The organism is Actibacterium pelagium, assembly GCF_002285415.1.
Taxonomy (GTDB): domain Bacteria; phylum Pseudomonadota; class Alphaproteobacteria; order Rhodobacterales; family Rhodobacteraceae; genus Actibacterium_B; species Actibacterium_B pelagium.
This window is the reverse complement of record NZ_NSBU01000004.1, coordinates 928,719-972,500: the sequence shown is the minus strand read 5'-3', so window position 1 is coordinate 972,500 and position 43,782 is coordinate 928,719. Positions and strand designations below refer to the sequence as shown.

Here is a 43,782-nt window from a genome sequence, read left to right as displayed (position 1 = left end):
GACCAAGTTGATGCTCGATCTTCTTGACCGGGTCGACGCCAAGCGCCCCTGTCAGCCCCTGATAATAGAGCCACGCGATCGGCAGCGGCGCCAGCACGTATAACGGCCAGGCCGGTGCGCGGCGCAAGAACTGGTTAAGTCGGTCAATCATCATGCGTCTCCGCAGCAGCTATCGCCAAGTTGGATCGGGGGACACGGGACCGTTCCATAGGAACAGAAGACACAACAATCCCCAGGCAGTGGCTTCAATAAGGTTCCACAGGCTTTGCAGTTGTAGAACCACTGGCAGGCATCTTCGGGCATCGCCTCGAGACTCTTCGCGCCGCAGTTCGGGCAGGTGATCTGGGACGTCAGTTCAGGAGTCTCTGCCATTAGTAGTTCTTTCTCAGATCCATCCCCTCATAGAGACCGGCGACCTCATCCCCGTATCCATTGAACATCCGGGTCGGGACGCGTTTCGCGAATAGGCCGGCGCCAAGCACGCGCTCGGTCGCCTGGCTCCAACGCGGGTGATCCACTTCGGGGTTCACATTACTATAGAAACCATACTCGCGCCCGTTGGCCATGTTCCAGCTGGTCTGGGGTTCGCGGTCGGTCAGGGTGATCTTCACAATCGACTTGATCGATTTGAACCCGTACTTCCACGGCACCACCAGACGGATCGGCGCGCCGTTCTGCTTGGGCATAGGTTCGTCATAAAGGCCGGTGGCCATGATGGTCAGAGGATGCATCGCCTCGTCCAGGCGAAGACCTTCACGATAGGGCCAGTCCAGAACCGGGCTGCGCTGGCCACGCATTTCCGAGGGCCGTTCCAGCGTTTCAAAGGCCACGTACTTCGCCGAGGGCTGGACCCCCACGCGATCCAGCAGCGTCTTCAGCTCGAACCCGACCCAAGGCACAACCATCGACCATGCCTCGACACAACGAAACCGATAGATCCGCTCTTCCAAAGAGACACCCTTGGTCAGGTCATCCAGATCATAGGTGCCGGGCTTGTCGACCATACCGCCGATCTGAATGCTCCACGGATCGATGGTCAGGGCGGCTGCGTATTTGGCCGGGTCATCCTTGCCGGTGCCGAACTCATAAAAGTTGCAGTAGCTGGTGATATCGGACTTTGCGTTCGGCGTTTCATTTGTCGAGTAGCGGCTTGGTTTGGCACCTAGGCCTGCCATCGCCGGGCTGGCGATAGACCCAAACGCCGCCGCCCCTGCCACTGCAGAAGCGCCAGCAATCAGTTGGCGGCGATTCAGGAATACCTCTTTCGGGGTGACGTCAGACCATTTCGGGTCAGTGGCGCGGGCGCGTCGCATGGGCAATCTCCGTTCGTTTCGAAACTGATATACGATGCGCCTGCCGTTTTGCCGATTGAACTTCCCTCACAATCCCGTTGGCGATTGAAATGTTTAGTCCTCTTCAGGGTACCGCGGCTCGGACCGTGGGAAGATATCGATCATCAACCGCGATGTGCCATCGGGCTGCACCAGCCGCACATGACGCCGCCGCATCTGGCGCGGCTCGGCCACGCCAACCGAATGGGCGATCATCTCAACCTCAGCGATCACGCTGCGGGCATAGTTGGCCACGCGTGTCGTCTTGTTCTCAACCACCAGTCCTTTTTGCAGCGCAGGGTCGTGGGTGGTGATCCCCGTGGGGCACGTGTTCTTGTTGCACTTCAGCGCCTGAATACAGCCCAGCGCGAACATGAAACCACGGCCCGACACTACGAAATCCGCGCCCGTAGCAATCGCCCAAGCCACGTCGCCGGGGTTCACCAGCTTGCCACTAGCGATCAGACGGATGCGATTTTTCAGACCATAGGTATCGCGCAGATCCTCGACCATCAGCATGCTTTCCCGGATCGGCATGCCCACCAGATCCATCAAGGGCATGGGCGAGGCGCCCGTACCGCCCTCGCCACCATCAATGGTGATGAAGTCCGGCGCGCTTTTGATGCCGCGATCACGGATCAGTTGGAACAGTTCCTCGAAGGGTTCTGCCGTACCTGCCACGGTCTTGAACCCAACCGGCTTGCCGGTCACCTCGCGGATATGTTCGATCATATCCAAGAGCTGCTCAAAATTCTCGATATCCGGATGCCGGTTCGGAGAGTAGCTGTCCTGACCCACCGGGATGCCCCGGATGGCGGCTACTTCTTCATCCACCTTGGCACCGGGCAGAATACCACCCTTGCCGGGCTTGGCCCCCTGCGCGATCTTCAGCTCGAACATCTTGACCTGAGGATGCGCGGCCATCTTGCGCAGCTTCTCGTCACTCAGCTTTCCGTCATCGTCACGCACACCATATTTGGCGGTCCCGATCTGATAGACGATGTCGCAGCCCGATTTCAGGTGATAGGGCGACAGGCCGCCCTCGCCCGTGTTCAGCCATATACCCGCCTTTTTGGCGCCCCCGGCCAAAGCCTCGATCGCGGGACGTGACAGCGCGCCATAGCTCATGCCCGAGATATTGAAGATCGACGGCGCAACATAGGGTTCGCGCGCGTAGGGCCCGATGACCATCGGGTCTGTCGCGGCAAACTGGTCGTCCAGCGGCGGGAAGGCCGCGTTCACGAAAATAGGGGTTCCGGGGATATTCAGGTTTCGGGTCGACCCAAAGGCAATCGTATTGCCCTTACCCGACGACGCGCGGTTGACCCAATCGCGCTGAGCGCGGTTGAACGGCATCTCTTCCCGGTCCATCGCAAAGAAATACTGGCGGAAGAATTCGCCCAGCGTGGTGAACAAGTGCCGGAACCGGCCAATCACCGGATAGTTCCGCCGGATCGCGTCGCCGGTTTGCACCCTGTCGATCACGAAGAAGACAACGGCCGTCGCTGCCATCAATCCCAGCACGGTCACAAAGCTTAGCGCCATGAAACTCAGCGCATGCCCGGCCCAATCCATAAACACGCCCATCGACTCTCTCCTGTTTTCTAAAACAAGAACGGATTTGACCGAGAGGGGCAATTGAAAACCCCGCCATGTGGCGGGGTTTTCATAATTAGTGAACGACGGCGTCGCCTGGCCGCGCGCGGTTCGACGCCGCGACCCGATCACCGACGATCAAACCGTCGGCACCAGCGCTGACAGGGATCGTTTCCCCGTCCTTCACATCGCCCGCCAACAGCATCTCTGCCAACGGGTCCTGCAAGTGGCGCTGGATCACGCGCTTCAAAGGACGTGCCCCAAAGACCGGGTCATATCCCTCATCGGCCAACCAGGTCCTCGCGGCCTCATCCAGCTCGACATGGATCTTTCGTGCAGCAAGCCGTTTCGACAGTCGGGCCAGCTGAATATCGACGATCCCGTCCATATCCGGGCGGCTGAGCCGGTCAAAGATGATGGTCTCATCCAGACGGTTCAGGAATTCCGGGCGGAAATGCGCTCTTACCGCATCCATCACGTCACGCTTGGCATCGCTGGCATCGGCCCCATCCGGCAACTGGCTAAGCGCCTGCGCCCCAAGGTTTGACGTCAGAATGATCAGCGTCTGCTTGAAGTCCACGGTACGGCCCTGACCGTCGGTCAGCACACCATCATCCAGAACCTGCAACAGCACGTTGAAGACATCCGGGTGCGCCTTTTCGACCTCGTCGAACAGCACGACCTGATAAGGCCGGCGCCGTACGGCTTCGGTCAGCACACCACCTTCGTCATAGCCAACATAGCCCGGAGGCGCACCGATCAGACGGGCGACCGAGTGTTTCTCCATGAACTCGGACATGTCGATGCGAACCATCGCATTGTCGTCGTCGAACAGAAATTCTGCCACGGCCTTGGTCAGCTCTGTCTTACCGACACCGGTCGGGCCAAGGAACAGGAACGAGCCCAGCGGCCGGTTCTCGTCGTTCAAACCCGCCCGCGCACGGCGTACCGCGTTCGACACGGCGGTCACAGCGGCCCGCTGGCCAATCACGCGACGACCAAGATCGTCTTCCATGCGCAACAGCTTTTCACGTTCGCCTTCCAGCATCTTCGAGGTCGGCACACCGGTCCAGCGTTCGACGACCTGAGCGATCTGTTCTGGACGCACGGCCTCTTCGACCATGACGTCACTGGCGTCGTCCACTTCCGCAACCTGCTTTTCAAGCTTGGGAATGACGCCGTAGGACAGCTCACCTGCCTTGGCCAAATCGCCCTCGCGTTTTGCGGCATCCAGCTCGGCCCGTGCGCGGTCCAGCTGTTCCTTGATGTCGCGGGTGCCTTCCAGACGATCACGTTCTGCCTGCCACTTGGCGGTCAGCTCGGACGAGCGCTCCATCAGGCCCGACAGCTCTTTCTCAAGGCTTTCAAGACGGTCCTTGCTGGCCGCATCGTCTTCCTTCTTCAGGGCTTCAGCCTCGATCTGCATCTGCAGGATCTGACGGTCCAGCGCGTCCAGCTCTTCCGGTTTAGAGTCCACTTCCATCCGCAAGCGGCTGGCAGCCTCGTCCACAAGGTCGATCGCCTTATCCGGCAGGAACCGGTCGGTGATATAGCGGTGCGACAGGGTTGCCGCCGCCACAAGGGCCGAGTCGCTGATCCGCACACCGTGGTGCAGCTCGTACTTTTCCTTGATACCCCGCAGGATCGAGACCGTGTCTTCGACAGTCGGCTCCTCAACGATCAACGGCTGGAAACGACGGGCAAGAGCCGCGTCTTTTTCCACGTGCTTGCGGTATTCATCCAAGGTGGTCGCGCCAACACAGTGCAGCTCGCCACGCGCAAGGGCGGGTTTGATCAGGTTGGCGGCATCCATCGCGCCGTCAGTCTTACCGGCACCAACCAGCGTGTGCATCTCGTCGATGAACAGGATGATTTCACCGGCTGCGGCTTCGATCTCTTTCAGGATCGCCTTCAGGCGTTCCTCGAACTCACCCCGGTATTTCGCACCGGCAATCAACGCGCCCATATCCAAAGCCATCAGCTTCTTGTTGCGCAGGGATTCCGGCACGTCGCCGTCGATGATCCGCAAGGCAAGACCTTCGGCAATCGCGGTTTTACCGACGCCGGGCTCACCAATCAGAACCGGGTTGTTCTTGGTCCGGCGCGACAGCACCTGCATTGCCCGGCGGATCTCTTCGTCGCGGCCAATGATCGGGTCGATCTTGCCTTCGGCCGCGGCCTCGGTCAGGTCGCGCGCGTATTTCTTAAGGGCGTCATAACCCTCTTCCGCACTGGCAGTGTCCGCCGTGCGCCCCTTGCGAATGTCATTGATCGCAGAGTTCAGGTTCATCGCGGTCACAGCGCCCGCGTCCAAGGCATCCTTGGCCTTTGACTTCACAACGGCCAACGCCGTCAGAATACGCTCGACCGGGACAAAGCTGTCACCGGCTTTCTTGGCGATCTTCTGCGCCTCGTCCAGCACACGGCCAACCTGCGGGTCCATATAGACCTGCCCCGCGTCGCCCGTCACTTTGGGCAATTTGGTCAGGGCCATATCCACGGCCTCAACCACGCGTTCGGGCGCGCCGCCCGCACGTTTGATCAGGTTGCTCGCAAGCCCCTGTTCGTCATCCATCAATGCTTTCAGCAGGTGTTCGGGAGCCAGTTTCTGGTGGCTTTCCCGCATGGCAATGGTCTGCGCGGCCTGCAAGAATCCGCGAGACCGCTCCGTGAACTTTTCCATGTCCATCGGCGTCTCTCCTTCCATAAGCGCCCGGGGTTCCGGCGCCCGCTTTGCGGCACGCCAATATTGGGCCTTACACTCCATGTGGTTGGTCAGGTGCGCAGGTTCAAGACCATCCCCATTGCGATTTTTCACACAACAGATTAATCCCCGCAGGACCCCATGAAAACAGGAGCCCACCGATGTCCGATGACCGCCTGATCGTCGCCCTTGATGTGCCGAACGCACTCGAGGGCCTGCAACTGGCCGAGAAGATCGGCGATGCCGTGTCTTTCTACAAGATCGGGCTTGGCATGCTGACCGGCGGGGGCCTTGCCCTGGCCAACGAACTGAAGCAGGAACACGGCAAGCGCATCTTCCTTGATATGAAACTTTTTGACATCGGGGCTACTGTCGAAAAGGCCGTCCGCGGCCTGGCCCAATTCGATCTGGATTTCCTGACCGTCCACGGCGACCCCTATGTGGTGAAAGCCGCGAAAGAGGGCGCAGCTGGCAAGGATCTGAAGATCCTTGGCGTCACCATCCTGACCTCGCTGGATCGCGATGATCTGGACGGCGCGCTGATCAAAGAAGGTAATATCACCGATCTGGTGCAGGAACGGGCCGGCAACGCCTTTACCGCAGGCGCTGACGGCATCATCTGCAGCCCGCAAGAGGCCGCCTTGATCCGCGCCCTGCCCGAGGCCGACGGCAAGCTGATCGTTACCCCCGGTGTCCGCCCAACCGGCGCAGCCCTTGGCGATCAGAAACGCGTGGCCACCCCGTCCAGCGCCATCAAGGACGGCGCCGATCATATCGTAGTTGGCCGCCCCGTCTGGACCGCGCCCAACCCGCGTGCCGCCGCATTGGCGATTCAGGACGAACTGGCAAACCTGTAAGCTCCCTAACGCCGGACTTCCGTGCCGGGTTCGCCTTTGAACAACAGAAAAAGGCCCGCCGATTGGCGGGCCTTTCTTATTCTGACTGTGCCGGGCTGGCTTACATCATGCCGCCCATGCCGCCCATGTCGGGCATGCCGCCACCGGCGCCAGCGCCGCCTTCGGCAGGCTTGTCTGCAACCATGCATTCGGTGGTGATCAGCAGGCCAGCAACCGATGCCGCGTCTTCCAGAGCGGTACGGGTGACTTTCGCCGGGTCGATCACGCCGAACGAGAACATGTCGCCATATTCTTCGGTCTGAGCGTTGAAGCCGAAGGACAGGTCGGTGCTTTCGCGGACTTTGCCCGCAACAACCGCACCGTCGACGCCTGCGTTTTCAGCGATCTGGCGCAGCGGAGCTTCCAGAGCCTTGCGAACGATGTTGATACCGGCGTTCTGGTCGGCGTTTGCACCTTCCAGACCTTCCAGAGCTTTGCCGCCCTGAACCAGAGCAACACCACCACCAACGATGACGCCTTCCTGAACGGCCGCGCGGGTCGCGTTCAGCGCATCGTCAACACGGTCTTTACGCTCTTTAACTTCCACTTCGGTCATGCCGCCGACGCGGATAACAGCAACACCGCCTGCCAGTTTGGCAACACGCTCTTGCAGCTTCTCACGGTCGTAGTCCGAGGTGGTGTCTGCGATCTGGGTGTGGATCTGCGATACACGTGCTTCGATCTCAGCTTTCTCGCCAGCGCCGTCCACGATGGTGGTCTCGTCTTTCGAGATCTGGATCTTCTTGGCAGTGCCCAGCATGTCCATGGTGACCGACTCAAGCTTCATGCCCAGGTCTTCCGAGATCATCTGACCGCCGGTCAGGATCGCGATGTCCTGCAGCATGGCCTTACGGCGATCGCCGAAGCCCGGTGCTTTGACAGCAGCAATTTTCAGGCCGCCGCGCAGTTTGTTGACAACCAGAGTTGCCAGCGCTTCGCCTTCAACGTCTTCCGCGATGATCAGCAGAGGCTTCTGCGACTGGATCACTTGCTCCAGCAGCGGAACCATCGGCTGCAGCGAAGACAGTTTCTTCTCGTGGATCAGGATCAGGCAGTCTTCCAGCTCGGCAATCATCTTGTCCGGGTTGGTGACGAAGTACGGCGACAGGTAACCGCGGTCGAACTGCATGCCTTCAACAACAGTGGTCTCGGTTTCCAGACCCTTGTTCTCTTCAACGGTGATAACGCCTTCGTTGCCAACCTTCTGCATCGCGTCTGCGATCTGGCGGCCGATTTCAGCTTCGCCGTTGGCCGAGATGGTGCCAACCTGAGCAACTTCGTCACTGTCTTTGACTTCGCGCGCTGCTGCTTTGATCGCTTCAACGACTTTGGCAGTTGCCAGATCGATGCCGCGCTTCAGGTCCATCGGGTTCAGGCCCGCTGCAACCTGCTTCAGACCTTCTTTGACAATTGCTTGTGCCAGAACGGTCGCAGTGGTGGTGCCGTCACCGGCTTCGTCATTGGTACGCGAGGCCACTTCTTTGACCATCTGAGCGCCCATGTTCTCGAACTTGTCTTCGAGATCGATTTCCTTGGCAACCGATACACCGTCTTTGGTGATGCGCGGTGCGCCGAAAGATTTCTCGATAACTACGTTACGGCCTTTGGGGCCCAGTGTTACCTTTACGGCGTCTGCCAGAACATTGACGCCCTTCAGCATCTTGTTGCGGGCATCGGTGTCGAACTTTACGTCCTTAGCCATTTTTTATGCTCCTGAAATTCTTTTAATTCTTGGTCGACGACTTAGGACAGGATGCCCATGATGTCGGACTCTTTCATGATCAGCAGTTCTTTGCCGTCGATGGTGACCTCGGTGCCCGACCATTTGCCGAACAGGATCTTGTCGCCTTCTTTGACGTCCATGGAGATACGATCGCCATCTTCGTCTTTCGCGCCTGCGCCTACAGCCACAACCAGGCCTTCAGCCGGCTTTTCTTTTGCAGCTTCGGGAATGATCAGACCACCAGCGGTCTTTTCTTCGCTTTCGACGCGTTCGACCAGAACTCGGTCGTGCAGCGGAGTAAATGCCATTTTGAAACGCTCCTGCGTTGAAGTTGTCCTCTTATTAGCACTCACCTCCTTCGAGTGCTAACGGCGAAGAGGTAGGCAAATCGAAATGAGGAGTCAACAAGTTGGGGCAATTTTCTTTGACCAGCCGCCGGCTCGCATGGATTGACAAGTCCGCGCCCAGCACTTCCACTGGCCCACAATTGATCCACCGCCCCAAGGAAAGCCCCGCGACCGTGAAGCTTTTACCCCTTGTTTTCAGCCTTATTACACTGTGCAGCCCGGCCTTTGCAGAATGTCCGCGCGTCACCCCGTTTGACGATCTGCCCGAAGCCCATCAGGCCAAGCTGATACAGGCTGCGGCGGAAGAACCCTTTTCTGAAGGCATATTCTGGCGTGTACAAAAAGGCAGCCTGACCTCGTATGTCATCGGCACCTATCACCTACCAGACAGCCGCACCGCCCCGCTGGTCGAGCAGGTATCGCGCATCCTTCCCGACGTGGACCAACTGCTGGTCGAAGCCAACCGCGACACACAGTCTGCCTTTGAAACCCTGCTGGCAACCGATCCAAGCTATGCCTTCATCACCGAGGGCCCGACCCTGATCGACCGGCTCACGCCTGAGGAATGGAAAGAACTTTCGGCTGCTGCGCAGGATAGGGGCCTGCCGCCCTTCGTCGCAGCGAAATACCAGCCGTGGTTCTTGGCCCTGACTCTGGCCATCCCGCCCTGTGCCATGGCCCAGATCAGCGCCAAGAAACCCGGGCTCGACCGCCAGATAGAGGCGCTGTTTGCCGACAAGGACCTGCCCGTGACCTCGCTGGATATGGTTGATGGTTTACTGACCCTCTTGGCCTCGGAGTCGCTGGACGAACAGGTCAAGGATCTGCGCAAGGGGATGGAACTGGGCATGCTGGACCTCGACACCGACCTAACCGCCGGAGAGCTTTACTTCCGCCAGCAGACCGGCCTGATCTGGGAATACACGCTGGACAAGGTCCGCCGCACTGCAGGCGACCGCGCCGACGAGGTTCTGGTCGAACTGGCGGAGATGGAACAAAAGCTGCTTCATGATCGCAACACCGCATGGGCCCCCGCGATTCTAGAGGCCGTTTCGGACCGCCCGACATTGGTGGCCGTTGGCGCGCTGCACCTGTTTGGTGAAACCGGCGTTCTGCCGCTGTTACAGGACGCAGGCTTCACGATAACGCGCCTGAATGTCGCGTTTGACTGAATCCAACCGCTCATGACGTGACAAGGGTTCTACACAGCCCTATAAGGCCGCCGACCCTATTTAAACACGGACATGACCGCCATGAGCATCAAAGTTTTCGGCCACAAATCCCCTGACACCGATTCTACCGGCTCGCCCCTGATCTGGGCGTGGTACCTGTCGGAAATCAAAGGCACCCCGGCAGAAGCCAAGCTTCTGGGAGAGCCCAACACCGAAGCCGCTTTCATGCTAGAGCGCTGGAACCTCGATAAGCCGGAAATCATCGACGGCGTTGCCGCGGATGAGCCCGTCGTCATCGTCGACACCAACAACCCGGCAGAACTGCCCGACAATATCAACGACGCTGACATTCAGGCCATCATCGACCACCACAAGCTGGTCGGCGGTCTGGAAACCAAAGGCCCGATCGACATCACCATCCGTCCACTGGCCTGCACCGCCACCATCATGGTTGACCTGATGGGCGCCGACATCGCCAAGATGCCCGAAGCGATCAAGGGCGCGGCCTTGTCCTGCATCCTGTCCGACACACTGGAATTCCGCTCGCCGACCACCACCGCACACGATCGCGCCGTGGCCGAAACGCTGGCCGCCAATCTGGGCATCGACATCCCGGCCTATGCCGCCGAAATGTTTGCTGCGAAATCCGACGTCAGCGCGTTTTCGGATGCCGAACTGCTGCGCATGGATTCGAAAGAGTACGGCGTTGGCGACACCAAGTTCCGCGTCTCGGTTCTGGAAACCACCTCGCCCGCGACCGTTCTGGACCGCAAGGCCAGCCTGATGGAGGCCATGACCACCGTTGCCGCTGAAGACGGTGTTGATCAGGTCCTGCTGTTCGTCGTCGACATCCTGAACGAAGAATCGACCCTGCTGGTTCCCAACGATCTGGTCAAAGACGTTGCGGCCAAGTCCTTTGACGTCACTGCCGAGGGCGACACCGTTGTGCTGCCCGGCGTTGTCAGCCGTAAAAAGCAGATCATTCCGAACCTGAAGGTCTGATCCGTACCGGTCACAAACAAAGCGCCGCGCGAGAGATCGCGCGGCGTTTTTTCTTTTTCGGAGTCATGTCGTCTTAGGCACCCCGAACCCTACGCCTTGACCCGGTTGGTCACGACCGTGAACAGGAAGATCAGCATCGACACCAAAGTCAGAAGCGAGCCGACCTTGGCCAGTGTCTCTCCCCTCTCGGTGACGGCCTGTACAATCCCCGGCGTGATGATGACCACACCGGCCACTGCCACACCAAAGTGCACCTTGGCCAACATCTTCCCGGCGGCATCGGGAACCACATGGTAGTACACCCCGAACAATCCCATCGTGACCCAGCCGATCAGATTCAAATGCGCATGCGCCGCCGACAGGGTGTGGTTACCCGAGGCAGACATCTGAATTCCCCAGGCCATGCCAATGGTGACGCAAAGCGCTGCCACCAAGAAAAACAAAAACGCGATTCCCTTCATTTCCTTCTCCCTTTTTATGCCGCTTCCATCGGCGGCCCTGTAAACTCACAGTGAAATTCCAAGGCGATTTTCGCGATCTGCTCCATATCCCTTGGCAGCTCCAAACCCTTGGCTTTGAACGCATCGAAAAACTCTTCAAAGCCACCGGGTGTCATGATTGTCAGCAGGCGCGCCGGGTATTCGCCTTTGACCCGAAAGCAATGCTCTGTCCCGCGCGGTACGAAAAGCGTTTGACCCACGCTGCGCTCCACGACTTGCCCATCGCACAGGAAGTCGACCTCACCCGACAGGATGAAGAACGTTTCGTCCGCATCATGGTGAATGTGCCGGGGTGGGCCATAACCGGGGGCGTCGGTGCTTTCGAAGATCCCTATACTGCCGCCGGTTTCTGATCCGCGCAGATGGCAGGCATAAGTCACATTCTCAAGTTCTGCCTTGGTGCGCCCCGACATGTTTAACTCCTTCAAATGTCGCTCTTTGAAAGAGTGTGGCCCAACCAATTTCATTCTCAAAATTTGTAAATTGTATGATATGTATAAGCATGATTAATTTATTAAGCCTCGACCTGAATCTTCTCAGGGTCCTCGACGCGCTGTTAGAGCTGCGTTCCACCACCAAAGCCTCAGAGCGGCTTGGCCTTACCCAACCCGCCGTATCCGCCGCGCTTGGGCGGTTGCGTCTCAGTCTGGATGACCCGTTGTTCATACGCGAGGGTCAGGGCATTGTGCCGACCGACTATGCCCGGGGACTGCAGGTGCCTCTGCGCTGTTTGCTGGAAGACATCGCCAGCACGCTATCGAAAGAGAAAACCTTCGACCCCAGCCGCGCGCGAGACAGTTTCAAACTGTCCGGCACCGATTTCTTCGCGGAAATCCTGATGCCCCGGCTGGCCGATCGGATGGCACGACAGGCCCCTTTCATGCAGGTGCAACTGGTCGATTTGGTGCCCGATGGCCATCTTGAAAAACTGCGCGAGATTGATGTCGACATCTCGCTGAACCCACGCACCACCTATCCCGACTGGATCGAGTCGCAAACCGTTCTGTATTCCGACTTTGTCGTCACAGCACGTAAGGATCACCCGCGTCTGGAGCGCGCAGGCATTACCCCCGGCGAGGTCATTCCGATGGATCTGTATTGCGACCTTGGGCATGTCGTCTTCTCTCCCGAAGGTCGGCTGCAAACGATGGGGGACATTGCGCTACAAAAAGCCGGGCGCTCGCGGCGCGTGGCCATGAGCCTACCGTTCATGTCCAGTGTCCTCTCTGCGGTTTCAAGCAGCGATCTGGTCGCTCTGACGGCAAGCCAGCTTGCCAACCATTTGGCCCCGCGCCTTGGGTTGTCGCTTTATCACCCGCCGATGCAGGTGCCACGGGTCGAACTCTGCATGACGTGGCACAAAAGCAGCTCTCACAACCCGGCGCACCGATGGTTCCGGTCCCTTGTGGCAGAGATTCTGGAAACTGTCTGACGGCAATATCGTGCGTACAGCTTCTGTACGCATTCTGCATCAAAGCTTTGGGCTTTTCCCCTACCGCTGACGCGCAGCGTGGTGTACCCCAAGACAACGACCGACCCAGAGGCCACCATGACCCAGATTATCACATCCCTTTCCGAAATTTCGTCGCGCTATAAAGCCTTGTTTGTCGACCTCTGGGGCTGTGTCCACAATGGGATCACCGCCTACCCCGAGGCCGTCGCCGCTTTGCAGGACTACCGCCGTCAGGGTGGGATCGTGGTGCTTCTGACCAACTCTCCGAAACCGCGTCTGGGCGTGGCAGAGCAACTGGCGCAGTTCAAAGTTCCCGCCGATGCCTATGACACGATCGCCACCTCTGGCGACAGCGCGCGGTCAGCCATGTATTTGGGCGCGGTCGGCTCCAAGGTCTATTTCATGGGCGAAGAGGAACGCGATGCGGGCTTCTTTGAGCCCATTCAAATCATCGAAAACCCAGTGGAAATCACCCGCGTTCCGCTGGAACAAGCGGAAGGCATTGTATGCTGCGGTCCAATGGATCCGCACGCAGACCCGGACGTGAACCGCCCCGCCTTTCTCTATGCCAAGCAGAAGGGCATGAAACTGCTCTGCGCCAATCCCGACATCGTCGTGGATCGGGGCGAAGACCGCGAATGGTGCGCTGGTGCACTGGCGCGCCTATATACCGAAATGGGCGGTGAAAGCCTGTACTTTGGCAAGCCCCACCCGCCGATCTATGACCTTGCCCGCCGCCGTCTGGCCGAACTCGCCAACATCGCCGACGAGGACATCCTGTGCATCGGCGACGGCCCCCACACAGATATCTCGGGCGCTATGGGCGAAAACCTGGACAGCCTTTTCATCACCGGCGGCCTAGCCGCTGCTGACACCGGCACCAAGCATCAACCAGATTCGGAAAAGCTGAAAACCTACCTCGCCCAAGAAAAAGTATCGCCGAATTACAGCATCGGCTTCCTTCGGTAGGGCAAATCCATCACGCAAGAAAGTTACGACTTTTTTGCGGCAGGTGGACTATTATTACTTTCCCGTTTGCAAATGGCTGTGGAGTATCTTATGCTGCACCGCAACATGAATCGAGGAAGTCATGATGTTGGACAACATGCCACGCGGAACAATTTGCATCGAAGATATCGAAATCGGGATGCTCCGTTACCTGCGCAAAGAGGTGACCGACCGCGACATCGAACTGTTCGCCGAAGTCTCAACCGACCGGAACCCGGTACACCTTGATGATGACTACGCCCTCGACACGATCTTCGAAGGCCGCATCGCACATGGCATGCTGACCGCGGGCTTGATCTCTGCCGTGATTGGCGAACAGCTTCCCGGCCACGGCACCATCTACATGAAGCAGTCGCTGACCTTCATGGCCCCCGTACGCCCCGGTGACGTGGTCTATGCCGAGGTCAAAGTCGTCGACATCAACCACGCCAAGCGCCGGGTGACACTTGATTGTCACTGCGCCGTGGGCGATACGGTTGTTCTAAGAGGCGAGGCCGTCGTACTGGCGCCAAGCCGCAAGTTCGACTGACGGGGCTGGCCCCGCACCCCGGGGACCGATGCAGCGCCATAGCTCTATCAATGATCTGACAGATGAAAATCGCGGCGCCAGCGTCGCGATTGGCAATTTTGACGGCGTCCATCTGGGCCATCAGGCGGTGCTGGACATTGCCCGTGACTGGGGCAACGCGCCTTTGGGTGTGCTGACCTTCGAACCCCACCCGCGTGAATTCTTTGCCCCCGACGCCCCGGCCTTTCGCCTGATGAATTCTGACGCTCGCGCGCACCGTCTGGAAAAGCTGGGCGTCGCGCAACTGTATGAAATGCCCTTTAACCGTGATCTGTCCTCGCTGACGCCAGACGAGTTCGTAAAGCAGGTTCTGGTCGATGCTTTGGGCGTGGCCCATGTGGTTGTCGGTGCCGATTTCTGCTTCGGGGCGAAGCGCAGCGGCTCGGCGCAGGACCTTGTCGATCTAGGCGAGAAATACGGTTTCGCCGTGACCCTCGCCCAACTTCTGGAGCGCACTGACCTGACCGTGTCCTCTACCCAGATTCGCAACGCGCTGACCGAGGGCCGCCCGCGTGACGCAGCCGAGATGCTGGGTCACTGGCACCGTATCGAGGGCGAGGTGATTACAGGGGAACAGCGCGGCCGCGAGTTGGGCTTTCCAACCGCCAACATCTCTCTTGCCGGGCTGCATCAACCGAGGTTCGGTGTCTATGCCGTTCTGGTCGAGGTTCTCGACGGCCCCCATGCCGGCAACTACCACGGTGCGTCCTCAATCGGGGTCCGCCCGATGTTCGACGGCGAAGTGCCCAATTGCGAAACCTTCCTGTTCGACTTCTCTGCCGACCTCTACGGGTCCCGTATCTCGGTCGGGTTGGTCGACTATCTGCGGCCAGAGCTGAAGTTCAACGGGCTGGAGGCTCTGATCAAGCAGATGGATGAGGATTGCGACCAAGCACGTGCAATCCTGACCGCGCTATGACCAAGCTGCGCCCCCGTTTCTGGGAGAAAATCCCGCTGAAAAAGATGACCCGCGAAGAGTGGGAAGCGCTCTGCGATGGTTGCGGCAAATGCTGTCTGAACAAATTGGAAGACGAAGACACGGGCGAAGTTGTCTTTACCCGCGTCGCGTGCCGCCTTCTGGACGACGACACCTGCCGCTGTGCACATTATGAGACGCGCAAGATGATCGTACCCGAATGCATCGTCCTGACACCCGAGACGTTGCACAAGACAGCCTATTTCATGCCAGCCAGCTGCGCCTACCGCCGCATGCAAGAGGGCAAAGGTCTGGCCGACTGGCATCCGCTGGTCTCGGGCGACCCGGAAAGCGTTCATAAGGCCGGTATCTCGATGCGCGGGCAGACCGTGTCAGAGTTCGGCCTGCCCGTCGAGGAATGGGAAGACTACCTGATCGACGAAGAGCTCTAAAGCTCTCCCGCCAGATGCAGATCCAGATGATCCAGCCGGTCCTGCCCCCAGAACCGCTGATCGTCGTCGGTGATATAGAAGGGCGATCCAAAGACCCCTTTGTTCACGGCCTCTTCCAGATTAGCCGCATAGGTCTCTGCCCCCACAAGCATTCCACTGAACGCGAGAGAGGGGTCAAACCCTGCCGCCTCTAGGCAGGCCCCAATCGTCGCGTCGTCGGCAATGTCGCGTTCCTCGGCCCAGACAGCCCTCAGGATGCCCTGCACCAAGGCGCCCACATCGCCGCCCCCGGCCTTTTGCGCGGCGATAATGGCGTAGGACGATGGCGCGGCATTGGCGGGCCAATACATGGGCTTCAGGTTAAACGGCAGTCCAGACACCTTGGCCAGACGCGGTAGATCCTGCGCGCGATAATCATTTCGATTGGGGTGCCGTTCCGGCAGCGGAACGCCACCGGTGCGGGGAAACAGGGCCATCAGATCAATCGGTTTATACGTGATCGTCGCCCCGTGCTTGGCCGCGATCTCTTCCAGCCGGTTTCCGGCTAGGTAGGTAAACGGCGAAACTGTCGAGAAATAATAGTCAATTTGGGCCAAAAGCCACCCTCCCATTGCAGCAAAGCAGTTAAGACGCTATCGGGTTGCGTGACGGTGTCAACGTCACGAATCTGTCATTTATTGCGGGAAGCGCTGCCATGCCCACGCTCACAGAGCCGAAACTTATCTCCGGAAACGCGAACCAGACCTTGGCGAAGGCCATTGCAAAACGGATGTCCATGCATCGCGGCGGTCCGGTCAGTCTTGTGGATGCGCGGGTCGAGCGTTTCAACGACGCAGAAATTTTTGTCGAGGTGTTCGAGAACGTCCGCGGTGAGGACATGTTCATTATCCAGCCGACCTCGAACCCGGCAAACGACAACCTGATGGAACTGCTGATCATCGCCGACACGCTGCGCCGTTCTTCGGCCGCGCGGATCACTGCCGTGATTCCCTATTTCGGCTATGCGCGTCAAGACCGTCGCACCAAGGCCCGCACGCCGATCACCGCCAAGCTGGTCGCCAATATGTTGGTTGAAGCCGGGATCGAACGTATCCTGACTATGGACCTGCACGCGACGCAGATTCAGGGCTTCTTCGATATTCCGGTCGACAACCTTTACGCATCGCCGATCTTTGCGCTGGACGTGAAGCACCACTTCAAAGACCAGTTGGACGACATCATGGTCGTCTCGCCCGACGTGGGCGGCGTGGCCCGTGCCCGCGAACTGGCTCAGCGCATCAACGCACCGCTGTCGATCGTGGACAAACGCCGCGAGAAGGCCGGTGAAGTTGCCGAGATGACCGTGATCGGTGATGTCAGCGACAAGACCTGTATCATCGTGGACGACCTTTGTGACACCGCTGGAACCCTGTGCAAGGCCGCTGACCTGCTGATGGAAAAAGGCGCCAAAGAGGTTCACGCCTATATCACCCACGGTGTTCTTTCCGGCCCTGCGGTTGAGCGCGTGACCAACTCTGTCATGAAAAGCCTCGTGATCACCGACTCGATCGAGGCGACCGGCCCGGTTCAGGCGGCAAAGAATATCCGAATCGTTCCCACCGCCCCGCTGTTCGCGCAGGCGATTCTGAACACCTGGAACGGCACCTCTGTTTCGTCGCTGTTTGATAACTCGACCCTGGGGCCGATCTACGAAGGTCTCTACACCACCTAATCGAGTTGCCAGTCATCGTCGTGACTGGCCTCTCCAATCGCCATCCAGCTGGCCCGGATCCGCGCGATCCGGGTGTCAGCCCAAGTGCTGAACAGGATGTCGAACCCATCAGTGGTGATGTTCACCGCTGAAATATCCGCCCGCATATTCGTTTTCTGATCCATGTCCCACATGGATATGCAAACCTGTACAGAGGGCGGCTTTTTGAACGGCTGGTTGAAAGTCACGGGATGGCGCACTTCGCGTGGTCCGGTCCCGGACCACATATCCCCCCCATCCTTGAAATCCGAAAACAGAATTGGTGAGCCCTGTTCGATTCCTATCAGATGGTTTTCCAATTTCTTCATTGGGATAAAAATTGCCTTCGGGTCTTCTATTCCCCCAGAATGCAAAAAACCCCGCTCTTGTCGAGCGGGGTTTTTCTAAATGTGTAAAGGATCAGACCTTAGTCGGACTTACAGCCCGACTTTGGCACCCATGGCTTCCAGATCGGCAACCTGCTTGGCCAGCGCGTCCTTCGCCTCGGCCGGTGCGGCCTCCAGCGCGGCTTTGCCTTCGTCCAGCAGGGTCGACAGAACGTCCGCGGTCATGTCGGCAACGGCATATGCACGCTCCGCCAGAACCGAGGTGCCCTCTGCCGAGATCTCGGCGAACCCGCCGGTGACGACATATTCCATGTCGCCGTCGGGTCCGGCAGCCTTCAGAACGCCGGGACGCAGGGTGGTGATCAGCGGTGCGTGGTTCGGCATCGCAGTCAGGTCACCCTCGGCACCCGGAATCTGAACCTCGGTCACCTGAGCCGAAGCGAGGCTCTTCTCAGGCGACACCAGGTCGAATTGCATCGTATCGGCCATTCAGCCCTCCTTAGGCGGCGTCTGCTGCCATTTTCTCGGCTTTGGCGATCACTTCGTCGATGTCGCCGACCATGTAGAACGCGCCTTCCGGCAGGTGGTCGTATTCGCCAGCAACAACCGCTTTGAACGAAGCGATGGTTTTTTCCAGCGGAACCTGAACACCGTCGGAACCGGTGAAGACCTTCGCAACGTCGAACGGCTGCGACAGGAAGCGCTGGATCTTACGAGCACGCGCAACGGTCAGTTTGTCTTCTTCCGACAGTTCGTCCATGCCAAGGATGGCGATGATGTCTTGCAGCGACTTGTAGCGCTGCAGGATACCCTGAACTTCACGGGCAACGTTGTAGTGTTCTTCACCAACGATGGCCGGGTCCAGAATACGCGACGAAGAGTCGAGCGGGTCAACCGCCGGGTAGATGCCCAGCTCCGAAATCGCACGCGACAAAACGGTGGTTGCGTCGAGGTGCGCAAAGGTGGTTGCCGGTGCGGGGTCGGTAAGGTCGTCCGCGGGAACGTAGACGGCCTGGATCGAGGTGATCGAACCCTGCTTGGTCGAGGTAATGCGTTCCTGCATGGCGCCCATGTCGGTTGCCAGGGTCGGCTGATAGCCCACCGCCGAAGGAATACGGCCCAGAAGCGCCGACACCTCGGAACCCGCCTGAGTAAAGCGGAAGATGTTGTCGACGAAGAACAGAACGTCGGTACCGGACTGGTCACGGAACTGCTCGGCCAGGGTTAGACCGGTCAGAGCAACACGTGCACGCGCACCCGGAGGTTCGTTCATCTGGCCGTAAACCAGCGCAACCTGCGATTCTTCCAGGTTGTCAGGCTTAATAACGTTCGATTCGATCATCTCGTGGTACAGGTCGTTACCTTCACGAGTACGCTCGCCAACACCCGCGAACACCGAGAAACCCGAGTGCACTTTTGCGATGTTGTTGATGAGTTCCATAATCAGAACGGTTTTGCCAACGCCGGCGCCGCCGAACAGACCAATCTTACCACCCTTCGAGTAGGGGGCCAGCAGGTCGATAACCTTGATGCCGGTAACCAGGATCGCGGATTCAGTTGCCTGATCGTTGAATTCCGGTGCGGGCTGGTGGATGGCGCGAGTTTCTTTCGCTTCAACCGGACCCTTTTCGTCAACGGGTTCGCCGATAACGTTCAGGATGCGGCCCAGGGTGGCGTTGCCAACCGGGATCGAGATCGGTGCGCCGGTGTCTTCTACCGGTGCGCCACGGACCAGACCTTCGGTCGCGTCCATCGCGATGCAGCGAACAGTGTTTTCGCCAAGGTGCTGGGATACTTCCAGAACCAGTTTCTTACCGTTGTTCTCGGTGTTCAGTGCGTTCAGAATCTCCGGCAGGTGATCTTCGAACTGCACGTCCACAACGGCGCCAATGACCTGGGTCACTTTGCCTTTTGCGTTTGCCATGTTTCGTCTCCGGTTCGGTTAGAGCGCCTCAGCGCCCGAAATGATTTCGATAAGCTCGTTGGTGATGACAGCCTGACGCGAGCGGTTGAACTCGATGGTCAGCTTGTCGATCATGTCGCCAGCGTTGCGGGTCGCGTTGTCCATTGCGGACATACGTGCACCCTGCTCGGACGCGCCGTTTTCCAGAAGCGCTGCAAAGATCTGTGTCGCGACACCGCGCGGCAGCAGGTCTTCCAGAATGCCCTCTTCCGACGGTTCATAGTCGTACAGAGTGCTTTCTGCTTCGCTTTCCTCGAACGCGGCAGGAATGATCTGCTGCGCCGTCGGGATCTGCGAGATCACCGACTGGAAACGGTTGTAGAAGATGGTCGCAACGTCAAACTCGCCCGCGTCAAAGCGGCCCAGAACGTCAGCGGCAATCTCATGCGCGTTCTCATAGCCGATGCGCTTGACTTCGCTCAGGTCGACGTGGTCGACGAAAAGCTCTGCCATGTCACGCTTCAGCTGCTCGCGGCCTTTTTTACCGACGGTCAGGATCTTCACGGTTTTACCCGCGGCGATCAGTTCCTCGGCCTTGGCGCGTGCCAGTTTGGCGATCGAGCTGTTAAAGCCGCCGCACAGGCCACGTTCTGCAGTCATGACCACCAGCAGGTGGGTCTGATCAGAACCGGTGCCCGACAGAAGCTTCGGTGCGCTGTCTGAACCGCCGACCGAAGCCGCCAGTCCACCCAGCACGGCATTCATCCGTGCTGCATAAGGCCGTCCGGCCTCGGCCGCATCCTGTGCCCGCCGCAGTTTTGCGGCGGCCACCATCTGCATGGCCTTCGTGATCTTACGAGTGCTTTTGACACTCTCGATCCGGTTTTTGAGATCCTTCAGGTTTGGCATATCCTGTCCCCTGAGGCCCTACTTACGCGAAGTCTGCTGCGAATTCGTCAAGCGCGGCTTTGATCTTGTCTTCCGCTTCGCCTTTGATCTTCGGATCTTCGTTGGTGATGTAATCCAACAGATCGGCGTGCTTGCCGCGCAGGTGTGCGACCAGGCCCTGTTCGAAGCGACCAACCTGAGCGACAGGCAGCTTGTCCAGGTAACCTTTGGTACCAGCGTAGATGACGCAGACGATTTCCGCGTTGGTCAGCGGCGAGTACTGCGGCTGTTTCATCAGCTCGGTCAGGCGGGCACCACGGTTCAGCAGCTGCTGAGTTGCGGCGTCAAGGTCCGAACCGAACTGCGCGAACGCAGCCATCTCGCGGTACTGAGCCAGTTCCAGTTTAACCGGACCAGCAACCGACTTCATCGCGTTGGTTTGTGCGGACGAACCAACACGCGAAACCGACAGACCTGTGTTAACAGCAGGGCGGATACCCTGGTAGAACAGCTCGGTTTCCAGGAAGATCTGGCCGTCGGTGATCGAGATCACGTTGGTCGGAATAAACGCCGAAACGTCGCCGCCCTGAGTTTCGATAACCGGCAGAGCGGTCAGCGAGCCTGCACCGTGCTCTTCGCTCAGCTTCGCCGAACGTTCCAGCAGACGGGAGTGCAGGTAGAAAACGTCGCCCGGGTAGGCTTCACGTCCCGGAGGACGACGCAGCAGCAGCGACATCTGACGATAGGACACAGCCTGCTTCGACAGGTCATCATAGATGATCAGGGCGTGCTTGCCGTTGTCACGGAAGTATTCGGCCATTGCGGTCGCGGCGTAGGGCGCCAGGAACTGCATCGGTGCCGGGTCGGACGCGGTTGCGGCCACAACGATCGAATATTCGATCGCGCCGGTTTCTTCCAGCTTCTTGACCAGCTGAGCAACGGTCGAACGCTTCTGACCAACCGCGACGTATACGCAGTACAGTTTCTTGCTTTCGTCATCGCCAGCAGCGTCGTTGTACGACTTCTGGTTCAGGATGGTGTCCAGAGCAACGGCAGTTTTACCGGTCTGACGGTCACCAATGATAAGTTCACGCTGGCCACGGCCAATCGGGATCATCGCGTCAACCGACTTCAGGCCGGTTGCCATCGGTTCGTGAACCGATTTACGCGGGATGATGCCCGGCGCTTTAACGTCAGCGATGCGGCGCTCGGACGCTTCGATCGGGCCTTTGCCGTCGATCGGGTTGCCCAGACCGTCAACAACGCGACCCAGCAGAGCGTCGCCAGCCGGCACGTCCACAATCGCGTTGGTACGCTTAACAGTGTCGCCTTCTTTAATGTCGCGGTCCGAACCGAAGATAACAACACCAACGTTGTCGATCTCGAGGTTCAGGGCCATCCCGCGGATACCACCGGGGAATTCAACCATTTCACCAGCCTGAACATTGTCCAGACCGTGTACACGGGCGATACCGTCACCAACGCTCAGCACGCGGCCAACTTCGGCAACTTCGGCTTCTTGGCCAAAGTTCTTGATCTGCTCCTTCAGGATCGCAGAGATTTCGGCAGCTTGGATACCCATTATCCGACCTCTTTCATGGTGTTCTGGAGTGCACTGAGCTTGGAGCGGATCGAGCTATCGATCATCTTCGAGCCCACTTTTACGATAAGACCGCCGATGAGGCTTTCATCAACGGTCGCATTAATTTTCACATCTTTGCCGACCGACGCTTTCAGCGAGGCAGACAGTTTGTCCAGTTGTTCAGCCGTCAGCGCTTTGGCTGCGGTGACTTCCGCTGTGACTTCGCCTTTTTCGTCGGCGATCAGGCCGCGCAGCGTAGCAGCCAATTGCGGCAGCACGAACAGGCGACGCTTGGACGCCATCAGGCCAAGCGTGTTTGCCAGAGTCGCAGACAGACCCATCTTCTGGGCGATACCGGCAATCGCGTTGCCCTGCTCTTCGCGCGAGTACACCGGCGAAGTGATCAGGTCACGGAATTCGGCACTGTCAGCAAGAGCGCCCTCGATAACGTCGAGGTCTGCTTCAATGGCAGCAATGGAATTGGACTCTTTGGCCAGTTCAAAAATGGCCGTGGCATAGCGTGCAGCAATGCCGTTTGAGATCGAAGCTGGTTCGGACACGTCCACCCTTTCGATGTCTGAAGCCCCTAATCCGCAGGACGCGGTAGGTAGCAGTCTTGGTGACGCACTCGGATGAGCACGCGTAAATTCGGCGTGGGTTTAGCAGAGCAAATCACACCTAGCAACAAAGAACAGCCAGCTTTCGCGTATTTACGGAGACCAGTGAAAATAAGGGTCTAAAACAGATATTTCAAAGGTGCGACCAGATGAAGCAGCGTTGTTTGTATGCAATTGTATCCCGAAATGAGTCGCTTTTGCGTGAATCACACCGGCTTTGGGCTTGGAACGGGCAGACCTTCCAGAACACGCAGAGGGTCTTTCACCACATCCGCCACACCCGGACCTGACGGGCGATAGACCTGCTTCGTCACCTCAACCAGCAAAACGCCCCCCGGGTAGAAACCGCCCGTTCGCCGACCGACGCCTTCGAGCATTGAGGAACTGCGCAGCCAGAAACGCTTGTGGTTTGGAGGCGCAAATAAAGCCCATCTATGCGCCTCGGGTTGAAACCCGTGCTGCTTCAGTTGCGCCTCCAACTGGCGCAACGAATAAGGACGGCCAAAGCCAAAGGGGGTACGGTCGTTCCGCGCCCAGAGACCAGAGCGGTTGGGCACAACGAACAAAGCGCGCCCACGCGGGCTGAGTGCGCGGAAACACTCTTCCAAAAGGGCCGAGGGATTTTTGCTGGTCTCTAACCCGTGCATCACGATCAACCGGTCGACGAAGCCGGTAGACAGAGGCCAATGCACCTCTTCGCACAGGGTTGACAGGTTGTTCTCGCCCGCGGGCCAAGGCATCACGCCCTGCGGTCCCGGCATCAATGCTGTCACGCGCCGCGCCTCGGACAGATAGGGGCGCAGCAAGGGCACGGCAAAGCCAAATCCCGCCAAGGTTTCACCCTTCAGATCCGGCCAGATTTCCTGCACCTGATGGCGCACAGCCTTCTGAGCTACCCGCCCCAATTTGGTCCGATAGTAAAAATTTCTCAGATCAAGCACATCAAGGTGCATTGCGGCCCGCCTCAGGATCGGCAACAGTTGGGATTAACATAGCTTGCAAACGTGGAAACGCCATGCCCCTTGAACTTGTCACCGTCCCTTGCCTTGAAGACAACTACAGCTTCCTTGTGCATGACAGCGCCAGCGGAGCAACGGTGGTCGTGGATGTCCCCGAGGCGGCGCCGATTCTGGCCGCTCTCAACGAACGCGGCTGGACCCTGACTGATATCTGGCTGACCCACCACCACTGGGATCACATTGACGGCGTCGCCGAGGTCGTCGAGGCAACCGGCGCCAAAGTCACCGGTGGCGCGCCGGACGCGCACCGCCTGCCGCCACTGGACGCGCAGGTCGAAGATGGCGACACGTTCGAGTTCGCTGGCAACCCTGTGCAGGTCTTCGATGTCTCGGGACATACCGTCGGCCACATCGCCTTTTATCTGCCCGCCGCTCAGGCCGCCTTTACCGGCGACAGCCTGATGGCGCTTGGCTGTGGCCGCCTATTCGAAGGCACCCCACAGCAAATGTGGGTGAGCCTGTCAAAGCTCGCCGCCCTGCCCGGCGACACGCTGATCTGCTCGGGTCATGAATATACGACAAGCAACGCAAAATTCGCTCTGACGGTTGAACCGGAGAATGCCAAGCTTATCTCTCGTTCTCAGCGGATCGACGAAATGCGCGCGAAAGGTCAGGCGACAGTTCCCTCACTTCTAAGTGATGAACTCGCGACGAACCCCTTCCTTCGGGCGAATCTTGCGTCGGTCAAACAAGCCATCGGTATGGAAAACGCGGCGGATGACGCGGTTTTCGCCGAAATTCGAACCAGAAAAGACAATTTCTGATGCGAGACTACGGCTGATGGTGATGTGAAATCGCGCTTAGAAAAATGGACACAAAACGGTCCAAAGTGCGATTTTCAATAAAAAGAGCTTGAAGGTTGGCGAACAAAGCCGAACTTTAAGACTATGAGGCCACGGTTATGGTACGGGCCCTCCCCCGTTCCCTGACCTAATAAGGAAAGGAGCACGCCACGTGCCTTCGTTTTCGACAACACTCGAGCAAGCCATTCACTCTGCGCTGGCAATGGCCAACGCACGCAATCATGAACTGGCAACCCTAGAACACCTTCTGCTGGCGCTGATCGAAGAACCCGACGCCGCGAAGGTCATGAAAGCCTGTTCGGTCGATCTGGATGAGCTGCGCAAGACCCTCACCGATTTCATTGATGAGGAGTTGTCGACGCTGGTCACGGATATCGACGGATCCGAGGCCGTGCCAACCGCCGCCTTCCAACGCGTGATCCAACGCGCCGCGATCCACGTGCAGTCCTCGGGCCGGACCGAGGTAACTGGCGCAAACGTTCTGGTCGCCATCTTTGCCGAACGTGAATCCAACGCCGCCTACTTCCTGCAGCAGCAAGAGATGACCCGCTATGACGCGGTCAACTTCATCGCGCATGGTGTTGCGAAGGACCCCGCCTTTGGCGAGGGTCGTCCGATCACCGGCGCCGAAGACTTAAGCGAAGCAGAACAGCCTGAGACGACCGAGGAAGCCCAGGATAAGGAATCAGCGCTGGCCAAGTATTGCGTTGACCTGAACACCAAGGCGACCAAAGGGGACATCGATCCGCTGATCGGTCGCGCCCACGAGGTCGAGCGTTGCATTCAGGTTCTGTGCCGCCGCCGCAAGAATAACCCGCTTCTGGTGGGTGACCCGGGCGTGGGCAAAACCGCGATCGCCGAAGGTCTGGCAGCCAAGATCGTCGCGGGCGAGACACCTGAGGTTCTGTCTAAAGCGACCATCTACTCGCTGGATATGGGCGCGCTTCTGGCCGGAACCCGCTATCGCGGTGATTTCGAAGAACGCCTGAAGGCGGTCATGCAAGAGCTTGAAGATCACCCGGACGCGGTGCTGTTCATCGACGAGATTCACACTGTCATCGGCGCTGGTGCGACCAGCGGCGGGGCGATGGATGCCTCGAACCTGTTGAAGCCCGCGCTTCAGGGTGGCAAACTGCGTTGCATGGGCTCAACCACGTATAAAGAGTTCCGTCAGCACTTTGAAAAAGACCGCGCCCTGTCGCGTCGTTTCCAGAAGATCGACGTGAACGAGCCGTCTGTTGATGATGCCGTGAAGATCCTGAAGGGTCTGAAGCCCTACTTCGAGAAGCACCACGACATCAAATACACCACCGATGCGATCAAAACCGCGGTGGAACTGTCGGCGCGTTACATCAACGACCGCAAGCTGCCGGACAAGGCCATCGACGTGATCGACGAGGCCGGCGCCGCACAGCATCTGGTCGCCGAATCCAAGCGTCGCAAGACCATCGGTGTAAAAGAGATCGAAGATGTCATCGCTAAGATTGCTCGCATCCCACCGAAAACAGTGTCCAAGGACGATGCCGAGGTTCTCAAAGACCTCGAACCCGCCCTGAAGCGCGTGGTTTTTGGGCAGGACAAAGCGATCGAAGCCCTGTCTTCTGCGATCAAACTGGCCCGGGCCGGTCTGCGCGAGCCAGAAAAGCCCATCGGCAACTATCTATTCGCCGGCCCAACCGGTGTAGGTAAGACCGAGGTCGCCAAGCAACTGGCCGACACTCTGGGCGTCGAACTGACCCGTTTCGACATGTCTGAGTACATGGAGAAACACTCTGTCAGCCGCCTGATCGGCGCGCCTCCGGGTTACGTCGGATTTGATCAGGGTGGCATGCTGACCGATGCGGTCGATCAGAACCCGCATTGTGTGCTGCTGCTGGACGAGATCGAAAAGGCGCACCCGGATGTCTTCAACATCCTGCTGCAGGTCATGGACCACGGGAAGCTGACCGACCACAACGGCCGGACCACAGACTTCCGCAACGTGGTGCTGATCATGACCTCGAACGCGGGTGCTGCGGAACAGGCAAAGGCCGCTATCGGCTTTGGCCGCGACCGTCGCGAAGGCGAAGACACCGCCGCGATCGAGCGCACCTTCACGCCGGAATTCCGCAACCGTCTGGATGCGGTGATTAGCTTTGCCCCGCTTGGCAAAGAGGTCATCCTGCAAGTGGTCGAGAAGTTTGTGCTGCAGCTTGAGGCTCAGCTGATGGACCGCAACGTCCATATCGAACTGACCCGCGCCGCTGCTGAATGGCTGGCGGACAAGGGTTATGACGACAAGATGGGCGCCCGCCCGCTTGGCCGCGTAATCCAAGAGCACATCAAAAAGCCACTGGCCGAGGAACTACTGTTCGGCAAGTTGGCCAAAGGCGGTCTGGTAAAAGTGGGCATCAAGGCTGGCGAGTTGGAGCTTCGCATCGAAGAACCCAAAGCCAAGCAGCTGTCCTCGAAAAAGCCACCGCTTTTGACCGCAGACTAAGCAAACGTAAGTACAAATTAAGAGGCCGCTTCGATAAGAAGCGGCCTTTTTCTTTATCGCTCTGTCAGCTTCAGTTCGATCCGCCGGTTCTGGGCGCGGGCCTCTGGCGTGTCCTCGGTGTTTACAGGGGCGTATTCACCGAAGCCTGTTGCGGCCAACCGCTCGGGTGGGAAGCCGAGAACAACGGTCATGAAACGTACAACTGACAGGGCGCGGGCCTGGCTAAGTTCCCAGTTGTCGCTGAACCGGCGAGAACCCGAGATCGGGACATTGTCGGTGTGTCCGTCCACGCGAATGATCCAGTCGATCTCTGATGGGATCTGGCCAGCCACATCCCGCAAGATCGACGCCACATTGGCGATTTGGGCCTGCCCTTCCGGCGCCAGATCTGCCGACCCCACATCAAACAGAACCTCTGACGAGAACACGAACCGGTCGCCTACTACCCGCACGCCTTCACGATCCGCCAGAACTTCACGCAAACGGCCAAAGAATTCCGAACGGTAGTTCTCTAGGTCTTTCGCCTGCTCCGCCAGCGCTTCGGCTTCTTCGGCAAGGCGTTTGGCTTCTTCTTCCAGACGAATACGCTCGGCCTCTTCCAGCTCGGCCCGACGGCGTTGTTCTGCCGCGGCTTGTGCAAGCGCTGCGTTCAGCTGCGAACCCAAGGCCTCGATTTGAACATTCGAAGCGGAATCCTTGGCACGCGCCGCGTCCAGCAGCGATTGCAGGTCAGCCAGTTGTGTGCGCAGTGCGACCAGCTGCTCGTTCAGCAAGGTGACCTTGCGCGCGGCTTCGGCCGACTTGGCCTCTTCCTGTGACAAGGCTGAGTTCGCTGTTGCCAGCAAGGCGGCCTGACGTTCCCTTTCGGTCAGCTCGCGATCTGCCTGCCGGGCGATTTCTTCCTCGGCGGCCAGACGGGCCGCCATCGCAGAGGCAAGGTCTTCATCCAGCCGTTTCCGCGCCGCTTCGGCTGCCGCCAGTAGGGTCAAGGTTTCCTCTGCCTTCCGGCGCTGTGCTTCCAGCGACAGGGTCATCGCCGTGATTTCATCTTCAGCGTTTAGCAGACGATTGCGCAGCTCTTCCGCTGTTGCCGCATTGGCCAGACGTGCAGCATCAAGCTTTGCATTTCTGTCTTCCAGCGACTGCCGGTCAGCCTGTGACTGTTCAAGCGCCGCGTTTATGTCTTCATTGCGCCGGGCCAATTCTGCTGCATCGTCCTGCGAGGCCGCCAAGGCTGCGCTGATGTCTTGGTTGCGGCTGGTCAGGTCGGAGACATCTTCCCGAGCCGCGGCCAAAGCCGCAGTGATGTCTTGATTTCGATTGGTTAGGTCAGAAACATTGGCCCGAGCGGAAGCCAAAGCCGCGCTGATATCCTGATTGCGATTGGTCAAATCCGCAACGTTGGCGCGTGACGCCGCCAAGGCTGCGCTAATATCTGCGTTCTGGCTGGTCAGGCTCGCCACATCCGATTGCGACGCCGAAAGGGCACTATCCAGATCCGCATTTTGCGTCAGAAGGGATGCAATCTGGGCTTCGAACGCGGTGATCTCTGACTGGGCGCTGTCCAATGCGGATGTCGTATCAGTTAGCTGAAGATTCAAAGTGGCAATCAATGCCTGTTGCTGGGCGCTTTCTTGCTGGATCTGGGACAGATTGGCACCTAGCGCAGAGACGCGGTCTTCCAGTCGCGCATTGTCGCGCTGCTCCAGCCCCAAAGCCTCTGCCAGCGCCAGAACTTCGCCGTTCAACTCTGCCAGTTCGTTTTCTTGCCCGGTGATGGTTTCGTTCAGCATGAATTGCACGATCATGAAGATCGACAGAACAAACATCAAAACCAGCAACAGCGCCGTCATGGCATCCACGAAGCCCGGCCAGATATTGGACTGGAAGCGCGCGCCGCTGCGACGGGCCAGGGACATGGATCAGTCCCCCTTGCCTAGGTTTTGAAGCGTGCGGGTCAGGGTCGCGATATCGCCACGCAGGTCGCTCATCGTTTCCTGACGACCCGCCGATATCTCTTCCAGAACGCGCAGAAGCTGCACGTCGATCGACCGCAGGCGCATCCGGCTTTCAGGGTCGACATGCGGGTTCTCGCTGTCTTGTTTTTCCAGCAGTTGCGCCAGACGCTCCTGCCCATCGGCAATGCGCAGCAGGGCCTCTTCTTGCTTGGAATCGCTTCCACCGCGCGACACCATATCTTCGATCGAACCCACCATCTGCGCCAGACGTGCATCGGTCACTTCGTTCGCCTCGCGCATTTGGATAAGCAGGGCATCAAGTGCCGAGCTTTGCTTGCTAAGCTGTTCGGCAAGAATGACCATCGCGTCGGTTCCCGCACCGCCGCTTTCACCATCGCCTGTCGCAAAGCCAAGTCGGGTGATCGTCGACAACCATTCCTCTAGCTCGCGATAGAACCGGTTCTGGCCGTGGCTTGCGAATAGCTCTAGCAGGCCGACGACAAGGGAACCGGCAAGGCCAAGTAGAGACGAGGCAAAGGCCGTGCCCATCCCGCCAAGCTGCGCTTCCAAGCCTGACATCAGGCGCGAAAAGACCTCGACCCCTGTTTCACCATCGCTTGGCGCCAGTGAGCGGATCGTTTCAACCACGGCCGGAACCGTGGTCGCAAGGCCATAGAAGGTCCCCAACAGGCCAAGGAAGATCAGCAGGCTGGTGATATACCGCGTGATATCGCGCGCTTCTTCAATCCGTGTGACCACCGAATCCAGAATACTGCGGGCCGAAGAGCTGTTGATCTCATGATCGGCCCCGCGTGACCGCAAGAGCGATGCCAGGGGCGCCAGCATCCGTGGCGCCCGCGTGTTTTCATGGCCGGGGACCTGACGGGCATAACCCTCGATCCAGATCACGGATGAGATCAGCTGAATGACCTGAATAAAGCAGGCCAGCACCCCGATCACGAAGACCAGAAGGATGACGCCGTTCAGATATGGGTTCGACAGAAAGACCGGGGCAACACGCGGATAGGCGATATAGGCGCCGAAGGAGAAAAGCCCCACCGCCACAAGCATAAGGAAAATCTGCCGGACCGGCTGAGAAAAGTGCGACCGTCTTCCGGTCTGTTCGTTCGCCATGGCTGTCTGCCCGCCTAGTACCTGTTTCCAAAGACCGTAAGAAGAAACGAGGTGACGAACAACTTACAATTTAGGGCAAAGCTTTACGCGTCAGAGCCTGTTGTAATTTCGCGCACCCTTTGGGACAGCCAGTTCAGCTCTGGATCTTCGATACCCGTCTCACGCAGGTGGTCGACAGTGTTGTACAGGTATTCAGTGTTCGGACCGCGTCCACCGACCGCACGAGCAATGGTCTGAGCCTGATCTTCCAGCGACAAGTGGCGGCAGTATTGCTCGTGGTTGGGGTCAATTACATAGGTGACCGCCCGAACGACCTCTCCCGGCTGCAGGATCAGATCGATCTCTTTCTCCAGATAGGCAGAGGACACCAATTCCCGTTCACGCAACAGCGCCAGCGACTCTTCCTCTGCGCCGGGTTCGACGCGCAGACCAAGGCCAAGGCAATTGACCCCGGATCCTTCGTCCAATGCCAGCACAAGACCCGGGCTTTCGGTGGTTCCACGATGGTGAATAGACCACATGCAAAAAGAGCGATGATACCCCTCGACCCGGGCCACATGCGTTTCGGCCACGGGAAACCCGGGGTTCCACATCAGCGATCCATAGGCAAAGACCCACATAGGTTCAGGCGTCATGGTCTGGTCCTCCTGTTCGGGTGGCTATAAACGGGACGCAGGAAAAGCAAAAGGGGGCGCAAGGATGCGCGCATTGATCAGCCTAACCACCATCGCGGCGGTCCTGTACTCTGGCTACTGGTTCGTGGGATCGCAGGGCGTGAAAGAGGGTATGACCACTTGGCTTGACGACCGCCGGGACGAGGGCTGGGTTGCCGACTATGACGACATCCGCGTCGTGGGCTTCCCCAACCGGTTCGACGCGACCCTGACGCAACTAAATCTTGCAGACCCAGACACGGGTCTTGCTTGGTCAGCGCCGTTTTTCCAACTGTTTGCACTTAGCTACAAACCCAATCATCTGATTGCCACCTGGCCCGAACAGCACAGCATCTCGACCCCAAACCAAAAGATTACCCTGCGCAGCGACAAGTCTCAGGCAAGCCTTGTTTTGCAACCCGATACCAACCTTGCGCTCGACCGGATGACCATGGTTCTGGACGGGTTCGTGATGCGCTCGGATATGGGGTGGCAAGTGCGTCTTCCGGCCGCGACTGTTGCGACCGAAACGCGCGAGGGGCGCGAGAACTGGCATCGTATTGGGCTAAGCTCAGAAAATGCACTGCTGTCCAGCGAACTTCTGGCCATGCTTGGCGCGCAAGGCCTGCCCGAGACTTTTCAGACACTTAAACTGGACGCTGATGTCGGCTTCACCGATCCGTGGGACATCAACGCGCTTCAGAACCGTCGCCCGCAGCCGACAGGTATCGATCTGCGCCTGCTGAAGGCGACATGGGGAGAACTTGATCTGCAAGCGGCTGGCGAATTGAAAATCGACGAGGCGGGATTTGCGACCGGTGAAATCGAAGTGCGCGCCACGAACTGGAAGCAGATGGTCGAGCTTGCTGTGTCTACGGGTGCCGTCGCCAAAGAGGTTGGCGACGGGATGATCCAAGGGCTGTCCCTGCTTGCCGGTCTTGGTCGCGATCCCGATACGCTAGAGGTGCCGCTGACCTTCCGCCGTGGGCGGATCAACCTTGGGCCAATCCCACTTGGCCCCGCGCCAATGTTCGTGATCCGCTAGGCCCTATTTGCAATAGGCCCCGCCGCGATGGCGTGCCGTGTCAAAATGGAAATGATCCTTGTGGTAGCGGTCCGACTTCGGACCCAGAACCGTCCCGAACGGACCACAGGCCGTTTTGTGCAACCGCTCTAGCAGCTTGCGATCAGAACGTTTCTTCCAGCCGTCCAGTACCGAGATCGTCTTGCCATTGGCCAGCGTAATACCCGAGATATCGATCGCGCGGCCTTTGCCATGTTCAGAAATCTTGGCCCCTGCCTGATTATTCCGGGTGCGGCACGAATATCCCGCAATCACATTGATCTGGCCAAGCCCACCGCCAAGCCGTCCGACCGTTGGCTTCGCGCCTTTCTCGACCCATCTGTCCAAGGCCTTTGCGGTGTCGCAATCCATGACTGCTCCCCGGCTGAGCGGGACGCCCGCGACCTCGGTGACTTTTACAGGGTTTCGAATTCCGCAGCCCTGAAGCCTGCCAACGACGGGCGAAAGCTTTTCGCCCCGGATAGAGCGTTTTCCGCAAATCCGGCCGGTTCGACCCGTTCCGGTTATGCGTGGCTGCGGAGCGACAGCCACCGCTTGCGTGACCCGCGCGCCACCTCCAGCATAGGGCCTTGCGGTTGGGCGAATAACGGCGGGTCCTGCCATTCTGATGCCGGGCGCGGTGATGACGCTCGCCTGCGCCGGGGCGACCCAACCCGGGCGCGCAACAGGTCGGAACCCATCATTGCCACGCTTGAACGGGACAAAGGTGATCCGGCTTCTGGCGGCCGTGATTGGTGCGCGCGCTGTTCCGGGGCGGGCCGTCGGGCGGAAATCGGGATTGAAATGTACGCGAAGGCGAACCGGTGTCGCGACAGGTGTCGTACCCGGTCGCGCAGTTGGCCGGATCGAACTGTCTGGCGCCACGGCCAGCGCGGCCTGCGTTTGCAGGCCAAGGACAAGGGATAGGGCCAGCGCCCGGATCAACGTTTCCCTCCGCGCCCGAAGTCCGGGGCGTCGGTATCCTGCCCTGCCTCGATAATGCCGCGGCGGATCGCGCGCGTACGCGTGAAATAGTCGTGCAGGTGGTCGCCATCTCCGGTACGGATCGCACGCTGAAGGGCAAACAATTCCTCGGTGAACCGGCCAAGGATTTCCAGCGTCGCTTCCTTGTTGTTCAGGAACACATCGCGCCACATGGTCGGGTCACTCGCCGCGATCCGGGTGAAGTCCCGGAAACCCGCGGCCGAGTATTTGATGACCTCACTATCAGTCACACGGCGCAAGTCATCCGCCACACCAACCATGGTGTAGGCGATCAGGTGCGGCGCGTGGCTGGTGACGGCCAGCACCAGATCGTGGTGCTCGGCATCCATCTCTTCGACATTCGCCCCCATGCCTTCCCAAAGGCTGCGCAACTTGGCGGTGGCGGCGGGGTCGGTGCCCTCGACAGGGACCAGCAGGCAGAAACGGTTGTCGTAAAGCTCGGCGAAACCTGACCGGGGGCCGGAATGCTCGGTCCCTGCCAGTGGGTGGCCCGGGATAAAATGAACGTCTTCGGATAGATGCGGTGCAACGGCGTCGATCACGGCTTTCTTGACCGAGCCCACGTCGGTCACGGTCGCGCCCGGCTTCAGGTGCGGGCTGATCTCGGCCGCGACCTTGCCCATCGCGCCAACAGGAACAGCCAAAACGATCAGGTCCGCGTCTTTCACCGCCTCGGCGGCAGTTTCGGTGATGCGGTCGCACAGGTTGATCTCGGCCGCGACCTTCCGGGTTTCGGCCGAGCGTGCCGTGCCTACGATCTCACCCGCAAGTCCCCCGCGGCGCATGGCATGCGCCATCGAACCCGCAATCAGGCCAAGGCCGATCAAGGCAACGCGATTATAGATAACACTCATACGTCGCCCTCTTTGAACTTGCGGATCGTGGTGGCCACGCGGCGGCAAGACGCTTCGTCGCCCACCGTGATACGTAGGAAGTTGGGCAGCTTATAGCCGCCAACCTTGCGCACGATCAGACCTTCGGCCTTCAGCGCCAGATCGCAATCCGAAGCTTCCTCTTCCGAGTCAAACTGCGCCAGCACGAAGTTGGTATGAGAAGGGTCGCAAGGGACGCCACGCTCGATCAGCGCATTGGTCAACCATTCGCGCATCCGGGCATTTTCCACCCGGCACTCTTCGACATATTCCGTGTCGCGCACGGCCGCCTCGGCCGTCGCCAGTTGCGACTCGCCCAAATTGAACGGGCCTCGCAGGCGATTAAGCACACCAATGACTTCGGCCGGGCCATAGCCCCAGCCAACGCGCAACCCGCCAAGACCGTAGATCTTGGAAAATGTCCGGGTCATCACAACGTTGTCGCGCGCCTCGACCAAAGAGGCCGCGCCGTCGTAATCCCCACCGACATATTCGGCATAAGCACCATCGACCACCAGCAGACACTGCTCCGGCAGGTTCTCGGCCAGACGGGTCAGTTCGGGCAGGTCGATCATCGTGCCGGTCGGGTTCGCCGGGTTGGCGATAAAGACCAACCGGGTGCGATCAGTGCAGCCCTTTAGGATCTCATCCACGCTGACGACACGGTTGACCTCTGGCACCACTACCGGGGTCGCCCCTGCGGCAAGGGTCGAGATCTTGTACATCGAGAAGCCGTGCTGGGTGTAAATCACCTCATCCCCCGGGCCGGCATAGGCCTGACACAGGAAGGCGATGATCTCGTCCGAACCGACGCCACAAATCACCCGCTCGGGGTCGACACCATGGACCTCACCAATCGCGGCACGCAGGCTTGCGTGGTCAGTCGAGGGATAGCGATGAAGGTTATGTACCGTCCGCGCGAACGCCTCTTTGGCCTTGTCACTTGGGCCAAATGGGTTCTCGTTCGAGGAAAGTTTCACGACATTGGACACACCGTCGACCTTGCTTTGACCGCCTTGGTACAAAGCAATGTCCATAATGCCCGGTTGAGGCGTGATCTTCATCGTCAGATCCTCCTTAGAATCTATCTAGACGGGTGGTCGAAAACTGACCAGAGGCAAAGCGCCACCTTGAATGCGGGTGTTGCCGAAAAGCGAACAGCAAAAAGAAAAGGCCGCGATCTGGTCGCGGCCTTTCGGGAATTCTTTGGATATGCGGCGAAGATTAGTTCTTCGCGTAGAATTCGACCACGAGGTTGGGTTCCATGATGACCGGATACGGCACGTCCGACAGGCCCGGAGTGCGAACGAAGGTCGCGGTCATTTTGGAATGGTCGACGTCGATGTAGTCAGGAACGTCACGCTCGGCCAGCTGAACAGCTTCCAGAACGATGGCCAGCTGCTTCGAACGATCACGTACCTCGATCACATCGCCTTCTTTGACGCGGTAGGACGGGATGTTGACGCGCTTGCCATTAACTTTGACGTGGGCGTGGTTCACGAACTGACGCGCAGCAAAGATGGTCGGTACGAACTTGGCGCGGTAAACAACAGCGTCCAGACGGCGCTCCAGCAGGCCGATCAGGTTTCCACCGGTGTCGCCTTTCAGACGCTCGGCTTCCGCATAGATGCGGCGGAACTGCTTCTCGGTCAGGTCGCCGTAGTAGCCTTTCAGCTTCTGCTTGGCGCGCAGCTGCAGACCGAAGTCCGACAGTTTGCCCTTACGACGCTGGCCGTGCTGGCCGGGGCCGTATTCGCGGCGGTTCAGAGGGGATTTCGGACGACCCCAGATGTTTTCGCCCATCCGGCGGTCAATTTTGTACTTGGCAGACGTGCGTTTGGTCACGGCTGATCTCCTTCGTTAGGTCGTGGCCTTGGGCCACTATGAAGGGCGTTGTCCTTTTCCGTTTCCGGAAGACAGGCATCCTCTTGCGAGGGCCACCAACACCAATGAAATAACCGGCCACAAGGGCCGGGAATGGCGGGCTTATACACCTCGAATCTGTCGAGTCAATGCCAAAGCGGGCTTATCCGCGCCCTTCGGCCCGCAACTGAACGCCGTTGCAAATCAGCACACAAGGCGCCGACAGCTCTAGTTCGACAAGACGCGCATCGCTATCGCGCTCGATTGTCATAATCGTTTTCTTGTTGATCAGGTCTTCGCTGACCATGAAGCCCTGACTTTCACCGAACAGTAGCTCTGACGACTGGCCTTGGATCAGAACCGAGGTCGTCGGCGCCACCACCAGATCGTTCCGGGGCATCCCCGGACCCATGGCATCCTTGCGAATGCGCACCGGATTGCCCAAGGGGCGCGAAATCTTGCGAACGCTCAAAACGGTGACAAGCTTGCCGCCACCCGCTTCGATTCGGTTTTCAGGTTCCAGATCACCCGCGCGTTTCAGCCCGTTGGGGCCACGCAGCCAGACCTCGCTGCCAAGGGTGATGTAGGAATGATTTTCAGAGGGCTGCTCTTGCACCTGCCCTTCGGCATCCAAACGGCGGATGACTTTCAAGTTCGCATTCACTGGCGGCACATGGTCCACGAACAGAAGAAGCGAGCTTCGGTCTGGACCGGCATCGATTTCGGCCACACGGTATTCAGAGCTTCCATCGCTGACAACAAATCCGCCGGGTTTCTTACGGGCAAAGGCTTCATCCCCTACGGCGGTGAAAACCAGCGATTGCACAAGATCTACGGTCTGGGAATAGACGTCGCCGTTGAAGTCGATCTTCTCGAGCAGATGCGGCTGGTCCACACGCGTCGCCTGCCCCTGCCAACGCCACGTATTCCCCACACGCACAGGCGCGGCCCGTCCAGAAGGCAACCGATCTACATTCGTTTGTGACCAGGGTAAAATGAACCAACCACTCAAAGGAATTGCTCCTAAAAATCTGTCATGCAGGGATGCATTGTCAGTTGAGTATTGTCACCACCATTCGCCCCGCTTGAGCAGCTTACTTGCGATATTCATGGCTCAAGCGCAACAGTATTGCGCTACCATTGGGCGGTTTGGGCGGGTTTTGGACACTGATCGCCGGGATAGGCGCGTCAGCTAACGCCTTCTTCTTCCAAGTGGAGTTTCATTTCCAAAAGGACTTGCTGCAAGGCGACAGTCTCACGCAGAAGGCGCTTGGCTTCGTTGACCGTAATAATACCGTCTTCAATCGACTGGTTATATTCGCCCATCAACATTGCGAATCTCTGGCTCAGCGCGACCACATCCGCGTTCACGCCACCGCTCGACGATTCGGTGTTCTTACGCTCTTTGTCATAAGACAATGTCACGCCCTGAAGCTCTGCCAGCGCCGTGGTCACATGCGGAAAGCGCGCAGCTTCTTCCAGCGCTGCGACAGAATCAATCGGCATGAATCGATCTGTGTGCTCATCAGAATCAGAATAATACCGGCCAAGGGTCGCCTTCGACTTTCCGGTCAGTTGGCAGGCTGCCTCAATCCCAACGTCTTTGACGAGGGCTTCGGTGTGCTTCTTAAGATAACTACGTACGGCGCTCATGACTCGATCCTAACTGACACCTGTAAAACCTCAAGTACTGGGGAAATACAGAGCGGATTTCCCTCTAACGACCTGAGCCGAATTTGTCACAAATAGTACACGCACTTCCTCATGGAAAGTGCGGAAATTCACTGGCACTTCTCCTGCCAGTTTCTGGATTGGTCCTTTGATAAGGCGGAACAAGTACCCCTCGCTCGTTTCCCAACTGCAAAGGATCTCGTCTCCGCCTCTAGCGGTGGGCCAGGTTCGGTCATCCATCCCCGGCGAAAGCCAGACCGAACCTGGCAGTTAGACACGCCACACTTGAATTCGGTATCGTCGCTGCGGTAGGCGAGAGACGTAACTTTCCCGTGACGCGTCTGACAAATGGCCAAGCTTTATTTCCACTATTCTACCATGAACGCAGGAAAATCGACGATTTTGCTGCAAGCGTCACACAACTATGTCGAACGCGGAATGCAGACCTACGTGCTGACCGCCCGCTTTGACGACCGGGCCGGCGAAGGACAGGTTGCGTCGCGGATTGGCATCAGCGCCGATGCCGACACATATGATTCCACCAGCGACCTTTATCAAAAGATCGCGCAGCGCCTGTCTGACGGTCCCTGCGCTTGCGTGTTCATAGATGAGGCGCAATTCCTGACTAAGAATCAGGTCTGGCAGCTGGCGCGGGTGGTTGACGACCTGAAAGTGCCCGTCATGTGCTATGGCCTGCGCGTCGACTTCCGCGGAGAGCTTTTCCCCGGTTCCGCTGCCCTGCTAGCCCTGGCCGATGAAATGCGTGAGGTGCGCACCATCTGCCACTGCGGAAAGAAAGCTACGATGGTGGTTCGGCAGGATGAAAACGGCGAGGTGCTTCTGGACGGTGCACAGGTGCAGATTGGCGGCAACGAAACCTATGTCTCGCTTTGCCGCCGTCATTGGCGCGAAGCTGTCGGGGATTAGACCGCGTTCGGGGCACCTATGCTGGAGAGCGCTTGGTTCTCGTCAGGCTGCAAGGAAAGCGACACAAGAACTCGTGGCATCAATGCATCCGCCCACCGTCAGGCACCGCCTGATCCGGTGACAGAAGAACGATCCCATCTTCCCCGTCGGAAAGACCCAGAACAAGCACCTCGGATTTGACAGGACCGATCTGGCGAGGCGGAAAATTCACGACGCCTATGACTTGTTTCCCAACAAGCGTCTCGGGGTCATAGTATTTCGTGATCTGGGCAGAGCTTTTCTTCTCCCCAATTTCCTCGCCAAAATCGATCCACAATTTGATCGCGGGCTTGCGGGCTTCGGGGAAGGGTTCGGCACGCACAACGGTGCCAACCCGGATATCGACTTTCAAAAAGTCATCAAACGTAATCTGGTCCATACCGGGACTATGCCCCGGTATCTTGGCCCGTCAAGGCAGGTGCCGCTTAGGCTGTACCGTAGGCCTCTGTCATGGCGACATCCATCGCCTCTTCAGGCGTCTGGTTGGCCCACGCCACCAGCTGGAACGCTGGATAAAAGCGTTCAGACGCGCCAACCGCTGCGCCAATTAGCCGGTCAATCTGTTCCGGCGTGGCCAATTGCCCGCCCGACAGCACCAGACCGTAACGATAGGTCATCAGCTTCTGCGCTTCCCAATAAGCGAAACCCCCGGCCCAGCATTTGTCATTGGCAAGGTTCAGCGCTTCATAGATTTCAGCCATCCGTTCTTGTGGCGGCTCCATCTCGAAGGTGCAGATCATCCGCAGCGTTTCATCATATCCAGACCACGCCAACGTGATCGAATAGGTACGCCACTGACCTTCGACCGCCATCGCGATCTGGTCATCGGCCACCCGGTCGAAATCCCACTCGTTATATTCGGCGAGGTGTTCGACAATATCGATGGGGTGCAGCTCTTCGGTCTGAAGGTAGTCTTCTGTAATAGTCATGCCCGGCCTCTCATTGTAGGGCCAAGCGGGTGGCAGCGCCGCAAGGCCTAGGTGCCTGCTCTAGAAGCGGCGGGTTTTTATGCCACTCCATACTAGATATGGTGGGCGCAAAGACGTGGACCTGTAAAGCTTTATTTTGTGGGGACCTGCAGGAAGTTGTGGGTAAGTCGCACACTGCCACTAAAATTTGCACAGAAAGCAAAGCCCGCGAACCCCAGTTCGGGCCGCGGGCTTTTTCATTCAAATTGAGACCAAATCGTCAGGCTCAGGCCTGATCCTGTTCGGCCTCCAGCGCATCCAGACGGGCCTTAAGCGCTTCGTTCTCTTCGCGCGCTTTCTGCGCCATGGCGCGGACAGCGTCAAATTCTTCGCGTGTCACGAAATCGCGATCGGCCAGCCAGCGATCCAACATCGAGGCAAAGGCATTCTCGGCCTCATCCTTGGCGCCCTGCGCCACGCCCATGGCGTTGGTCATCAGTTGCGACATATCTTCGAAAAACTTGTTGCGGCTTTGCATTTGATCCTCCGCCGTTACATTCGCGCCCTATATGGGCGTATGGGCGACAAGACACAAGGTTGACTTCGTCGCAGATCCCACGGCAAGAGGCAGATATGCAGGCGGTTTTACAATTCCCCGAGATAAGCTCTGAAGTCTTTTCGATCCCGTTGTTCGGGATGGAGTTCGCACTTCGCTGGTACGCATTGGCCTATATTGTAGGTCTGGTTCTGGGTTGGCGGCTGGTGGTTCGGCTGGTTCGGACCGAACGGCTGTGGCCGGGCGGCAAGCCACCGATGACCGCCGAACAGGTGGAAGAGTTGCTAACCTGGGTGATCCTTGGGGTGATCTTTGGCGGGCGGCTTGGCTTCGTTCTGTTCTACAAACCCGCCTATTATCTGGCGAACCCGATCGAGATTCCGATGGTCTGGCAAGGCGGCATGGCTTTCCACGGTGGGCTGATCGGGGTGATGGTCGCGCTCTTTTTGTTTTGCCGAAAGCACCAGATCGCGCTTTTGTCGGCCAGTGACGCGCTGGCGATGGCAACGCCCCCGGGCCTGTTGTTTGGGCGTATCGCGAACTTCGTCAATGAAGAGCTGTGGGGCCGACCAAGTGACCTTCCATGGGCTGTGGTCTTCCCAAGCGATCTGGCCCAGCACTGTCCGGGTTGGGATCAGGTGCCTTGCGCCCGCCACCCGTCGCAACTGTATGAAGCAGGCCTAGAAGGTTTGCTGCTTGGCATCGTCCTGCTGTTCCTGATCTATCGCCGCGGTTGGCTGAAGACGCCGGGCATGGTGGCCGGGGCCTTTTTCATCGGCTACGGCATGGCGCGGTTCTTTGTGGAATACTTCCGCCAAGCAGACTTTCACTTCATCACGCCAGAAAACCCCATGGGTTTCGTGATCCAGTTTGGCGGCGTCGGCGTCACCATGGGACAGCTCTTGTCATTGCCGATGATCGCAATTGGTATCACCTTCGTTCTGATCGCGCGCCGTAAGGCCCAAGCCGAATGACACCCTTGGCCGAAATCCTTTCGCGACGGATCGCCCAGACCGGGCCGATCTCTGTCGCGGATTATATGGCCGAATGCCTTTTGCATCCCGAACACGGATACTATTCGACGCGCGACCCTTTCGGCGCGGGCGGAGACTTCACCACCGCCCCCGAAATCAGTCAGATGTTTGGCGAGATGCTGGGCCTTTGCCTTGCCCAGACGTGGATGGATCAAGGAAGCCCGAAGGCCTTTACACTTGCCGAGATCGGACCCGGTCGCGGAACGCTGATGTCCGATATCCTGCGGATCGCCAAAGCCGTTCCGGGGTTCGTCGAAGCCGCACGAGTTCACCTGATCGAGGCGTCGCCGACTTTGCGCAAGGTCCAGCGCCAAACACTTGGCGATCACCCGGTGACCTGGCTGGACGACGCCCAAGCCCTGCCCAATGACCAGCCGCTGTTTCTAGTAGCGAATGAGTTCTTCGACGCCCTGCCCATCCGCCAGTTCCAGCGTGACGAAAAAGGCTGGCGTGAGCGTATGGTTGGCCTTCAGGACACCACTCTGGCCATGGGGCTGTCCTCCCCTGCCCCGATTGCGTTGCTGGATCACCGGTTGGCGGATACGCAGCCCGGCCAGATTGTCGAGACTTGCCCCGCCGCAGCCCCGATCGTTCAGGCCATCGGTGCGCGCATTGCTGATAACGGGGGCTGTGCAATCTTAATTGATTATGGTGACTGGCACTCACTGGGTGACACGCTGCAAGCGCTACGTGATCACCAACCCGAAGACCCGCTAGCCAACCCCGGCGAGGCAGACCTGACCGCCCATGTCGATTTCGAGGTGCTCGCGCTGGCTGACGTCTCGGTCAACCACACCGCAATGACCCCGCAGGGTGTCTTGCTTGAACGCCTTGGCATCACCCCACGTGCGCAACAGCTTGCCCAGAAACTGGCTGGTGATGCGCTGGAATCCCACATTGCCGCGCATCGGCGCTTGACCCACCCGCAGGAAATGGGAAACCTATTCAAGACGATTGCTCTTTACCCAAGAGACGCGCCACCCCCACCGGGATTTGACCTATGACGCTCGAGATCCTTTACTCCGACGCTCTTTCACCTGTGCGCCACGGGTTCTTTACCCGTAAGGGCGGCGCCTCTTCCGGCGTGTTCCGCGGGCTGAATTGCGGGCAAGGCTCTTCTGATCAAAGCGACATTGTCGCGATCAACCGCGACCGGGTCGCGAAGGCCATGAATGCGGGGGGAACAGGCCTGACGACTGTCTATCAAGTCCATTCCGCCGATGTTGTCACCGTGACATCCGACAGCGACCTGTCCGGCGCCAAGGCTGACGGGCTTGTTACCGCGACCCCCGGAGTAACCCTTGGCGTTCTGACAGCGGATTGTCAGCCGGTCCTTTTCGCGGACCCAGAGAACGGCGTGATTGGTGCGGCCCACGCGGGCTGGCGCGGTGCGTTGGACGGGGTGATCGAGGCGACCGTTGACGCGATGGTCGCCCTGGGTGCCAAGCGCGAGGCGATCAACGCAGCAATTGGCCCGACCATTAGCCAGCGCGCGTATGAGGTCGGCCCCGAATTCCTTGACCGTTTCCTTCAGGAAGACCCGGACTATGCCCGATTCTTCACAGACGGTGATGGGGATAAGGCTCAGTTCGATCTGCCCTCTTTCGGGCTGTTCTGCTTGAACAAGGCCGGAGTCGGCACAGCCGAATGGATCGGCCATTGCACCTACTCCGATCCCGACCGTTTCTATTCCTTCCGTCGCAGCACGCATCAAGGCGAGGCCGACTATGGTCGGCTAATCTCGGCCATCGGCCTGTAAAACCGTCACAGCTTTGCCGCATTTGACACCATCTCGGCCATGAACGGGCCGTAATGGGATGCAAACCTCTGTGCCCAACAGCAGGTCGCCATCAGAAGCGGCCATTTTGCGGAACATTGCGATAGAGGAAACGCATGACACAACGACGTTGGCTGCAGTCCCTTCTCAAGCTCACCCGCACCGAGGCACCGGTCATGCCCTGGGCAAAAGCGCGACAAGGCAAAACCTGATCCGGGCAAAGTAATAAGTCAGGCGGGATTCCTGCCGAGTAAATGTGTCGTCGGGCGTGCCCGATGTGATGGTACAAGTAAAAGAAAGGCGGTCAGATGAACCAGCAGAACGCGCCCGCAATTGATGCGGACCAAACCCAACTTCGACACAGGTCCGAAGGTCAGGTTCTGCCCCTACAACGCGCCGACCGCCCGCGCGCTATTTCTCGCCGGTACGAGATTTCCTATCTGACAGAGGAAGGCTATGCCGCAGATGTGTCCCGCGTGGCACCTGCTACGCCTCAGTTCGAAGAGGCCTTCAGCGCATTTGCCCATGGCACCCTGTTTCAGACCGATCGCGGCATGCTGGCGATCGAAGACATCTACCCCGGACTGAAGGTCGAAACCGAAGCCGGGCTGCAAACCGTTCTGTGGGTCGGCTCTATGTCGGTTCTGCCTTGGTCCGAGGACGGACCCAAGGACCCCTGCAAACTGATGCGGATCACCGCAGGCAGTTGGGGGTTTGATCGCCCCAGCCAAGACTTGCTTCTGGGCAGCGGCGCACGCCTTCTGTACCGTCACGCTGGTTGTCAGGAATTGCTGGGCACCGATGCCGGATTTGCCCCGGCTCGCGCCTTTATTGATGACGAATCCATGTTGTCCGTCCGCCCGGCGTCATCTGTTCGCCTGTTCCATCTTGGCTTCTATGGACAGCAGATCCTGCGCGCCAATGGGCTGGAGGTCGAAAGCTACCACCCCGGACAGCAAGCCGAGATGCTGATGAACACCGAAACCAAGGCGCGCTTCCTAAGCCTGTTCCCGCATATCCGGTCAATGGAAGACTTCGGGCCACAGCCGGAACCCCGACTGACACGGTTCGAAGTGGAAAACCTGCGCTTAAGCTAAGGCTTAAGCGTCGCGTTCCAAACGTTCTTCGAGAACTTCAAACGGCACACCGGGCAGGTCCTTCGCGCAGCGAATGACCAGCGAGGTCTTAACGCTCGCGACGTTGTCCGCAGCGGTAAGTTCTTCGGTCAGGAAGGTCTGGAAAGTCGACAGATCGGGCGCGGCGCATTTCAGCACGAAATCCACCTCA

At 58.7% G+C, this 43,782-nt stretch carries 47 protein-coding genes (2 of these 47 running past the window's edge); 17 read left to right on the top strand and 30 right to left on the bottom strand.

The annotated features are described in order from the left end of the window. The 5 genes from msrQ to clpB form a co-directional block, all read right to left on the bottom strand. Nucleotides 1-154 carry the 5' portion of a protein-methionine-sulfoxide reductase heme-binding subunit MsrQ gene (gene msrQ, locus CLM58_RS04980; RefSeq protein ID WP_095594759.1) on the bottom strand. The gene continues 470 nt to the left of window position 1, outside the view, so only the first 154 of its 624 coding nucleotides appear in the window; the start codon lies at nucleotides 152-154; its stop codon lies beyond the left edge, outside the window. Further along, nucleotides 151-372: a GDCCVxC domain-containing (seleno)protein gene (locus tag CLM58_RS17325; RefSeq protein WP_095594758.1), complete on the bottom strand. Its 222-nt coding sequence runs from the start codon at nucleotides 370-372 to the stop codon at nucleotides 151-153. Before CLM58_RS17325 ends, msrQ begins: the two co-directional genes overlap by 4 nt. Continuing rightward, nucleotides 372-1,313, bottom strand: a complete 942-nt coding sequence (gene msrP, locus CLM58_RS04970) for a protein-methionine-sulfoxide reductase catalytic subunit MsrP (RefSeq protein WP_095594757.1) — start codon at nucleotides 1,311-1,313, stop codon at nucleotides 372-374. Before msrP ends, CLM58_RS17325 begins: the two co-directional genes overlap by 1 nt. A gap of 93 nt (nucleotides 1,314-1,406) precedes the next feature. After that, nucleotides 1,407-2,906: an FMN-binding glutamate synthase family protein gene (locus CLM58_RS04965; RefSeq protein WP_095594851.1), complete on the bottom strand. Its 1,500-nt coding sequence runs from the start codon at nucleotides 2,904-2,906 to the stop codon at nucleotides 1,407-1,409. Nucleotides 2,907-3,003: 97 nt separating this feature from the next. Then, the gene (gene clpB, locus CLM58_RS04960; RefSeq protein ID WP_095594850.1) at nucleotides 3,004-5,616 is read right to left on the bottom strand and encodes an ATP-dependent chaperone ClpB; all 2,613 of its coding nucleotides are present in this window, start codon (nucleotides 5,614-5,616) and stop codon (nucleotides 3,004-3,006) included. Nucleotides 5,617-5,792: 176 nt separating this feature from the next. Between clpB and pyrF the strand changes: the two genes are divergently transcribed. After that, on the top strand, nucleotides 5,793-6,488 hold the full coding sequence (gene pyrF / locus CLM58_RS04955) for an orotidine-5'-phosphate decarboxylase (protein WP_095594756.1): 696 nt from the start codon (nucleotides 5,793-5,795) through the stop codon (nucleotides 6,486-6,488). 100 nt (nucleotides 6,489-6,588) lie between these two features. Here the strand turns inward: pyrF and groL are convergent, their stop codons facing one another. Both groL and CLM58_RS04945 read right to left on the bottom strand, forming a co-directional pair. Beyond that, on the bottom strand, nucleotides 6,589-8,229 hold the full coding sequence (groL, locus tag CLM58_RS04950) for a chaperonin GroEL (protein ID WP_095594755.1): 1,641 nt from the start codon (nucleotides 8,227-8,229) through the stop codon (nucleotides 6,589-6,591). A 41-nt stretch (nucleotides 8,230-8,270) separates the two neighbouring features. After that, nucleotides 8,271-8,558, bottom strand: a complete 288-nt coding sequence (locus CLM58_RS04945; RefSeq protein ID WP_095594754.1) for a co-chaperone GroES — start codon at nucleotides 8,556-8,558, stop codon at nucleotides 8,271-8,273. 179 nt (nucleotides 8,559-8,737) lie between these two features. Between CLM58_RS04945 and CLM58_RS04940 the strand changes: the two genes are divergently transcribed. Both CLM58_RS04940 and CLM58_RS04935 read left to right on the top strand, forming a co-directional pair. Further along, nucleotides 8,738-9,769 carry a TraB/GumN family protein gene (locus CLM58_RS04940; protein WP_158221857.1) on the top strand — a complete coding sequence of 344 codons (1,032 nt, stop codon included), beginning with the start codon at nucleotides 8,738-8,740 and terminating at the stop codon, nucleotides 9,767-9,769. Between the two features lie 81 nt (nucleotides 9,770-9,850). Further along, complete coding sequence (locus CLM58_RS04935) at nucleotides 9,851-10,771, top strand: manganese-dependent inorganic pyrophosphatase (RefSeq protein ID WP_095594849.1); 921 nt, start codon at nucleotides 9,851-9,853, stop codon at nucleotides 10,769-10,771. Between the two features lie 89 nt (nucleotides 10,772-10,860). Here the strand turns inward: CLM58_RS04935 and CLM58_RS04930 are convergent, their stop codons facing one another. Beyond that, nucleotides 10,861-11,232: a hypothetical protein gene (locus CLM58_RS04930; protein WP_095594752.1), complete on the bottom strand. Its 372-nt coding sequence runs from the start codon at nucleotides 11,230-11,232 to the stop codon at nucleotides 10,861-10,863. Between the two features lie 14 nt (nucleotides 11,233-11,246). Next, entirely contained in the window at nucleotides 11,247-11,684 is a 438-nt protein-coding gene (locus CLM58_RS04925) for a cupin domain-containing protein (protein ID WP_158221856.1), read from the bottom strand. An 89-nt stretch (nucleotides 11,685-11,773) separates the two neighbouring features. Between CLM58_RS04925 and CLM58_RS04920 the strand changes: the two genes are divergently transcribed. The 5 genes from CLM58_RS04920 (at nucleotide 11,774) to CLM58_RS04900 (ending at nucleotide 15,668) form a co-directional block, all read left to right on the top strand. Further along, complete coding sequence (locus CLM58_RS04920; RefSeq protein ID WP_229666203.1) at nucleotides 11,774-12,703, top strand: LysR family transcriptional regulator; 930 nt, start codon at nucleotides 11,774-11,776, stop codon at nucleotides 12,701-12,703. Nucleotides 12,704-12,820: 117 nt separating this feature from the next. Next, nucleotides 12,821-13,693 (top strand): TIGR01459 family HAD-type hydrolase, encoded by an 873-nt coding sequence (locus CLM58_RS04915; protein ID WP_095594847.1) that lies wholly within the window; start codon nucleotides 12,821-12,823, stop codon nucleotides 13,691-13,693. A 124-nt stretch (nucleotides 13,694-13,817) separates the two neighbouring features. Then, nucleotides 13,818-14,261 carry a MaoC family dehydratase gene (locus CLM58_RS04910; RefSeq protein ID WP_095594846.1) on the top strand — a complete coding sequence of 148 codons (444 nt, stop codon included), beginning with the start codon at nucleotides 13,818-13,820 and terminating at the stop codon, nucleotides 14,259-14,261. Nucleotides 14,262-14,289: 28 nt separating this feature from the next. Beyond that, nucleotides 14,290-15,219 (top strand): bifunctional riboflavin kinase/FAD synthetase, encoded by a 930-nt coding sequence (locus CLM58_RS04905; RefSeq protein ID WP_095594750.1) that lies wholly within the window; start codon nucleotides 14,290-14,292, stop codon nucleotides 15,217-15,219. Next, nucleotides 15,216-15,668, top strand: coding sequence for a YcgN family cysteine cluster protein (locus CLM58_RS04900; RefSeq protein WP_095594749.1), 453 nt, complete (start codon nucleotides 15,216-15,218; stop codon nucleotides 15,666-15,668). The genes CLM58_RS04905 and CLM58_RS04900 overlap by 4 nt, the downstream gene beginning before the upstream one ends. On the opposite strand, the gene CLM58_RS04895 is transcribed toward CLM58_RS04900, so the two are convergent. Continuing rightward, nucleotides 15,665-16,264: a 2-hydroxychromene-2-carboxylate isomerase gene (locus tag CLM58_RS04895; protein WP_095594845.1), complete on the bottom strand. Its 600-nt coding sequence runs from the start codon at nucleotides 16,262-16,264 to the stop codon at nucleotides 15,665-15,667. The two genes, CLM58_RS04900 and CLM58_RS04895, sit on opposite strands and share 4 nt — an antisense overlap. Nucleotides 16,265-16,362: 98 nt before the next feature. Between CLM58_RS04895 and CLM58_RS04890 the strand changes: the two genes are divergently transcribed. Next, nucleotides 16,363-17,379 (top strand): ribose-phosphate pyrophosphokinase, encoded by a 1,017-nt coding sequence (locus CLM58_RS04890; protein ID WP_095594748.1) that lies wholly within the window; start codon nucleotides 16,363-16,365, stop codon nucleotides 17,377-17,379. Here the strand turns inward: CLM58_RS04890 and CLM58_RS04885 are convergent. The 7 genes from CLM58_RS04885 to CLM58_RS04855 form a co-directional block, all read right to left on the bottom strand. Further along, nucleotides 17,376-17,726 carry an H-type lectin domain-containing protein gene (locus CLM58_RS04885; protein WP_095594747.1) on the bottom strand — a complete coding sequence of 117 codons (351 nt, stop codon included), beginning with the start codon at nucleotides 17,724-17,726 and terminating at the stop codon, nucleotides 17,376-17,378. The genes CLM58_RS04890 and CLM58_RS04885 overlap by 4 nt on opposite strands. Before the next feature lie 108 nt (nucleotides 17,727-17,834). Further along, nucleotides 17,835-18,233, bottom strand: coding sequence for a F0F1 ATP synthase subunit epsilon (locus CLM58_RS04880; protein ID WP_095594746.1), 399 nt, complete (start codon nucleotides 18,231-18,233; stop codon nucleotides 17,835-17,837). 10 nt (nucleotides 18,234-18,243) lie between these two features. Further along, nucleotides 18,244-19,668: a F0F1 ATP synthase subunit beta gene (gene atpD, locus CLM58_RS04875; protein WP_095594745.1), complete on the bottom strand. Its 1,425-nt coding sequence runs from the start codon at nucleotides 19,666-19,668 to the stop codon at nucleotides 18,244-18,246. A gap of 18 nt (nucleotides 19,669-19,686) precedes the next feature. Beyond that, nucleotides 19,687-20,556: a F0F1 ATP synthase subunit gamma gene (locus CLM58_RS04870; RefSeq protein WP_095594744.1), complete on the bottom strand. Its 870-nt coding sequence runs from the start codon at nucleotides 20,554-20,556 to the stop codon at nucleotides 19,687-19,689. A gap of 22 nt (nucleotides 20,557-20,578) precedes the next feature. After that, on the bottom strand, nucleotides 20,579-22,117 hold the full coding sequence (gene atpA, locus CLM58_RS04865) for a F0F1 ATP synthase subunit alpha (protein WP_095594743.1): 1,539 nt from the start codon (nucleotides 22,115-22,117) through the stop codon (nucleotides 20,579-20,581). Continuing rightward, nucleotides 22,117-22,677 (bottom strand): F0F1 ATP synthase subunit delta, encoded by a 561-nt coding sequence (locus CLM58_RS04860; protein WP_095594844.1) that lies wholly within the window; start codon nucleotides 22,675-22,677, stop codon nucleotides 22,117-22,119. Before CLM58_RS04860 ends, atpA begins: the two co-directional genes overlap by 1 nt. 263 nt (nucleotides 22,678-22,940) lie before the next feature. Beyond that, the gene (locus CLM58_RS04855) at nucleotides 22,941-23,687 is read right to left on the bottom strand and encodes a methyltransferase domain-containing protein (RefSeq protein WP_095594742.1); all 747 of its coding nucleotides are present in this window, start codon (nucleotides 23,685-23,687) and stop codon (nucleotides 22,941-22,943) included. A 62-nt stretch (nucleotides 23,688-23,749) separates the two neighbouring features. Between CLM58_RS04855 and gloB the strand changes: the two genes are divergently transcribed. Then, nucleotides 23,750-24,517 carry a hydroxyacylglutathione hydrolase gene (gene gloB, locus CLM58_RS04850; protein ID WP_095594741.1) on the top strand — a complete coding sequence of 256 codons (768 nt, stop codon included), beginning with the start codon at nucleotides 23,750-23,752 and terminating at the stop codon, nucleotides 24,515-24,517. A gap of 190 nt (nucleotides 24,518-24,707) precedes the next feature. Further along, complete coding sequence (gene clpA / locus CLM58_RS04845) at nucleotides 24,708-27,035, top strand: ATP-dependent Clp protease ATP-binding subunit ClpA (RefSeq protein WP_095594740.1); 2,328 nt, start codon at nucleotides 24,708-24,710, stop codon at nucleotides 27,033-27,035. A gap of 53 nt (nucleotides 27,036-27,088) precedes the next feature. Here clpA and CLM58_RS04840 read toward each other — a convergent pair whose 3' ends face one another. The 3 genes from CLM58_RS04840 to CLM58_RS04830 form a co-directional block, all read right to left on the bottom strand. Beyond that, on the bottom strand, nucleotides 27,089-28,954 hold the full coding sequence (locus tag CLM58_RS04840; RefSeq protein WP_095594739.1) for a peptidoglycan -binding protein: 1,866 nt from the start codon (nucleotides 28,952-28,954) through the stop codon (nucleotides 27,089-27,091). Between the two features lie 3 nt (nucleotides 28,955-28,957). Continuing rightward, complete coding sequence (locus CLM58_RS04835; protein WP_095594738.1) at nucleotides 28,958-30,127, bottom strand: biopolymer transporter ExbB; 1,170 nt, start codon at nucleotides 30,125-30,127, stop codon at nucleotides 28,958-28,960. A gap of 83 nt (nucleotides 30,128-30,210) precedes the next feature. Next, entirely contained in the window at nucleotides 30,211-30,762 is a 552-nt protein-coding gene (locus CLM58_RS04830) for a gamma-glutamylcyclotransferase (protein WP_229666202.1), read from the bottom strand. 64 nt (nucleotides 30,763-30,826) lie between these two features. Between CLM58_RS04830 and CLM58_RS04825 the strand changes: the two genes are divergently transcribed. After that, the gene (locus tag CLM58_RS04825) at nucleotides 30,827-31,825 is read left to right on the top strand and encodes a DUF2125 domain-containing protein (RefSeq protein ID WP_158221855.1); all 999 of its coding nucleotides are present in this window, start codon (nucleotides 30,827-30,829) and stop codon (nucleotides 31,823-31,825) included. Between the two features lie 3 nt (nucleotides 31,826-31,828). On the opposite strand, the gene CLM58_RS04820 is transcribed toward CLM58_RS04825, so the two are convergent. The 6 genes from CLM58_RS04820 to CLM58_RS04795 form a co-directional block, all read right to left on the bottom strand. Beyond that, nucleotides 31,829-32,788, bottom strand: coding sequence for an extensin-like domain-containing protein (locus CLM58_RS04820; protein WP_229666201.1), 960 nt, complete (start codon nucleotides 32,786-32,788; stop codon nucleotides 31,829-31,831). Beyond that, nucleotides 32,785-33,702, bottom strand: coding sequence for a prephenate/arogenate dehydrogenase family protein (locus CLM58_RS04815; protein WP_095594736.1), 918 nt, complete (start codon nucleotides 33,700-33,702; stop codon nucleotides 32,785-32,787). Before CLM58_RS04815 ends, CLM58_RS04820 begins: the two co-directional genes overlap by 4 nt. Continuing rightward, the gene (hisC, locus tag CLM58_RS04810; protein WP_095594735.1) at nucleotides 33,699-34,784 is read right to left on the bottom strand and encodes a histidinol-phosphate transaminase; all 1,086 of its coding nucleotides are present in this window, start codon (nucleotides 34,782-34,784) and stop codon (nucleotides 33,699-33,701) included. The genes CLM58_RS04815 and hisC overlap by 4 nt, the downstream gene beginning before the upstream one ends. A 160-nt stretch (nucleotides 34,785-34,944) precedes the next feature. Then, on the bottom strand, nucleotides 34,945-35,565 hold the full coding sequence (rpsD, locus tag CLM58_RS04805) for a 30S ribosomal protein S4 (protein ID WP_095594734.1): 621 nt from the start codon (nucleotides 35,563-35,565) through the stop codon (nucleotides 34,945-34,947). Between the two features lie 181 nt (nucleotides 35,566-35,746). Continuing rightward, a complete protein-coding gene (locus CLM58_RS04800; RefSeq protein ID WP_095594733.1) occupies nucleotides 35,747-36,478 on the bottom strand; it encodes a Hint domain-containing protein in 732 nt (243 codons plus the stop codon). 293 nt (nucleotides 36,479-36,771) lie between these two features. Beyond that, nucleotides 36,772-37,236 carry a hypothetical protein gene (locus CLM58_RS04795; RefSeq protein WP_095594732.1) on the bottom strand — a complete coding sequence of 155 codons (465 nt, stop codon included), beginning with the start codon at nucleotides 37,234-37,236 and terminating at the stop codon, nucleotides 36,772-36,774. 366 nt (nucleotides 37,237-37,602) lie between these two features. Between CLM58_RS04795 and CLM58_RS04790 the strand changes: the two genes are divergently transcribed. Then, complete coding sequence (locus tag CLM58_RS04790) at nucleotides 37,603-38,181, top strand: thymidine kinase (RefSeq protein ID WP_095594731.1); 579 nt, start codon at nucleotides 37,603-37,605, stop codon at nucleotides 38,179-38,181. A gap of 79 nt (nucleotides 38,182-38,260) precedes the next feature. Here CLM58_RS04790 and CLM58_RS04785 read toward each other — a convergent pair whose 3' ends face one another. From CLM58_RS04785 to CLM58_RS04775, 3 genes are all read right to left on the bottom strand, one after another. Next, nucleotides 38,261-38,599: a tRNA-binding protein gene (locus tag CLM58_RS04785; RefSeq protein ID WP_095594730.1), complete on the bottom strand. Its 339-nt coding sequence runs from the start codon at nucleotides 38,597-38,599 to the stop codon at nucleotides 38,261-38,263. Between the two features lie 46 nt (nucleotides 38,600-38,645). Continuing rightward, complete coding sequence (locus CLM58_RS04780; protein WP_095594729.1) at nucleotides 38,646-39,149, bottom strand: type III secretion system chaperone family protein; 504 nt, start codon at nucleotides 39,147-39,149, stop codon at nucleotides 38,646-38,648. A 265-nt stretch (nucleotides 39,150-39,414) separates the two neighbouring features. Further along, nucleotides 39,415-39,666, bottom strand: coding sequence for an accessory factor UbiK family protein (locus CLM58_RS04775; RefSeq protein WP_095594728.1), 252 nt, complete (start codon nucleotides 39,664-39,666; stop codon nucleotides 39,415-39,417). 95 nt (nucleotides 39,667-39,761) lie between these two features. Between CLM58_RS04775 and lgt the strand changes: the two genes are divergently transcribed. From lgt to CLM58_RS04755, 4 genes are all read left to right on the top strand, one after another. Then, on the top strand, nucleotides 39,762-40,658 hold the full coding sequence (gene lgt, locus CLM58_RS04770) for a prolipoprotein diacylglyceryl transferase (protein WP_095594727.1): 897 nt from the start codon (nucleotides 39,762-39,764) through the stop codon (nucleotides 40,656-40,658). After that, nucleotides 40,655-41,722, top strand: a complete 1,068-nt coding sequence (locus CLM58_RS04765; RefSeq protein ID WP_095594726.1) for a class I SAM-dependent methyltransferase — start codon at nucleotides 40,655-40,657, stop codon at nucleotides 41,720-41,722. The genes lgt and CLM58_RS04765 overlap by 4 nt, the downstream gene beginning before the upstream one ends. Then, entirely contained in the window at nucleotides 41,719-42,477 is a 759-nt protein-coding gene (pgeF, locus tag CLM58_RS04760; protein ID WP_095594725.1) for a peptidoglycan editing factor PgeF, read from the top strand. Before CLM58_RS04765 ends, pgeF begins: the two co-directional genes overlap by 4 nt. 326 nt (nucleotides 42,478-42,803) lie before the next feature. Then, nucleotides 42,804-43,592 carry a Hint domain-containing protein gene (locus CLM58_RS04755; RefSeq protein ID WP_095594724.1) on the top strand — a complete coding sequence of 263 codons (789 nt, stop codon included), beginning with the start codon at nucleotides 42,804-42,806 and terminating at the stop codon, nucleotides 43,590-43,592. Between the two features lie 3 nt (nucleotides 43,593-43,595). Here CLM58_RS04755 and CLM58_RS04750 read toward each other — a convergent pair whose 3' ends face one another. Continuing rightward, a protein-coding gene (locus tag CLM58_RS04750; protein WP_095594723.1) for an Lrp/AsnC family transcriptional regulator crosses the window boundary here: on the bottom strand, nucleotides 43,596-43,782 show its 3' portion. Its footprint extends 314 nt past the window's final position; the window shows 187 of its 501 coding nt (coding positions 315-501); the start codon falls outside the window, past its right edge — the gene reads right to left on this strand; it ends in the stop codon at nucleotides 43,596-43,598.

What these genes read in the sequence shown, in the direction of transcription:
- CLM58_RS04765 (WP_095594726.1), top strand. Translation starts at nt 40,655, where the DNA reads ATGACACCCTTGGCCGAAATCCTTTCGCGACGGATCGCCCAGACCGGG.
- CLM58_RS04920 (WP_229666203.1), top strand. Translation starts at nt 11,774, where the DNA reads ATGATTAATTTATTAAGCCTCGACCTGAATCTTCTCAGGGTCCTCGAC.
- CLM58_RS04775 (WP_095594728.1), bottom strand. Translation starts at nt 39,666, where the DNA reads ATGCAAAGCCGCAACAAGTTTTTCGAAGATATGTCGCAACTGATGACC.
- msrP (WP_095594757.1), bottom strand. Translation starts at nt 1,313, where the DNA reads ATGCGACGCGCCCGCGCCACTGACCCGAAATGGTCTGACGTCACCCCG.
- CLM58_RS04815 (WP_095594736.1), bottom strand. Translation starts at nt 33,702, where the DNA reads ATGAGTGTTATCTATAATCGCGTTGCCTTGATCGGCCTTGGCCTGATT.
- CLM58_RS04900 (WP_095594749.1), top strand. Translation starts at nt 15,216, where the DNA reads ATGACCAAGCTGCGCCCCCGTTTCTGGGAGAAAATCCCGCTGAAAAAG.
- CLM58_RS04880 (WP_095594746.1), bottom strand. Translation starts at nt 18,233, where the DNA reads ATGGCCGATACGATGCAATTCGACCTGGTGTCGCCTGAGAAGAGCCTC.
- CLM58_RS04935 (WP_095594849.1), top strand. Translation starts at nt 9,851, where the DNA reads ATGAGCATCAAAGTTTTCGGCCACAAATCCCCTGACACCGATTCTACC.
- groL (WP_095594755.1), bottom strand. Translation starts at nt 8,229, where the DNA reads ATGGCTAAGGACGTAAAGTTCGACACCGATGCCCGCAACAAGATGCTG.
- CLM58_RS04855 (WP_095594742.1), bottom strand. Translation starts at nt 23,687, where the DNA reads ATGCACCTTGATGTGCTTGATCTGAGAAATTTTTACTATCGGACCAAA.
- clpB (WP_095594850.1), bottom strand. Translation starts at nt 5,616, where the DNA reads ATGGACATGGAAAAGTTCACGGAGCGGTCTCGCGGATTCTTGCAGGCC.
- CLM58_RS17325 (WP_095594758.1), bottom strand. Translation starts at nt 372, where the DNA reads ATGGCAGAGACTCCTGAACTGACGTCCCAGATCACCTGCCCGAACTGC.
- CLM58_RS04755 (WP_095594724.1), top strand. Translation starts at nt 42,804, where the DNA reads ATGAACCAGCAGAACGCGCCCGCAATTGATGCGGACCAAACCCAACTT.
- CLM58_RS04870 (WP_095594744.1), bottom strand. Translation starts at nt 20,556, where the DNA reads ATGCCAAACCTGAAGGATCTCAAAAACCGGATCGAGAGTGTCAAAAGC.
- gloB (WP_095594741.1), top strand. Translation starts at nt 23,750, where the DNA reads ATGCCCCTTGAACTTGTCACCGTCCCTTGCCTTGAAGACAACTACAGC.
- CLM58_RS04840 (WP_095594739.1), bottom strand. Translation starts at nt 28,954, where the DNA reads ATGTCCCTGGCCCGTCGCAGCGGCGCGCGCTTCCAGTCCAATATCTGG.
- hisC (WP_095594735.1), bottom strand. Translation starts at nt 34,784, where the DNA reads ATGAAGATCACGCCTCAACCGGGCATTATGGACATTGCTTTGTACCAA.
- CLM58_RS04930 (WP_095594752.1), bottom strand. Translation starts at nt 11,232, where the DNA reads ATGAAGGGAATCGCGTTTTTGTTTTTCTTGGTGGCAGCGCTTTGCGTC.
- CLM58_RS04825 (WP_158221855.1), top strand. Translation starts at nt 30,827, where the DNA reads ATGCGCGCATTGATCAGCCTAACCACCATCGCGGCGGTCCTGTACTCT.
- CLM58_RS04795 (WP_095594732.1), bottom strand. Translation starts at nt 37,236, where the DNA reads ATGAGCGCCGTACGTAGTTATCTTAAGAAGCACACCGAAGCCCTCGTC.
- pgeF (WP_095594725.1), top strand. Translation starts at nt 41,719, where the DNA reads ATGACGCTCGAGATCCTTTACTCCGACGCTCTTTCACCTGTGCGCCAC.
- atpA (WP_095594743.1), bottom strand. Translation starts at nt 22,117, where the DNA reads ATGGGTATCCAAGCTGCCGAAATCTCTGCGATCCTGAAGGAGCAGATC.
- CLM58_RS04785 (WP_095594730.1), bottom strand. Translation starts at nt 38,599, where the DNA reads ATGGACCAGATTACGTTTGATGACTTTTTGAAAGTCGATATCCGGGTT.
- atpD (WP_095594745.1), bottom strand. Translation starts at nt 19,668, where the DNA reads ATGGCAAACGCAAAAGGCAAAGTGACCCAGGTCATTGGCGCCGTTGTG.
- CLM58_RS04885 (WP_095594747.1), bottom strand. Translation starts at nt 17,726, where the DNA reads ATGAAGAAATTGGAAAACCATCTGATAGGAATCGAACAGGGCTCACCA.
- CLM58_RS04965 (WP_095594851.1), bottom strand. Translation starts at nt 2,906, where the DNA reads ATGGATTGGGCCGGGCATGCGCTGAGTTTCATGGCGCTAAGCTTTGTG.
- CLM58_RS04780 (WP_095594729.1), bottom strand. Translation starts at nt 39,149, where the DNA reads ATGACTATTACAGAAGACTACCTTCAGACCGAAGAGCTGCACCCCATC.
- CLM58_RS04910 (WP_095594846.1), top strand. Translation starts at nt 13,818, where the DNA reads ATGTTGGACAACATGCCACGCGGAACAATTTGCATCGAAGATATCGAA.
- CLM58_RS04915 (WP_095594847.1), top strand. Translation starts at nt 12,821, where the DNA reads ATGACCCAGATTATCACATCCCTTTCCGAAATTTCGTCGCGCTATAAA.
- CLM58_RS04830 (WP_229666202.1), bottom strand. Translation starts at nt 30,762, where the DNA reads ATGACGCCTGAACCTATGTGGGTCTTTGCCTATGGATCGCTGATGTGG.
- pyrF (WP_095594756.1), top strand. Translation starts at nt 5,793, where the DNA reads ATGTCCGATGACCGCCTGATCGTCGCCCTTGATGTGCCGAACGCACTC.
- CLM58_RS04790 (WP_095594731.1), top strand. Translation starts at nt 37,603, where the DNA reads ATGGCCAAGCTTTATTTCCACTATTCTACCATGAACGCAGGAAAATCG.
- CLM58_RS04925 (WP_158221856.1), bottom strand. Translation starts at nt 11,684, where the DNA reads ATGTCGGGGCGCACCAAGGCAGAACTTGAGAATGTGACTTATGCCTGC.
- CLM58_RS04890 (WP_095594748.1), top strand. Translation starts at nt 16,363, where the DNA reads ATGCCCACGCTCACAGAGCCGAAACTTATCTCCGGAAACGCGAACCAG.
- CLM58_RS04905 (WP_095594750.1), top strand. Translation starts at nt 14,290, where the DNA reads ATGCAGCGCCATAGCTCTATCAATGATCTGACAGATGAAAATCGCGGC.
- CLM58_RS04835 (WP_095594738.1), bottom strand. Translation starts at nt 30,127, where the DNA reads ATGGCGAACGAACAGACCGGAAGACGGTCGCACTTTTCTCAGCCGGTC.
- lgt (WP_095594727.1), top strand. Translation starts at nt 39,762, where the DNA reads ATGCAGGCGGTTTTACAATTCCCCGAGATAAGCTCTGAAGTCTTTTCG.
- CLM58_RS04945 (WP_095594754.1), bottom strand. Translation starts at nt 8,558, where the DNA reads ATGGCATTTACTCCGCTGCACGACCGAGTTCTGGTCGAACGCGTCGAA.